Raw genomic sequence first — 55978 nt, forward strand, 5'->3', positions numbered from 1 at the left:
AACGGGAGACATCGGTCGACTGACGTAGATCGGAAACCGCGACAGCCGGACAAAGCCGAGGACGCGGCGGAACGCGAAGAAGCCCTGCTCGCGGCCGCGAGCAGGGCGAGGCGTGGGTGAGAACCTTGGGCCGTGGATCCGGATGCGGGTGCCACCCCGAAGTCACTGGGAACACCTCGTCGTAGCGTCGGGGGTTTCCATGTCGAGATGTTCGAAGCGAGGGGCTCAGGCTGGCACCCGCCCCGGATCCGCGACTTTCCTCATCGGCGGGTTCGTACCCTGCTCCGCAACGGCAGCAGGTACCAAACGAACACGAACCACGCCAACGCGCCGCCTGCCAGCCATGAGCCGACGTGCAAGCCGAGCACGACGGTCACGAGCAGCAGCAGTGCCGACGTCAACGCCAGCATCAGCTGGCCAAGCCCGGACAGCGCGAATCTGGTGGAATATCGGGCAAGGTGATCTTTCACCCGGCGCTGGAACACCGCCTGGTGAAAGGCTGCCGGGGCCTTCGGCGCCGCGCTGGCTGCCGGGCAGCGACGTGGACGTCGCGCGGCAAGCCGGTGAGGCTGGAGAATCTCGGGGTGAAGGCCACCGTCAGCGGGAACGCGAGTAACGACTGCACCCCGGTCCGCGCCACGCGGAGCTTTCGCGGGATCCTCGCGGTGGTTCCGGCCGAGCCACTGGATCCTGCTTCCTGCTCGTACGGCGAGGTTCCAGCGGTCGTGTTCGCCGAGGTCGCGGTGCATGAATGCATGATGTCTCGAATATGAACGAGAGACATCGGTCAGTTGACGTAGATCGGAAGAAGGGGGCGGAGCGGCCCCGGGTGTGGGGGCAGGCCCGAAGCCGCTCCGCGGGTGAACAGGTCAGTTGAGCTTGTACGCGTTGATGATCGTCTGCTCGACGGTGTTGCCTGCCCGGTCGGTCGCCTTGGCCCGCAACGACACCGAGGTGGCGTCGTTCGGGTGCTGGACGATGGCGAACACGTTCGCCACGACTGTCGCCGCAGTCCACGTCTGGCCGCCGTCGAACGACGCCTCGACAGTCAGCGACTTGGGCACCGTGCCCTGTCCGCTGTTCTGCGCCTGCACGGACACCGGCACGATGAACGACTCACCCGCCGGGGCGGAGTTCGTCGCGTCCAACGCGGGCGTGTACCGCACGGTGGACAACGGCAGCCGGACCGGGTCCGCACCCGCCGGGCCGGACCGGAAGGTCCACGCACCGCGGACCGTCGTGGACACGTCCGAGACGCCACTGCGGATCGCCTCAGCGGTCAGTGTGTACGTGCCCGTGTCGGCGGGGACGTCGAACTGGCCGTACGCCGGGTTCGGCGACTCGCCGATCTTTTTGCCGTCGCGGTAAAGCACGGTCGACCCCTTGTCCACAAGGGACGAACCGGCGTTGCCGGAGGCGTCACCGAACAGCGGGATGTTGACCGAGATCTTGTTCTCCGTGCGGGTGACGTACTGGTTCGGGAACCGCGTCTGCGGCATCACCGGGGCGAACACGCCACGGTTGTACGACTCCTCGTACGTCCTCCCGCCCTGGAACACCTTCACCGGGCTGGCCAGCTGTGCCTCAAGGGTCCGGCCGTCCGCACTCAGCTGGTACAGACCGGGGCTCCAGGCCGCATCCTCGGTCGTGTAGTACTCGTTGCGTTCCCCAGGCAGTTTCACCGGCAGCAAGACCGCCCAAGCGCCTGGGCCAGTACCGAACTTCGGGTACGGGAACGCGTACCGCAGGCCCGACTTGCCCGGCACGGTCGCCCCGAAGGTGCCGTGCACGTGCGCGAGAGTCTCCTTCTTCACCGCCTTGGTGAAGCCGGTCGGCATGGAACCGTGTTGGTAGAAGGCCAACCCGTAGTAGTCACCAGCTGGCGTGTCCCACTGGGTGTTGATCTGGGTCAGCAGTTCCTGCGGGGAGAGTTCGGGACCGACGTGCGCGGTGTGCAGCGTGCTCAGGTCTCCGCCGAAGAGCACCCAGCCGAAGCCGAAGCTGGTCTTGCCCGCGATCCGTTGGTACGTCACGTCGGCGAGCCGCATCAGCGACGCCGGATCCACCGGTGTCACCTTGGTCGGCTTGGTACGCCGGAAGTCCAGGTCGATCGTGGTGTCCTCGGTCAGCGTGAACGCCGGGAACGCCAGCCAGTTGATGGCCTGCTGGCCGACCAGCGAACTGTCGACCGCGTAGCTGCCCTTGGGCAAACGCAGTGACGGGCTGCCGTCCGGATCGAACGCCGAGGTGTACTTCCCGGAGTCCAAGCCGAACAGTGCGGTGCGGTAGCCCGTCGCGGGCGCGCCGTCCAGTCCGATGTGGTTGATGGTCAGCGTGTAGCTCTCCGGCTCGCGGTTGATCGCCACCGGCGTGTTGACCGTGAGGTCACCCGCGGTCGCGGTCAGCGTTCCGGAGTAGATGCCGTCCAGCGCTTCGAGCTTGGTGTTGCCGGTGATGGTCACCGTGGCCTCGCCACCGGCGGGCACGGTCACCTTGGCGGGGGAGGCGGTCAGCAGACCGGCTGGCGCGGCTTTGCCGTCCGGGCCGAGCGCGTTGACCGTGACGTCGAACGTGACGTCCGTCTTGCCTGTGTTGCGGTAGGTCAGGCCCTTGTTGACGGGCTGGTCGTCGTCGTGCGGCCACAGTTGCGTGCCGAGGCTGATGCTGGTCGGCGTGGTCGTCACGGCCTGCGTGACCGCCTTGGCCACGTCGATCCGGCCGGATCCCTGCTGGAACGCGTTGAGCTTGCCGTTCGGCTTCGCGGACGCGGTCAGCGTCGCCTTGATCTGCTCGCCGGACCAGTCCGGGTGCACCTGCGCGAGCAGGGCTGCGGCACCGGCGACGTGCGGCGTGGCCATGGATGTGCCGGACGCGGCGACGTAACCGTCGGCGACTGGCGTGCCCATCTGACCGTTGGCGGCCTTCGCCGCCGCGATGTTGACGCCGGGTGCGGTGACGTCCGGCTTGATCGCCGCGTCACCGATACGCGGGCCACGGCTGGAGAACGGGGCCAGGGTCTCGTCGCGGTCGACAGCGCCGACGGTCAGCGCGGCGTCCGCGCTACCTGGCGAGCCAACTGTCTCCTCCCTGGGACCGCTGTTGCCCGCGGCGATGACGAACAGCGTGCCGTGCTTGGCCGACAACGTGTTCACGGCTTCTTCGAGCGGGTCGATGTCCGGTGTGTCTCCGCCGCCGAGGCTCAGGTTGACGACCTTGGCGCCCTGTTCGACCGCCCACTGCATGCCGCCGATGATCCAGGAGTCGTAGCCGTAGCCGCCGTCGGCGAGTACCTTGCCGTCAATGATGTTGGCGCCGTACGCGACACCCTTGTACTTGCCGTTCGCCTTGGCGCCAGTGCCCGCGATTGTCGACGCGACGTGCGTACCGTGCCCGTAGCGGTCGACGGCGTCGGGGGAGTCGCTGAAGTTCTTCTCGGCGACCTCGCGCGTCGCCAGGTCTGGGTGCGTCTGATCGACGCCGGTGTCCAGCACGGCGACCTTCACGCCCTCGCCGGTGAACCCAGCGTCCCAAGCGGCAGGGGCGCCGATCTGCGCGGTGCTGCGGTCCAGCGAGGCTTTGCGCTTGCCGTCGAGCCAGACCTTCTTCACGGTCGCGCCGGTCAGCGACTGCCACGCGGCGCCGCCCTTGGTCGCCGTGACCGCGGATGCGTTGATCGCGGCCAGGTTCGCCGTTGTGGTGGCACCCGCGATGCTCGCGCCCGGCGCGTGGCTCACGATCAACGGCAGGGTGTTGTTCCGTTCGCCGTCGCGGTAGTCCGACTCGGACAGCAGGGTCACGTCGAACAGGCGCTCGTCCACACGCCCTTGCGCGATAAGGGAAACAGCGTCCTGCGGGACGACGTAGTGGTGACCGTCGCGTTTGTACGTCGAGAATGCGAGTTTCTCCCGGCCTTTGCCGGGAATGATGGCGTGCACGCTGTACGCGTCCTCGACCATGACAACTCGGTCGCCCGTGATAAGTGTGACCGACCGGCCGTTGGGCTGAGCTACCGGCGCCGCACTGGCCACTTGTGCCGTGCTGAGCGCCACCCCCAGAACGAGAGCCCCGACGCAGATACGTCTAGCGGCTCGTCTCTTGGCTGAATGCACCTGAAAAACCTCCCGATCGGTTTTCTGCGCACGCCCCAGACATCGACGGTATGGAGTCGATGAACCACTGTCAGTGGTCACCGCAAGCTATCGGGACCACCATGGGGTGACAAGTCCTCGACAGGACAATCTCGAAAGTAAATTTCCCCAGCGAGAGATCACCGGGTGTTTACGGACGTTCGCTGACCGTCCCATCGGGGGACACCAGTACGCCACCTTGCGGTGTGCCGCCTCCGCAGTCCGGACCAGACGGATAGCGGACTTTCGGGCTGACCGTCAGCCGTGGCGCGCCGATCTCGGCACGGGCTGGATCGATCAACCGCAGCGTGACCTCGACCGGTCCGGCGGGCAGTTCCGGCAGGTCGGCAAAGGAGTTCTTGCCACCGGTCGGTTCCATTCGCGCACCGCACGCGGTGTCCGGGCCGGTTGGCGTGCACGGCAGCGCGCTGGCAGCGGTCGACGGGTACAGCTCAAGGTCTTTGTCCTGGCACGAACCGTTCCAGCATGCGGTCAGCCGGGCCGAGCCGACCTTCGGCGCGTAGGCCGGGTCGATGTCCAGCGAGATGCCCTTCCGGATCGCCGCACCGCTGCACGGCACGCCGGCGCCCTGCAGCGTGGACCCGCATCCGGTCAGGACGGTGCAGGCAAGGGCGAGCGCGGCGGTGAGATTCCGGTTCACGTTTCTTGGACGTGCGTCACCGGTTTTTCGTTGCACGCCTTCGCTGCCACCACCGCACCTTCGGCAGATGTCCTTCAGCCCGCAACCATTCCACGAACGCCCACGCGTCATCGCGCATCCGTGAACCGTCCTTGCGGGGATGCGCCTTGGCGTACTCGGTGAACAGCGGGACAAATCTGTCTTCGAGGTCCGCGCACACGTCCGGCTCGATCATCGCCACGATCTGCCGCCGTTTCGACCGCAGTGCCTTGGCTTCGACTTCCAGTCGTCGCGGATCAAATCCCGGTGGCGGTGGGCCTTCTGCCAGCAAGGCATGCAGCAATTGTGCTTGCTGCTCGGCGAGACGGTCTCGTTGCGGCTGTGTCATAGCCGTTCCCGGATCGCCTGCAGCTCGGCGGCAAGGTCCGCGTCGGACGGGTAGTCACCGTCGCGCTCCAGCAGGACGCCCGGCGGCTTGGTGCGTTTCACCAACTCCGCCAACAGGTCCAGTACCTCCGGCAGCACTGGGTGCGTGTGCGTGTCGTGGTAAACGCCGTTGTGTTCCTCGCCGCCCGCGACATGCACGTAAGCCACACGTTCCAGTGGCAGTTCGTCGAGGAGCTTGACTGGATCCTGGTTCAGGTTGCGGGCATTGGCATACATGTTCGCAACGTCCACAAGCAACAGGCAGTCCGTCCGCTCGGTCAGCTCGCCGAGGAACTGCGCCTCGGTCAGCTCGACGTCCGGCCACTCCAGCAAGGCCGCGATGTTCTCCAGCGCGAACGGCACATCCAGGTTCGCCTGCACGGTTTTCACATTGGCGACAAGCACGTCCAACGCTTCTCTGGTCCGCGGCACCGGCATCAGGTGCCCGGAGTCCAAGCCGCCCGCCCGTACGAAGCAGACGTGGTCGCTCGCGACCGGCGCGTCCAACACGTCGGCGAGCCTGGCCAGGTGCTCGACCCGTTTCATGTCAACGGGTTGTGCGCCACCGACGGACAACGACACCGCGTGCGGCAGCACTGGCAGACCGCGTTCCCTCAGCAGCACAACGGATTCCGGTAGCCGGTCCGGGTTCAGGTTCTCCGCGACGACCTCGACGAAGTCCACGCCAGGCAGCCGTTCCACGGTGATGTCGATCTCCGAGCGCCAGCCGATGCCCACTCCGAGAGCGTCCATTCGCTACACCCCTCCCGAACCGCACCCGATGCCGCTGGACCAAGGGCTGTCCTTGTCGATCACCTTGCTTCGCAATGCCTTGGCGGCGACAGGGCCAGGGTAGTTCGCGAGCCCGCCCAACGCGACCAGAGTCGCCGCGTCTGTGCCTTCGGTGGTCTTGATCACGTACCTCCCGGCTGTGGTCCGCTTTATCTCATAAGGCATCCAGCGTTGCGGAACCAACGCGGCAATGAGCACCACGAAGGTGACGACCAGCAGCAGTGGGTCGAACAGGACCACGCCGAGCGCAGCGGCCACGATCAACGGTGACGCTGCCTTGAGCAGGTGGATGGGCGTGAGGCGGAGCAGCAATCCGCGCTGCGCCAACGACATCTCTGCCTGTTTGATCGCATCATGGTGCTGCAGCGTGACTTTCAGGCGGTTGATTGTAGTGCCCGCCTCGACCCTGCCGAGGATCACCCGTTCCAGTTCCGTGCGTGGCTTGACGTTGCGGCGACTGCCGAGACTGAGCACACCCTCGCGGCCGATCCGGATCGCCTTGCGCTCCGAGAGGGTCACGATGCTGGTCTCGACCATCCGCTGCCAGCCCGCCTGGAGGAAGGCAACGTCCTCAACGGTCGGGCTGAGGCCGGCCAACGGCACGTCGACCGACCTCAACCGGGCTCGTAGCACCAGTGTCGCGATGGTCGCGATCACCACCACGCCCAAGTGCAGCCAGAACTCTGTCACTCAGGAGCCTCCGCCACCACAACCACCGCCGCCTCCTCCTCCGCAGCTGCTACCTCCGCCGCCACCGGAACTATCGCCGCCACCGCCGCCGAAGAAGCCGTACGTCGCAACGCTGGTCCCGGCGTACGCCGAGCCGCGGCTGCGGGATGACCGCACCCGCCGCGGCTCTTGAAGAAGCCGGGAGATCGTCACGTCCGGGTAGCCCCGCATCCCGTGCCTGGCCACTGCGGTCGCTGCCGCTTCGACCGCGTTGCCCCGCTCATCGAGGGCCTGCCTGCCCGCGCGGGTCGGACCGGCCTTGATCTCCCGCATCGCGAACAGAGTCGCGATGACGGTCAGGATCAGCAATCCGGTCAGGTAACCCACCGGGAAGCCGAGGTTGATGCCGTTGATCCACCGCGCGATGCCGATCACCAGGAGCGCGACCAACGGCAGCGCGGCGACGAAAACTTGGCGGCGGCTGCTGCCGTAGTAGTACAGGCCTTTGTCCGCGAGGGACGTGCTGATGGCCTCGTACTCGGGCAGGTTGGTCATGGACGCCAGGTGGTAGTGCAGCGGCCGTCCCTGCCGCTTGGTGATCCGGTTGACCAACCGCTCCTCCAGCACCGACTCCGGCCTGGCCGTGGTGTCGCTGACCGGATACAGCAACCCGTTGCGCTGCACGCGGATCACGTTGCGCTCCACCAGGTTCGCCAGCGCCGACTCGACGACGCGGACCCAGCCGCCCGACAGGAAGGCGGTCTCGTCGACCGTCAGCGGCTCGTGCGATCGCTGGGTGGACGCCGAGCGGATCCGCCTGCGCAGCAGCACAGTCACGACTCCCGCGACCAGCAGGCCACCGATGTACAGCCACAGGAATTCCGGACCGGACAGGCCCCAAGGGTTTTCCATGACCCTCTCCCCTCTTGTGTGTACGGGTAGGCCCGGGGACGCGTGTCCCCGGGCCTACCCACCTCCCCCTGCTACCCCTTGCAGTTGCCTTCCGTGCCGCAGCTGATGGGCACGCAACCGCTCATCCCCCCGGATGTGACACCCCTCCGGCCCGTCAGTGCGTCCCGGATCATCCGGTCGGGGTGCCTGGTGAACCCACCTGCCGCCACCAGCTCGGCAGGTGCGGTCACCGAGGCACGCCCGACCGCATTCGCCCCCTCGAACGTCCTCGGGCAGATCGCCTGCCGGTACATGGCGTAACCGATCACCCCGCTGCAGATCAGCAACACCGTCAACCACCCGACAGGCCTGTCGCCGGCGGCCCCCTCAAGCCACCGCACGACTCCGACCGAGAACACGACGACCACCGGGACCAAGCTGATCACCTTGCGGCGCTTGGCCAGCTCGTCGTCCACCAGATATCCCGCGCCCACAAGGCGAGCGACCACTTCCTCGACGGCGTCGGACTCCGCCAGCCTGCGCGTGAGGATCGAGATCGACCTGCGTCCGTGCCTGCTCACGTCGGCGACGACCGTGCGCTCGACCGGGTCGCCACCCCCGGACCTGCCCACCAGCTGCAGATAACCGTCCCGGGAAGCGCGCAGCTGGCCGGTGTCGACCAGCTGCGCGACCGCGGCCTCAACCACTCGCCGCGGACCCCCGGTCAGGCATGCCAGCTCCTGTGCCGACAGTGCCTGAATGGGTGCGGTTGTGGTGGCCGCACCCGAACGAGTGAGAATGCGAACAGCGAACGCGAACAGCAAAGCGATCGAAAACCCGAGCAGATAAATACCGATGAACGTCGGCTCGGGTATTCCCCAAGTGTCTTCCATGATCTTCCCCCTCTCTCCTAGGAGAGCCGGAAATCAAGTGGAGACACCACTTTCTTCGTACCGGGGGCACCCGGCAAGACACCTTGACTAAGATTTAGGGTTGTGTTGGGGGTAACTTAGGATTGCTGGTCCGGGCCGTCGTCCGGCCGCAACGTCAGCGAGATGCTGTTGATGCAGTAGCGCTGGTCAGTCGGGGTCGGGTAGCCCTCACCCTCGAACACGTGGCCAAGGTGGCTGTGGCACGTCGCACACAGCACTTCGACGCGGACCATGCCCAATGACGCGTCCTCGCGGAGAATAACAGCGTCACCGGCAAGCGGTGAGAAGAACGACGGCCACCCGCAATGCGAGTCGAATTTCGTCGAACTGCGGAACAGTTCCGCACCGCACGCCCGGCACGCGTACACACCGACAGTCTTCGTGTCGGTGTATTCACCGGTGAAGGCACGCTCGGTACCCGCCTTGCGGAGTACCGCGTACTCCTCGGCGGTCAGCTGCTCCCGCCACTCCTGGTCGGATTTGACCACGCGCGGAGTGACACCGGTAACGGGCTTCATGGACACCTAGCCTCCGAAGCTGGTCAGGATGAACACCAGTGAGTCCCACACCGCGACACCCACCCCGATCAGGATCAACCCGATGAACAGCAGGGCAAGCATCCGGTAGTGGCCACCGAGGCGGTTCGCCGAGTCCGCGAAGTCCGAGATCCCGCCGAGGTATCCCTCGACGGTGTACCCCGACCGGCTGGTCTCGATCCGTTCGAGATGGGCCGCGAACGCCTTCACCTCAGGGTCATGAGGATCAAGGCCTTCAAGGTCCTCGCGAAACCGCTGTGACGCGGGCTCATCAGGGGACGCGTTCACTGCCATATCAACACCGTAGCCGGTCAGCTTGATTCCCGGCTCCCCAAACCGCGCTCGTCAGCCACATCGCCGGAACGGACGTGGACGAAAGAGGTGTATCCCCATTCCTCCAACCTGCCCAGCTGCGTGCCGAACTTGCCGCGCCGCTTGATCGTTGTGACCTGGCGGCCCTCGGCGCGCAGCCGCCGCGCCACGGCCAGTACCTCCGCCGGGGTGACATCGGCTTCGTGCAGCACAGCGACAGCGTCCGTACGCGGAGCGTTGTCGAGCAGGTTCACGATCCGCTCGAAACCGATAGAGAACCCACAGGCGGGGACGTCCTTGCCGAGTGACCGGCCGATCAGCTTGTCGTAGCGGCCGCCGCCGGCCACCGACGCGCTCGTGCCCGGGTGGCTGATCTCGAAGATCTGCCCGGTGTAGTACCCCATGCCGCGCACCAGAGTCGGGTCGAACTCCCAACCCAGCTCACGGGTTGTGGCCAGTTCGGCAAGCGCCGTCGTGGTCGTCACGAGATCCTCGGCGACGTTCTCCGCCAGGTTAGGCACGGCGTCGGTCAGCTGGTCGGTCAGCTTGGCCGGATCGAGGCCCTGCAACGCGGTTATCGCCGTCTGCACGCCGTCGACCTGGGCAGCGGTGAACCCGGCGCGCTCGGTGAGCTCCTTGCGCACCCCGTCCCAACCGATCTTGTCCAGCTTGTCCAGCGTGATGAAGAAGGATCCCTGTGCCTCCGGGGCAACCCCGGCGCCCTCGGCCAACGCGGAGAGGAACCGGCGGTCGGACAGGCGGACGGTCGTGCCAGGCAGGCCCGCGGCCGCGAGAGCGTCGGTCGTGGCTTCGATCAGCTCGGCCTCGGCGAGCACGGACTCCTCGCCGATCAGGTCGATGTCGCACTGGTTGAACTGGCGGTAGCGGTCCTTCTGCGGCTTCTCGGCGCGCCACACCGGGCCGAACTGGAAGGAACGGAAGGGAACCGGCAGGGCGGCGTGGTTGTTGCCGTAGAAGCGCGTCAGCGGAACCGTGAGGTCAAACCGCAGCCCGAGGTCGGCCAGCTCGTCGAGGCTGTCCGGCAGCTCGGTCAGGCCACGGCGGAGGATCTTGTAGATCAGCTTCTCGTTCTCGCCGCCCTGCCCGCCGGTCAGCCGCTCGATGTTCTCGATGGCTGGGGTCTCGATGCGCTGGTAGCCGTACCGGTGGTAGACCTCGGTGATCCGGGCCAGGACATGGTCGCGCACGGCGACTGTCGCGGGCAGCAGGTCACGAGTGCCCCTGGCGGGGCTGTTGTCCATCTTCACCGGTAGTCCTCATCTCGCGGATAGGTCCTCTAAAAGTACCGGGCGCACGCGAGGTGTTTTACGCCTAGGGTTGCCGCATGGCGTCGAAGGCGATCGAGCTGACAGTCGGCGAACGGACCGTGCGCGTGTCCAATCCGGACAGGGTGTATTTCCCGGAGCGCGGGATCACCAAGCGCCAGGTGGTCGAGTACTACGTCTCGGTGGCCGAGCCGTTGCTGAAAGTGTTGCGGGACAGGCCGACAACCCTGAAACGCTACGTCGACGGCGTGACCGGGGAGGCGTTCTACCAGAAGCGCGTACCCAAGGGCGCGCCTTCCTGGGTGGAGACCGCGACGATCAAGTTCCCGTCCGGCCGGGCGGCCGACGAGGTGTGCCCGACCGAGATCGCGGTGATCCCGTGGGCGTCGAACCTCGGCACGTTCGATTTCCACCCGTGGCCGGTGCGACGCCCCGATGTGGACCATCCCGACGAGTTGCGCGTCGACTTGGACCCGCAGCCGGGCACGGACTTCTCCGACGCGGTGAAGGTCGCCGGAGTACTGCGGGAAGTGTTGGCGGACAACGGGTTGACCGGCTACCCGAAGACTTCGGGCGGACGCGGCATCCACGTGCTGGTCCGGATCCGGCCTTCGTGGGACTTCATCGACGTGCGGCACGCCGTGATCGGCCTGGCCCGTGAGGTCGAACGCCGGATCCCTTCGCTGGCAACGACCGCGTGGTGGAAGGAGGAACGCGGCGAGCGCGTGTTCCTCGACTTCAACCAGGCGGCCAGGGACCGGACGATCGCCTCGGCGTGGTCGGTGCGTGGCACGCCCCGTGCGACCGTCTCGATGCCGCTGACATGGGACCAACTGTCCGATGTGGATCCCGATGACTTCGATATCTTCACTGTGCCGGATTTGCTTGCCTCGCAGGGCGATGCGCACGCGGACATCGATTCGGCGGTGTTCGGCATCGAGTCGTTGCTCGAGTTGTACGCGAGTGATTCGCGCGGGGAGATGCCGTATCCGCCGGACTATCCGAAGATGCCGGGGGAGCCGAAGCGCGTGCAGCCGTCGCGGGCCCGCCCGGACACCGACTGACCCTGCGGAAACCGAACCGCGCGCGCCTTAGCGGGCTGCGGTCACCCGGGTAGGGCGCCGACCGTGTCCCGAATTTGCGTGCCGAGGCCGCTCGCCCCTTGCCGTGCACAGTGCGCGCAGCAGAAGAACCGGCCCTCCACTTCCACGCCGTGTCCGAGGATCCGGCATTCGCAGTGTTCGCACCGCGGCGCCAGCTTCTGGATCGCGCACTCGAAGCTGTCGAACGTGTAGACGTCGCCGCTGACGGTCCGGACCTCGAACGCCATCCAGTACTCGTTGCCGCAGACGTCGCACTTCGCCAAATCATCCATGGCCTGAGCGTGCGCGCTGGGTCCGGCATCGGCAACTCGAGACCCGTCCCGGCGGCCGCGATCGTTGACCCAACGGCAACAATTGTCGCCGCAAACAATAAGAAATGTTATATACCGTCGCACTTTATATTGTGGATTGTGTGATTACTTGAAAATTGTGGGTACTGCATTTGGCGGCTTTCAATGCAAACGTGTGCCGCTACTCTTCGGCGCTACTTGAACGATGCCGTGCTGCGCTGATGACCCATTGAGAGGACAACTTCACATGCGTCGGAAACGACTTGCCGTTGCTGGCATGGCAATGGCCTTGGCGGCGGCGACTGGGGGCTGCGGTGCGCTCGGCGAAACCGCTGAATCGTCGCAGGGTACGACGGGTGGCGGCCTGGAGAAAACCACTGTCAAGGTCGCCGAACTCAAGATCATCGACGCCGCGCCGATCCACCTCGCCATCGACAACGGGCATTTCAGGGCCGAAGGCCTGAACGTCGAGCTGAGCATGGGTGGAAAAGGCTCGGTCAACATCGACAACGTCATCGGCGGCACCATCGACATCGGACTGAGCAGTTATCCGCCGGCGATCATGCCGGTGGCCAAGAAAGTGGCCGAGTTGAAGGTGGTCACGGACGCGATCACGACAACCGAGAACCTCTTCCTGCTGGTGGTCAAGAAGGACGGCCCGATCAAGTCCATCGCGGATCTGGCGGGCAAGAAGATCGCGGTCAGCTCGCAGGGCGGGATCGGCGAACTCGCGCTGCGCACCCAGCTGAAGATCAACGGTGTCGAGATCACCAAGGAGCAGTACATCTCGATGCCGTTCGCGGACATGCCCAACGCGCTCAAGAACGACAACGTGCAGGCGGCGATCATGAACGAGCCGTTCCTGACGCAGACGTTGCAGAACGAGGGCGTGACCAAACTCCTGTCGCCGTTCAGCGGGTCCACGGCGAACTTCCCGACGTCCGGGTGGATCGCGTCGAAGAAGTTCGTCGAGGAGAACCCGAAGACTGTCGCGGCGTTCCAGCGCGCCATGGCCAAGGGCATCGCCGACGCGCAGCAGCGCAGTGTTGTCGAGGGCGTGGTGACGAAATACGTTGGCGTGCCGCCGAATGTGGCCTCGCTGATGACGTTACCGACTTTCCCGTCCAGCACGGACGCCACCCGGTTCCAGCGCGTCGTCGACCTGATGGTGGAGACCGGCGAGCTCAAACCGGAGCAGCGGATCGACATGCGCACGATGGTGATCGACCAGAAATAGCGATGCGGGCCGGGGAGATCGCGCCTCTCCCCGGCATTTCTGGTCAGGACAGGCGGTGCGTGCGGTAGAGAGTGGCGACGAACGGGACGCCGAGCGTTGGCGTGCCACGATCCTCGGCCAGGCCGGTCAGGTGGTCGTAGAGCTTGCCCAGCAAGGCAGCACGGTCGTCGTCGCCGAGCGAGATGATCGCGCTGTAGGTGCTGTGCATCGCGCAGATCTCCTGCGGTGTCATCTCCCGTTCGTAGCCGATGACGTGTTTCTCAACGGGCGAGAAAGGCAAATCCTCCGGCAGTTTCAGCTGATGTATGGGGCGGGACGGGTTGTGCGCGGACAGGATCACGTCCTGCACTTCGTCCAGCCACATGTCGCTGTGGCCGCGGTCGTGCCAGGAAACACCCAGAACACCACCTGGTTTCAGGCAGCGTGCCGCTTCCGCGCCCGCTTTGGCGGGGTCGAACCAATGCCATGCGTTGCTCGTCAGCACCGCGTCCGCGGCCGCGGTGGAAACCGGCAAATGCTCGGAGCTGCCAAGATGCACGGTAGCGTCGGGAAACCTTTCCCGTAACCACGCACACATCTGCTCATCCGGGTCGACCGCGATCACCTTCGTGGCTCGGCCGAGCAATATCCTGGTCAGATGGCCGGTGCCGGCGCCGACATCAACGACGACATTGCTGTCCTGCGGTAACAACCATTCTGCGGCGAGTTCCGGTACAGCCGGTCGATGCTGGTCGTAGTGGGCAGGGTCGACACCGAAAACCAATCCGGGCTGGGCCGTCATCAAGCAATCCTCCAGTCGGTGGCGAAAAGCACACCGAGGCTAGCGGTGCGGTGTTCACCGCCGGTACGGCCAATTGCCGTATTAGCCAACCGGATTGGCCCGCGCGTTGATGACTCGCTCAACGGGAACACCGCACTTCTCGGCCCGTTCGCATCCTGTCGACAACCAATCGAGCTGGCCGGGTGCGTGCGCGTCGGTGTCGATGGCGAACTCGCAGCCGATCTCGACGGCCAATTTCAACAGGCGCAACGGCGGATCAAGCCGCTCGGGCCGTGAGTTGATCTCCACAGCGACGCCGTTGTCGCGGCACGCCTCGAAAACAGCCTTGGCGTCAAAGGTCGATTCCGGCCGATTGCGTTTGGCGGTACGCATCCGCCCGGTGCAGTGGCCCAGGATGGTGGTGTGCGGATTGCTCACGGCCTTGATCATGCGTTTGGTCATCTGCGGCGACGGCATGCGTAGCTCGGAATGCACGCTGGCGACGACGATGTCCAGCCGTGCCAACAGTTCCTCTTCCTGATCGAGCGCGCCGTCGAGCAGGATGTCGACCTCGATGCCGGTCAGGATGCGGAAAGGCTTGAGCTCCTCGTTGAGCTCGGCGACGACATCGAGCTGTTTGCGCAGCCGTTGCGCGGACAGTCCGTTGGCGACAGTGAGGCGCGGGGAGTGGTCGGTCAGCGCCATCCACTCGTGCCCGAGTTCGATCGCGACCTCAGCCATCTCCCGGATCGTGCTGCCGCCGTCAGACCAGTCGGAATGCACATGGCAGTCACCCTTCAACGCGGCCCGCAACTCCTGCCCGCCGGTGACCGGCAACGTCGCCTCGGCAATGAGCTTGCTGAGGTAGTCGGGCTCACGGCCGGCGACGGCGTCAGCGATGACACCGGCGGTGGATTTGCCGATGCCCGGCAGTTGGGTGAGAGTGCCGCGTTTGGCCCGCGCTTGGACTTCCTCGGCGGGCAGTTCGTCCACAACGGCCGCGGCTTTGCGGAACGCCTGCACCTTGTAGGTGGGCTCACCGTTGCGCTCGAGGTAGAAGCCGATCAGACGGAGTGCCTTCGCGGGATCCATGCGTACATCATCGTCCTTAGTACGATGGATCGAGTGCACAAGGTGGAGGGAGAGCCGATGTCGCAGGACTACGTCGTGCGGTACGTCGGCGGACCGCTTGACGGACGCGTGGACACATTGTCGGAGTTGCCCGCGACCCTGAAGGAAACGGTGACGCACGTGCACCTGCACGGCGGGCCGAAGATCGTGCACCACTACGACCTGCACTACGCGGTCGAATACGGCTGCGAGTACCGGTTGCGCGGTGGTGCAGAGTAAGGAGCATGCTCTCCGACAGCGACATCACCCAGCTGCGCGACGCACTGAAAGCCGGCAAGCCCCCGACAGTGTGGTTCACCGGACGCGCAGTAGGCGTGGATGCGGGGAAGTCGGGGAAAGTGGTGTCCTTCGCGTCACCCGAAGAGGGCGACTTCATCGAAGTGAAGCCAACGGGATCGAAGGACACGCTGTCGTTCTCGAAAGCGGAACTGACCCTCAACCGCCCGAAGCAGCGCCCAGCGGCGCCGAAGAAGCCGGCACCTGCGCCTGCTGTCGTTGAGGAAGAGATCTACCAACCCGCCCCGGCTTCGTCCTCGTCTTCGTCTCGGGCCTCGTCTCCGTCGTCGGCTTCGGCTCCGGCTTCGGCTGAGAAGAAGTCAGCGCCCCGCCGCCGCGCGATGCCGCCCTCGGAAGTGACGGTAACCCTCCACTCAACGCCCCGCGGCGACTGGACAGTGGACGTGGTGGTCGGCAAGAAGCGAAGCGTGCGCTCAATGCCGATCCCAGCGGCAGCGATCCACAAAATAGCCAAGGAACTCCCCGACCAAGTCGAAACAGCGATCAGCGCCGTGATGGCCGCCGCCCGCCAGCAGCACGAGGAACGCATCGCCCTACTGCAAGCCGAACTCGACGCCGCCCGCCGCGCCCTGAACGAACTTTCGTAACTCTCCGGAATGTCCGGTGACTCCTTGGTACGTTCCAGGACGTGCAGGGGAGACACCTTTTGGCCGTAGCCGCGTTGGTCTTGGTTTCGTGCACCTCGGAAACACAAGGTGTGCCGACGGCCAGCGACTCGACTGCGGTTGCACGCCCGACACTTCCTGGCGGAGGTGGCGCGTCCCGGAGCAGGACGGTTCCTCCCAGCAAAGCGGTCCCCGGCAGCTCGGTACGCGACCTAGATGTGTGCACACTGCTGACCTCCGCGGAACAAGCAACCCTCGCGGTGGCTCCCGGACAACCGAAAGACGGCCAGACCGACGTGGACAAGGGCTGCGTGTGGCGTTCTGCGGACAAAGGCGAATTCTTGATCCAAATCAACGCGTATGGCGAGCTCGGCCACAAGGATGTGGTGAGCACCGGAGAAGTGAAGACCTTGCCGAATATCGGCAAGCATCGAGCGGTGCAATTCTCGATGGACCCGGTTTGCGCGGTGAGCCTCGGGATCACAGAGAGCGCGCGTGTCGACGCGACCGTAACCACTGGGCACAACCTCCAAGAGGCCTGTCCGATCGCCATGCGAGTCGCCCAGATGATCGAGCCAAAGGTGCCAAGCGACAGTTGACCCGTCGCGGCAGGCAGAAAGAGCCACCACCGGCTCAGCGGACGTCCGCACGCCGACAATCCCTTGCCAGTCCGCTCCGGAGCACTGTCACTACGAGTCTGGCGCGTTCACGGCCAGAGCCTTGCCTGTTGCACGCGGGTGACTGCGCACTGTGCTGCCCGAACGGCTGGACAAGATCGCTTCCTTGGTTACCCACGGCGATCGCCCGTCCAGGTGATCCGCCATGTCTTGGGAACCACTTGCGCCCCAGTTCCGTCACAGTCAAGACGGGTCACGTCACCCCTTGATACCGTGGCCCGGGGAGGCTGGAACGAGGGGACGGCATGTACGAGGACCTTGGCGGAAGCGCCCAGCCCGAGATCGGCTGGGCCGACATCGGCAAGAACATCGGCAGCATCGGCGCCAGCATGGGCGCCTTCGCGAGCGCGGCCGCTGCCGGAGGCTTCGAGGTCAACGAGACCGGTGGCAAAGCCCTGCTCAAGGCCATTGAGAAAATGCAGGACTGGGTGAACGGGCAGGTGCTGGACCTGCGTCAACTGGCGCAGCAGCTGCCCCTTGGGCAAAGCAATGGTGCGAAGGTGATGAAGCCTTACCTGCAGCAAGTCGCCTCCGACAGCCAGGGCTTCCTGACCCAGCTGACACAGTTCAATGACTCGCTGGCCAAAGCGGCGGAGGGAATAAATACCGCTATGGCCAAGTACAAGGAAACTGAAGCAGCCAAGAGCGCTGCGTTCCGGCAAGCTTGAACCAATCGGGCGTATCTACTACGAGAAAGAGTCGGCTACCTGTGCAGCAGCTACCGTTGAAGCGTTCGCTGGTTGGTTTCGCGGTGTTCTCTGTTCTGGCTTCCGGAACTGTGGCGTGCACCAGCGAGATCCCCGGTACGCCGACTCCAGGAAACCAGCCGTCTGCGACCTCGCGGGCAACGATCCCCGGCGGAGGTGGTACCAGTGGTACTCCAAGCGGTACCAACAACCCTGGGGCGAATGCCAGTCCGATCAAGGGACTGGACCCCTGCACCCTCCTGTCCGCGGATGAGGCCTCGGCGTTCGGTGCGGCTGCAGGGACGCGGAAAGATGGCCTGAGTGACGCTGTTCGAGGGTGTCGTTGGACGGCGTCTGGTCAGTACAGCATCCAAGTGGACCTCTTCGACGAAAACGGCATCAACGATGTCGAGGCGACCGGGGAAAAGAAGCCGGTTCCGACTGTAGGAAAGCATCAAGCAATCCAGTTTCTTTACGGGCCGTCTTGCACGATAAGCCTGGCAATAAATGAAACCTCTCGTGTTGACGTGGCTGTAGCTTCGGGGAACGACACGACAAAGGCATGTGGGATTGCGATGCAGGTGGCTCAAAAAGTTGAGCCGAAATTGCCGGGGAGCTGATAGTCATGCCGCCGAAGCACGCGCAGCCAGAATACAATCCCAATATTCAAACGGCTTATCACCCGCCGACCCACCGCGGCGACACGCACGGCGTCGACATGCGGGGGCAGTCGGACACCCGTGGTCAGGTGCAGACGGAGGTTGAGCATGACGTCGATCAGGAGATCGATGGCAAGCCACTGTGGCCGAGGATCTTCGCCCAGATTTCGCGAGAAGGCACGGTCCAGGACCGTGTGAATCAGCAGATGGCAGATCAGGCCAAGGCGCTTGCGCAGGGCGTTGAGACTAGGCCTGGGCCGCCAATGCAGTGTTCGAACTACCAGATGTACGAACACCAAGACCTTGAGAACATGGTCAAGAAGGATGTCCATCCTGACCGCGTTGGTGAAGTCGGGGCCAAGTGGCTCGATGCGGGCAACAGGATGGTCGAGTTCCAGACCGACGTGGTGAACGCGATCACCAACAGTGAGGCGGACTGGCGTGGGCAAGCCGCTGAATCTGCCCGTAAATTCATGACTGACGTGGGCAACTGGGTAGGTAAAGCCGGGCAGAGTGCTCAACTCGCGGGAACGCAGACCCAGCAGTACTCGGCCGCTCTCGCGACGGCGAAGAACTCGATGCCGCCGCCCGTTGACTTCAACGTTGACGCGGCGAACGCGGATCTGCGGAACACGACGAACCCGTTCGCATACGCCGTCAAATTCGGCACCTACATGCACAAGTACAACCAGCAGCAGGAAGCCAAGCAGCAGGCCGTCCAGGTTGTTGGCACGTATGACAGTGCGCTTGGTGGTGCGAGCACCATGCCGGCGTTCGCGCCTCCGCCGACGATGGCGGGTGGGGGTAATCCGCCGCAGCCTCCGCCTCCGGAGCCTCCGCCTCCTCCGCGTCCGCCAGGCCCCGGTGAGCCGGGTGGTCCTGGTGGGGGGCCGGGTGGCGGTCCTGGGGGTGGCCCTGGGTTTGGGCCCGGTGGTGGTCCTGGCACTGGTCCCGGTGGCATCGGTGGGGGCACTGGTGGCGGCACCGGTTCTGGCACTGGGCAGCGGCCTGGGGCTGGCATTGGCACGGGCACTGGTACTGGTACCGGTACTGGTGGCCGGGGTCCGGGTAGTGGCACGAGCGGCCAGGGGTTCATTCCCAACACCGGTGGCCGGGGCACCAACGTCGGCAACAACCAGGGCGGGTATGACCCGACCGCTGGTATGCCGCCTGGGTTCATTCCGGGTGGTGGCCCTGCGTTCGGGCCGGGCGGTGGTGGCGGTGGGGGCACTAGCGGTGGCCGTGGCTTCGGGCCTGGTGGTGGCGGCAGTGGCTACGGCGGCACCGGTTCTGGGGCTGGCCGTGCTGGGCTTGGGCCGGGTGGTGGGCCTGCTGCTGGTGTTGGTGGGTACGCCGCTGAGCAGGCTGCCGGTGGTGGCCGTGGTGGTGCGGCCGGTATGGCGGGCGCTCGTGGTGCCGCGGGTATGGGTGGCATGGGCGGTATGGGTGCCGGTCGGGGCGAGGGTGGCGAGGACGAGGAGCACCAGCGTCCGTCGTACCTCGTTGAGCCTGACCCCGACAGCATGTTCGGCACCGATGAGATGACTGCTCCGCCGGTTATCGGCGGGTAGTGGCTAGGCCTCTGGGCGGGCGCTGCGTGTGGCGCCCGCCGAGGCCACCACGACGCTCAGGACCGCGACCCACTGCAGCATGTGCAGCGACTCCTGCAGCACCAACAGGCCGACGAGGGCTGCCACCGCTGGTTCGAGGCTCATCAGGATCCCGAACACGCGCGGCGGGATCTTGCGCAGCGCTTCCAGTTCCAGCGAGTACGGGATCACTGAGGACAGCAGGGCCACACCGAGTCCCACGATCAGCACCCACGGCTGGAACAGCGCCGTGCCGCTCTCGGCGATGCCGAAGGGGACGGCCACCACTGTCGCGACGACCATGCCGATCGCCAGCCCGTTGCCTTCCGAGGTGTGCCGGCCCAATGCCGCGCTGAGCAGGATGTACGTGCCCCAGCACGCGGCTGCGGCGAGGGCGAACAGGAAGCCGACGAGGTCGAGGTCGCCGCGTCCTTCCATCAGCAGGACGACACCGCCCGCCGCCAGCAGCGCCCAGAAGGCGTCCAGCCATCGGCGGGATCCGGCCAGCGCCACCGCCAACGGGCCGAGGAATTCGATCGTCACCGCGATGCCCAGCGGGATTCGGTCCAACGCCAGGTAGAAGCACAGGTTCATGGTGCCGAGCACCACGCCGTAGCTCACGACCACAGTCCACGCGCGACGGCTCATACGCAGTGACGGCCGCCACAACAGCAGCAGCACCAGTGCGGCGAAGAGCAGTCGCAGTGCGACGGTCCCGGTGCTGCCCACTACGGCGAACAGGTTCTTGGCCAGTGCCGCGCCCACTTGGACGCTCACGATCCCGAGCAGCACCTGTGCGGACGGCGGGATCGCGCCCATTGCCTGTGCTGCCATGGCTAGCGGTTTGAACCGGGGGAACGGGCCGCGTCCGGCCCGGTCGACGTGCATCGTGGCCATGCCCCGGATAGTGGGTGATCCGGTGCCGCCAAGTCATATTGTTTCCAGAATCTGGGACGCAGGTACCAGTCAACACCCCTCACGGTGTTCTCACGAACGCCGTGCGAGGCTGACGAGCATGGGCACCTTGGCGCGTCGGGGGATTGTGCTGCTCGCGGCAGTTGCCTCCATCACCACCGCGTGCACGGCCGCGCCGTCGCAGCGGCCGGCGATCGTGGTCAACGACGGTCCGCTCGAGCAAGTCGCGCCGCCCCCGGTGGGCGCGTCACAGGTGCCGGTGCCGCCGCTTGAGGAGCCGACGCGCTCGTCCGTCACGTGGGCGGACTGCGACGAGGTCATCAAGAACCGTTTGACGATCTACAACGTTCCGTCTGTCCCGGTGCAATGCGGGCGCGTGCAGACCATCTTGGACTCTCCGAGCCTGCCTGGCCGTAGCCCGATGCGGCTGTCGGTTCTCAAGGCCGGTACGGGTAAAGCGCCCATCGTGGTCGTCAGCGATATTCAAGGCGAACCGGGCACGGTCAAGGCCGCGCGGCTGGCCGCGAGCCTGCCGCCGGAGTTCCTCACGAAGTTCTCGTTGGTCGGGGTGGACCGCCGCGGCTCGGGCAGCTCCGAGCCCGTCCGCTGCATCCAGGAGGACATCCGGCTGGACATCGTCAACTCCGATCCGGCCGCCGAGGACCTCGAAGACCTGCTCGACGTCGTCCGCCAGGCAGGCCAGCAGTGCATCATCGCGCTGGAGAACCGGCTGTACGCGATGGACACCTGGCGCACCGCCGCAGATCTGGAGAAGGTCCGTGAAGCCCTTGGGCTGCAACGGTTGAGCGCGATCGGCATCGGTGAAGGCGCACGCGTGCTCGGTGTTTACGGCGACCGGTTCCCGGATCGGGTCGGCCGTATGGTGTTCGACGGCCTGCCTGACCCGAGCGGCGACTCCATGGTCACGATGGACGGCGCCGCAACCGGAGCCGAGGCCACCTTCGCGGAGTTCGCCAAGGACTGCGTGGCCAGGAACTGCGCACTGGGCCCGGATCCTAAGCAGACATTCCTCGACCTGATCCGCAAACTGCGCGCGAGCCCGATTCCCAGTGTCGACGCGGGGTTGACGGCCGGCGGAGCGACGCGTGCGGTGCTCATCGGCCTGGCGAACCGGTCTGGCTGGCCCGCGTTGGCCGACGCCATCGCGAAGGCTAGGGACAACGACGGCGCGGCGTTGGTCAGCTACATCAAGCCGCTCGTCAACGACAGCCGGGAACAGCCGACCGCGTTGGACATCGGGCTCGTGACCGGGTGCAACGACACCAAGACGCGATTGGCGGTTGAGCGCCTCAACACCACCGGCAAGGAGTGGCGCACCCGGCATCCGTTGTTCGGTGGTGTGATGGCGCAGAACCTCGTGCTGTGCAGCGCGTGGTCGGTCGCCGCGCAGCCGCCGCTGGCGATCAACGGCCGCGGTCTGCCGCCCATTGTCGTGATCAGCACCGCGACCGATCCTGTTACGCCGCAGGCCGGAACCGAGCGTGCCGCACAGCAGTTGCCAAGCGCTGTACTGATTTCGTGGCAGGGCGGGGGCCATGGCGCTCTTGGCCAGTCACCGTGCGCCACGGACGCTGTGCGCGTTTTCCTTGGTGACGGCAAGGTTCCGGCCGCGGGCATGGCCTGCCCGCCCTGATCTCAGCGCAGACCGGCCACCAGTTCGTAGGAGCGGACGCGATCGGCCGCTGAGTGCACCATCGTCGTGATCATCAGCTCGTCGGCTTCGGTTTCGGCGAGCAGCTTCTCGATGCCGCGCTCGACCGTCGCCGGGCTGCCGATGATCTGGTTGGCCAAGCGGTCCTCGACGATCAGTCGCTCCACGTCGGTGTACGGGTAGGCCGCGGCCTCCTCGGGCGTCGCGATCAACCCGGGCCGCCCGGACCGTAGCCGCAAGAACGACAGGGCTCCAGGACCCGCCAAGTACTGGGCTTGCTCGTCGGTCTCAGCGCAGATCACGGACGCGGCCACCATCGCGTACGGCTTGTCCAACATGGCCGAAGGCTGGAAGTGCTTGCGGTACAAGGCAAGCGCGGGCAAAGTGTTCTGTGCGCTGAAGTGGTGGGCGAACGCGAACGGCATCCCGAGCATCCCGGAAAGCTGTGCGCTGTAACCACTTGAGCCCAGCAGCCAGATCGGCGGCTTGTTCCCGGCGGCGGGCACGGCTGTGATTCCCGTGGCGTCACCGGAGAAGTACGAGATCAGCTCGCTCAGCTGCTCGGGGAAGTCATCGGCCGACAGCGGCGCGGGGGAGCGGCGCAGTGCGTGCGCGGTACGGGGATCCGTGCCGGGTGCGCGCCCGAGGCCAAGGTCGATCCGGCCGGGGTGTAGGGCTTCGAGCATGCCGAACTGTTCGGCGACGACGAGCGGCGCGTGGTTGGGCAGCATCACGCCGCCGGAGCCGACGCGCATGCGTGAGGTGGCTGAGGCGACGTGTGCGATCAGCACGGGTGGCGCCGAGCTGGCGACGCCGGGCATGTTGTGGTGCTCGGCCACCCAGAACCGGTGGTAGCCCAGCTCCTCGGTGCGTCGGGCGAGCTCGATCGAAGCTTGCAGGGCTTGGGCTGAGGTCTGTCCTTCGCCGACCGTGGCAAGGTCCAGCACCGAGTAAGGAATGGCCATACCCGGGCTAACCGGCGGGAGGCTCCGTTTTATTCCCTGCCCGCTTCTAGTTGGATACTGTTGACCTCGCCACGCAGCACCGCGTCAAGGTCGTACCGGACAGGCTCCTCGAGCTGCGTGTAGTCGCACGAGGAGGGCTCACGGTCGGGGCGCCATCGTTTGAACTGCGCGGTGTGCCTGAACCGGCTCGGATAGCCGCCTTCGGTGTGCTCGTACCCGACCTCGACCACGCGCTCCAGCCGGAACGGGACCCACTCGGCCTGTGCGCTGCGCCACCGGTTGATCTCGCCGGGAACCCTTGTGCCCTCGGCGATCTCGCCGAGCCACGGGTGGTTCTCCGCACCGCCGGGGATCAGGTACGCCAGCTCGGCCGCGAGTTCACGGCGGCGTTCGGCCGGGAACGACCCGACCACGCCCACGCTGTGCAGAACGCCTTTGTCGTCGTACAGACCGAGCAGCAACGACCCCACCGCCGTGCCGGGCTCGGTGTCCTTGTACCACCGGATCCCAGCCACGACGCAGTCCGCTGTCCTGGAATGCTTGAACTTCAGCATGGTCCGCTTGTCCGGTGTGTACGGACCCTGCGCCGGTTTGCCGATCACGCCGTCCAGTCCGGCGCCTTCGAAGAGCGTGAACCATTCCCTGGCCAGGTCGGCGTCCTGGGTCGCGGGCGTCAGGCTGACCGCGTCGGTGCCGGACACTAGCTCGACGAGGATGTCCCGGCGCTTCACGCCCGGCTCGTCGATCACCTCGCCCGAGGGCACCTGCAGCACGTCGAACGCCACGAACGTCGCGGGTGTCGTCTCCGCCAACATGTTCACGCGGCTGGCCGCCGGGTGGATGCGCTCGGACAACGCGTCGAAGTCCAGCCGCCCGTTGCGGCCGACGACCAGTTCACCGTCCAGCACCACCCCGGAGGGCAGGCCGTCCCGGAGCCGTTCGACCATCTCGGGGAAGTACCTGTTCAGCGGCTTCGTGGACCGGGACTGCAGCACGACGTCGTCGCCGTCCCGGAAGACCAGGCAGCGGAACCCGTCCCACTTCGGCTCGAAGATCAGCTCAGCGCCGTCGGGGATGCTGCCCGCCGACTTGGCGAGCATGGGTTTGACCGGTGGAGTCAGCACTCAGCGACGATAGGCCAGCATCAGGAAGTCGTCATCCCGCAACGCCGCCGCAAGCCGCATGCGCCGCGCCTGCGCCAGCACCGGCCCGGCCGCGATCCGGCCGGAGTCACCCGCCGTGAGCAGGGGGGACATGGTCAGGTTGAGCCGGTCGACCAGGTTGGCGGCGATCATGCCGCCGAACAGCCGCGGCCCGCCCTCGCAGTTGACCCGGTTCAGGCCGCGTTTGCCGAGTTCGGCGAGCACCAAGTTCAGATCGACGTGCTCGTCGCCGACGATGACGACCTCGGCGCCCGCGTCGGTCAGCGCCTCTTTGCCCGGCGCGGCCTCGGAGGTGAACAGGATCGGCGGGACGAGCGTGTCGGCGATCAGCAACGAGTCCGGCGTGACCGAGCATTTCCCGGTGACCACCGCGATCGGCGGCAGTGGTGCGAGACCGAGCCGTTCCCGGCGTTCCGCGCGCACCTCGTTGGGCTTCAGGCCGCGGTACCGCTCGACCAACGCGGTCGTCGCGCCGACCAGGATCACGTCGGCGAGGTCGCGTTGCAGATGGAAGACCTTCTGATCACCGGGCCCGGACAGCTCCGCCGACCTGCCTGCCACCGTGACCGCGCCGTCCAGGCTGGATACGAAGTTCACCTGGACGAACGGCCGATCCAGGCCAGCGGGGTAGTCGTAGAGCTGCTCCAGTGCGGTGTCGGAGAGCTCACTACCATCGGGGTCCGGCCAGAGGGTCTGCACGGATGCAATGAGACCATGCCGGGCATGCCCGCTCCACGCCTGGTAGACCGCCATCCGGAGATCGCAGCGCAGGAGCTGGTCGCCGCTCTGGTTCCGCCGCCGCGGTTCGCTGATGTCCGGTTCGACACGTATGTGCCGAACCCCGGCGAACCCAGCCAGGCAGCGGCCGTGGTGGCCGCGGAGAAGTTCGCGCAGGGCGTCGGCGTGGTGCGCAGGACAGGCGGCCTGTTCAACCGGATGTTCAGCAAGCGTGTGCCGGAACCCGCGCCAGGGCTGTACTTCGACGGTGGCTTCGGCGTCGGCAAGACGCATCTGCTGGCGTCGTTGTGGCATGCCGTGCCCTTCGAGGCGAAGTCGTACGGCACGTTCGTGGAGATCACGCATCTTGTTGGTGCACTTGGCTTCGCGGAGGCGGTGCGGCGGCTGTCCACGCAGCGGCTGCTGGCGATCGACGAGTTCGAACTGGACGACCCCGGCGATACGACCTTGGTCACGCGGCTGCTGACCGAGTTGACGGACGCGGGCGTGCATGTGGCCGCGACGTCGAACACGTTGCCGGACAAGCTGGGTGAAGGCCGGTTCGCGGCGCACGACTTCATCAGGGAGATCCGCACGTTGTCGGCACGGTTCACCGTTGTGCGCGTGGACGGTCCGGATTATCGGCACCGCGGCCTGCCCGATGCGCCGGATCCGTTGACCGACGAGGAAATCGACGCCAAGGCGGCGGCGATCCCAGGTGCCACTGTGGACGACTTCGACGAGCTCTGCGCGCATCTGGCGACGCTGCACCCCTCGCGGTACGGCAAGCTCGTCACCGATCTGCCTGCCGTGTTCATCAAGGGGCTGCACGCGGTGCCCAATCAGGACGTCGGGCTGCGGATGGTCGCACTGGCCGATCGGCTGTACGACCGGGCAGTGCCGGTCGCGGTGTCCGGCGAATCGTTGTCCGCGTTGTACACCGATGAGATGTTGCGCGGCGGTTACCGCAAGAAGTATCTGCGTTCGATCAGCAGGCTGACCGCTCTCGCGCGCGACGCGGGCGCGGCTGGTTTTCGCCAGTGAGGGCAGAACTACCCGCAATTGAACCCGTCGCATTGTGGGTTTCGTCGCATATCAAGAATTGATCACGAAATGCGGCATACAGTGTTCGGGCGGTTACTCGATCGACCGTGCCAGTTGATCTATTTCGTTATATGGAATTACTTCGGAAAATTTCCAACGAAGATCAACTTTTGGAGCTGACATGCGCGGATGGGATTCTGTTGCGCCTTATGATGTTGGTGTGTTAGGACTCACGGACCAGCATGAGTGGTCTGCATGGCTCCGTCCGATAGTGGGTTACAGGCAGTTAGCCTGTCGTTTAAGGTCCGGGCACGCCCGATCGCTGGCGGTATTCGAGGGGGTCAGAAGAAAATTGAGGAACGTGTGTTGAGACGGTCCATGGAAACCGTGCGCCAAACGAGCACGTTGAGCCGACGGACGCTGCTCGCGGGTATGGGGGCGTTCGCGCTGAGTGCCTGTACGGATTCGTCCAAGTCACCGACGAATCCCACACCGGAGGTCCCGGAGATCCGCCTCGGTGTGCTGGAGGTAACCGACACCGCTCCACTCTTCGTCGCGCAGCGTGAGGGAATCTTCGCCAAATACGGGCTGAATCCGAAGTTCGTCACCATGGAGCTCACCGGTGACCAGCGGCCCGACTTGGAGCAGGGCGGGCAAGCCGATGTGACCTTCGACAGCTGGGTCACCATCTTCCTCAACATCACCGACGGCGCCGACTGGGTCGTGCTCGGTGAGGCCTACCAGGCCGCGCCGCGGACAACGGGCCTGGTCATCGCGCAGAGCGGGATCAACCGGCTGCGCAGTGTGGCCGACCTGAAGGGCAAGCCGATCGGCGTGAACAACCTGCGCGGCCTCGGCGTGTTGTTGACCAACAGTTTGTTGCGTACCAACGGAATGGTGGCGACCGACGTCAACTACGTCGAGCGGCCGTTCGACCAGTTGGCCCAAGCGGTGTCGAGCGGTGACGTGGCCGCGGCGTGGATGGTCGAGCCGTACATGACCCGGTCGCAGCTGGAGACCAAGTGCGTGTTGTTCGCCGACACGGCGGTCGGCCCGACGGCTGACTTCCCGCAGTCCGGCTACGCCTGCGCCCGCAGCTTCGCCCGTCGCAACCCCAACACCGTCCGCGCGTTCCAGCTGGCTCTGGCCGAGGCGCAGCAGCGCGCACTGGACCGTTCCCTGGTCGAGGAAGTGCTGCCGGAGTACATCAAGGTGAGCAAGAACGTGGCGCAGCTGATGAACTTGGGCGCCTACCCCAGCACCACGCTGGCCATTCGGCCGCAGCGCGTCGCCGACCTGATGCTGGAGCAGCAGTTCCTGAAGACCAGGATCGACGTGACCTCGCGGATGGCGTCGGTGAACCCGCCGTCCTGAGCGGCGCTGCAGACAAAACAGCTGGCAGGCAAAACAAATGAGCACGGCATGATCGCCGTGCTCATTTCGCGTCCTGGGGCTATTTCTTCTGGCGGTTGGCGTTGACCAGGGTCCACACCGAGACCGGCCGCCTGGTGTCGTCCGAGGTGGTCGCCGCGGGTGCCGGCTTGGCCGCCGGCGTCGCCTGCGGCTGCGCGCGCTCGACCCGCGCCCGGGGTTTCGGAGGACTGTCTGCCACGGCTCGTCGTGAGCTCAGTTCTTGGCGGAGTTGGTCGTAGATCGGTGTATCAGTCACCGCCGTCCTTCCGTCGCCGTGGTCGATGCCACAAGATTACGCCCGGTGCGCAAGTCCCTTCACAGCGCCACCCCCATAAGTCGGAGACGGCGTCAATCCGCCACTCGGCCGTAGCCCGGCTTGCTCCCGGGCGGTCATGGCTTCATCTCGTACGCACCGGCCAGTGCGACCACTTGCTGCCAGACTTGGTCGTACGCGGACGTGACCGGCTTGCGGATCGCGGAGATCGCCCACTCCTGCTGCGCCGGGCTGGAGCTGCGCTTGCCGTGCAGCGCTGTCGCGTGCGCGGAGAAATCCCGTACCAGTACGTCGAACACCACACCGAGCACGTCCTGGTCGAGTCCGATGATCTCGGCCTGCTCGAGGATCAGCTGCCCGTAGACGATCAGCGTGAACAGCTCGCCGAGGGTGAGTGTGAAGTCCAGATCCGCCTGCTGGTCCGCGGACGGCGGAGCGGTACGGATCAGCTCCGCGAACGACTCGGCCTGCTCGGTGAACTGGGCGACGGCCGGCACGTGGGCGAACCGGCTGTACGCCTCGTGCCAGTCGTGGAACCGGATCTTGCCCAGGCCGCGCGCGGGGCCCTGGCGGAACAGGAACTCGTCGTCCGCGCTGTCGGTACGCCTCGGCACCGGCGGGTACTCCTGCGGCTGGAACAGGTACGCGGGCATGAACTTCAGGATCAGCGCGAGGTTGACCGCCACGGTCCCTTCGAGCTTGGGCAGACCTGTCACGTCCGACTTGGCGACCGTCATGAAGCTGTCGGTCTCGAACCCCTTGGCCGCCACGATGTCGCCGAGCAGCCCGATCACCTTCTCGGCCTCGGTGGTGACCTTCATCTTGGTGATCGGGTTGTACAGCAGGTAGCGGCGGTCGTCCGGGTTCGCGCTGCGGAAGTAGTCCACGGCGCGGTCGGAGAACAGCCGCATACCGATCAGCCGCGCGTACGCGTCCACGAAACCGGCGCGCACGTGCGGGAAGTTCGTGACCGGCGTGCCGTAGAGGATCCTGTTGTGCGCGTGCGTGATCGCTTCGTACAGCGCGTGTGTGGCCAGGCCGATCCCGCCGAAGCAGAGGTTGAACTTGCCGATGTTGACGGTGTTCAGCGCGGCGGAGAAGGCGGCTTCGCCGGTGTGCAGGATGTCCTGTGCGGCAACGGGATAGTCGCTCAGCTCGAACTGGGAGACGTACATCTGTGCTGGCACGACGTTGCGCACGACGTGGTAGTTCGGGTGCGTGGAGTCGGCGGTGAAGAACACGTACTGGTCCGGGCCCTCGACGCCGGCGATGCGACCGAACACCGACACTGTGGTCGCGCAGTCGCCGTTGCCGATGTAGTACTTCCCGCCGTTCGCGCGGTAGCCGCCGGAGCCGTCGGGAGTCAGCACCATGTCGGTCGCGTAGATGTCGGCGCCGTGCTCCTTTTCGGACAGCCCGAACGCGGCGACCTGGCCTCGGGCCAGCTCACTGGCGGCTCGTTGACGGGCCACGGCGTTGTCGCTCTGCCACACCGGCCCGAGGCCGAGCACGGTGACCTGCCACGGGTACCAGTAGTTGATGCCGTAGAAGCCGAGGACCTCCGACATGGCCGCGATCCGCGCGGTGTCCCACCGCCGGTCCGGGTTGCCGTCGGCGTCGCGGGCGGGCGTGAGGAAGGTGGCGAAGACGTCCTGTTCGCCGACGAAGTCGAGGAAGTCCTGGTAGCGCACATGGGCGTGGAAGTCGGCGAGGAGCTTGCGCTTGCCGCGTGACTCGAACCAGTCGATGGTCGCCCGCAGCAGCCGCCTGGTCTCGGGGTCGAAATGATCGGGCGCGTAGCGGTGCGGATGCAGCAACAGGTCGGTCGATGGCATGGCAGGCCTCCCGGACAGCTAATACTACTTACGAGTAGTAATAAACTACTGTAGGGTAGTTTTGTCTAGCGGGAAAGCGGGGAGGGCATGTGGCGGTGAAGACACAGGGCAAACGACGCCCGTACGCGCCGCGCGTGCCCGCTGAACAGCGCCGTGAACAGCTGCTGGACGCCGCGCTGCGCGTGGTCGTCACCCAGGGACACAGCGCCGCCACCATGGATGCCGTCGCCGAGCAAGCCGGCGTCACGAAACCCGTTGTCTACAGCCAGTTCCGTAGCCGCAACGAACTGCTCACCGCGCTGCTGCGCCGGGAGCAGCGCGGCGCTTTCCTGCAAGTGGGGAAGATCCTGCCGACTGAGGCCACCGGCGATCCGGCCGCGGAGGTCGCCCGGATGCTGGCTGACTTCCTGGACGCGGTTCAGCAAGCTCCGGACCGCTGGCACTGCATCGTGATGCCGATGTCCGACATGCCGCCGGAGTTCCACGCCGCCAGCGCGCGGGCCCGGTCACTCGCGCTGGCGCAGGCGGAGAAGATCGCCCGGTGGCTGCTGGAATCCGTCCAGGCGCCCGCTGAGCTCGACGCCGAGATCGTCGCCCACACCGTGGTCACGCTGTTCGAGATGGCGGCCCGGTTGGTGCTCACCGATCCCGGGCGCTACCAGCCGGAACGATTCGTCGCCGCGATCCGGGCGGCCATCGGGCTCACCGCGTCCCGCTAGCCACGGGTTGCTGGGGCTCAACAGTTGTCCGCGCGCGTCGACCCGCCACGCGATCGATCAGCAGCGCAGTCGTCAGTACGACAACGATAGCCACGCCAGCGCCGCCCACGGTGTCGGTGACGTAGTGGTACTTCATACCCACGAGAGCCGTGGCGCCGATGACGGCGATCACGAGCGCGCCCACGATGGCCAGGATCGTCCACGACTTCCGCATCGTCACGGTGGCCAGCACGAGCACGGTCAGCACGGACACCATTCCGGTGGTGTGCCCGCTGGGAAACGCCAGCGACCCGTTGTTGATGGTCCGGCCGAACAGCGGCTTCAGGACCGGACTGCTGAGCAGGGACGCGATCAACGGCCCGGCGACCGCGAGAACCGCCAGCCGGGGCCGGTGCCGGGCGATCGCGACCATCACGATCAGGCCGATCACGATGACCAGAAGGACGGGCTCGGTGGGCACCAGCATCGCCTCAAGCAACCCACGTTCGCCGACGAACTGCTTGTACACCGTCCAATAGACGTTCTCGTCCAGCGCGCTGCCGACGCGCTGGCCGCTGAAAAGTAAGCCGAGTGCGGCGACGACCAGGCCACTCGCCGAGGCGAGGACGACGAAAAGCGGGACGAGCCCTGCTGGGACCAGTCGGGTGACCGTCGGATGCACCGTTCCACTATGCCGGAGGAAAACAATTCGCGATCACTTCGGCACTGTGTGCACCATCCCCCGGTGGGGTTCCTCGACGCGAGCGCGCTCGCATACCGGCTGCCTGATGGGCGAGAACTGTTCCGTGACGTCACGTTTCGCGTGAGCGCGGGATCGGTCGTGTCCGTCGTCGGCGCGAACGGTGTCGGGAAGACCACATTGCTGAGAATCCTCGGCGGCGAATTGTCGCCGATGGAGGGCGGCGTCCGCGTCGAAGGCGGTCTGGCGGTCATGCCGCAGTTCGTCGGCTCGGTCCGTGACGACCGCACCGTGCGCGATCTCCTCCTCGCCGCAGCGCCCATGGCCTTGCAGAAGGCCGCTGCTGAGCTGGACGACGTCGAGCTCGCGTTGATGGAGGACGACAGCGAACCGGTCCAGATGCGTTACGCGGAAGCGCTTGCGTCATGGGGTGAAGCAGGCGGCTACGCGGCGGAGGTTCTCTGGGACACGGTCACCGTGGCCGCGCTCGGCGTGCCGTATGACCGCGCCAAGTACCGCGGCGTGAAGACGCTCTCCGGCGGTGAGCAGAAGCGGCTCGTGCTGGAAGCGTTGCTACGCGGGCCGGAACAGGTGCTGTTGCTTGACGAGCCGGACAACTACCTGGACGTACCCGGCAAGCGTTGGCTGGAGGAACGCCTCGCGGAGACGCTCAAGGCCGTCTTGCTCGTCAGCCACGACCGTGAGCTGTTGTCGGTCGCCGCGACGCACGTTGTCACGGTGGAAGGCGGCAGTGCGTGGGTGCACCCCGGTGGGTTTGACACGTGGCACGAGGCTAGGGAAGCGCGCTGGGAACGGATCGCTGAGCAACGCACGCGCTGGGACGAGAAGCACGAGCAGCTACGCCAGCTCGTGATCACGCTGCGCCAACAGGCCTCGTACAACGACGGCATGGCGTCGCGGTACCAAGCCGCGCAGACCCGGTTGCGCAAGTTCGAGGAGGCGGGCCCGCCACCGTTGCCACCCAAACAGGAGCGGCTCAAGCCACGGTTGCGTGGCGGCCGTACCGGCGTCAGGGCGATCACCTGCGAGAACCTCGAGCTGACCGGCCTGATGAAGCCGTTCGACCTGGAGATCTTCTTCGCTGACCGGGTGTGCGTACTGGGCTCGAACGGCTCGGGCAAGAGCCACTTCCTCCGGCTCCTCGCTGGTGACACCGTCGAACACACTGGGGTGGCACGGCTCGGCGCGCGGGTTGTGCCCGGCTTGTTCGCGCAGACACACGAGCACCCGGAGTGGGTTGGCCGGACGCTCGTGGACATCCTGTGGCACGGCGACGACACGCGTCCGGGCATCGACCGTGACCAGGCGATCGGCGCGTTGTCCAGGTATGGCCTCGCCGCGCAGAACGACCAGCGGTTCGAAACGTTGTCCGGCGGTCAGCAGGCGCGGCTGCAGGTGCTCCTGCTGGAGCTGTCCGGTGCGACTTTGCTGCTGCTCGACGAGCCGACCGACAACCTCGACCTGAACTCGGCCGAGGCTTTGCAGGCCGCACTCGCGCAGTTCACCGGTACCGTCGTGGCGGTGACGCACGACCGGTGGTTCGCGCGGTCCTTCGACCGCTTCGTGCTGTTCCGCTCGGACGGTGAAGTGTCCGAAGTGGACGTGCCGGTCTGGGACGAGGAGAGGGTGCGACGCGCGCGATGAACGATGTGGTGGTTGTCGGCGGCGGGCACAACGGACTGGTCGCGGCGGCGTACCTGGCGCGTGCCGGGCTGTCCGTGCTGGTGCTGGAGCGGCGTGCCGAGGCGGGCGGTGCCGCGGTGTCGTTTCGTGCGTTCGACTCCGTCGACGTCCGGCTGTCGCGCTACTCGTACCTCGTCAGCCTGTTGCCGCGCAAGATCGTCAAGGACCTGGGGCTGAACGTCGAACTCCGGCGGCGCCGGATTTCCTCGTACACCCCGGTCGGCACGGGCGGGTTGCTCGTCGACACCGAGGACGCCACGTCGCTGGGTGCGGAGTCGGAAGCCTGGCAACGGTTCTACGCGATGACGGCGTCTGTCGCCGAGCGGGTCTTCCCGACGCTGACCGAACCGTTGCCCAGCAAGGACTCCCTGCGTGCGCTCGTCGATGACGACTACGCCTGGAGTGTCCTGTTCGAACAGCCGCTGAGCGAAGTGATCGAGTCAACTTTCACCGACGACACCGTGCGCGGAGTCGTGTTGACCGACGCGTTGATCGGCACGTTCGCGTCTGCCGACGATCCGTTGCTGCGGCAGAACAGGTGCTTCCTGTACCACGTGATCGGCAACGGCACGGGCGACTGGGACGTGCCGGTCGGCGGGATGGGCGCGGTCACCGGTGAACTCGCCAGGGTCGCGGTGGCCGCCGGGGCACAGATCGTCACCGGTGCCGAGGTGACGTCGATCGACCCGTCCGGCGAGGTGACCTACCGGATCGGGGACGAGGAACGGACTGTCGCGGGTGGACACATACTCGCCAACGTCTCGCCGCACAGCCTTGCTGTATTACTCGGTGGACCGCCTGCGGCGCAACCGGAAGGCGCCCAACTCAAGGTGAACATGGTGTTGCGCAAGCTGCCCCGGCTCAAGGACGGCAGCGTCAACCCACGGGACGCCTTCGCCGGGACATTCCATATCAACGAGGGTTACCAACAGCTGGCAGCGGCCTACGCGGAGGCCGAAAGCGGCCGGATCCCGAGCCTGCCGCCATGCGAGATCTATTGCCATTCCCTGACCGATCCATCCATCCTCGGCCCCGCCGAACAAGCCGCGGGCATGCAGACCTTGACGCTGTTCGGCCTGCACATGCCCGCCCGGCTTTTCCGCGCGGACAACGAGACGGCTCGTGAAGAGGCGTTGCGGGCGACGCTGAAGTCGTTGAACAGCGTTCTGGACGAGTCCATTGAGGACTGCATCGTGCCCGGCTGTATCGAGGCCAAGACACCCGTCGACCTGCAGAAGGAGCTGCGCCTGCCCGGCGGTCACATCTTCCACGGCGACCTCTCCTGGCCGTACGCCGACGAGGGCCATGAAGGCACTTGGGGCGTCGAGACCGCACACGAACGGGTGCTTTTGTGCGGGGCTGGCGCCCGGCGCGGCGGCGGAGTCAGTGGCATTCCGGGGCACAATGCGGCGATGAAAGTACTGAGAAGTCGCTGAGACCAGGGGTCTCGTGGTACTCGTGACGCATGCAGCGGGACTACGTGGACAACTACTGCGAGCGGACCGACGGTTCGTTTTGGAGTGAACCGCTCAACGCCGTCAGCAACGTGTCCTTCCTGATCGCCTCGATCGCCGCGTGGCTCGTCATCCGCCGTACCGCCCGTGCCGCGGGCAAACCGGCGGTGGAGCTGTACGCGCTGCCCGTGCTGATCTTCGTGATCTTCTTCGGCAGCAGTGCCTTCCACACCACCGCGACCCGCTGGGGCCTGGCCCTGGACAGCGGGTCGATCGGGGTGTTCATGCTCTATTTCATCGTGCTGTGGGCCCGGCTGTACTGGGATCTGCCGTGGTCACGGGCCTGGATCGCGGCACCGATCTTCCTGGCGTGGACCGCGTTGATCAGCGTCCTGCCGATCGGCATGCCCGGCACGTACCTCGCCGCCGTGCTCGGCCTGCTCGTACTCGCGGGCCTGCTGTTCTGGTCACGGCACGCCGACCGCAAGGTGCATTGGCGTTGGTATGCCACCACAGCGCTCGTGTTCGCCGTCTCGCTGACGTCCCGCACGCTGGACCAGCCGCTGTGCGCGGAGATACCTATCGGCACGCACTACATCTGGCACACGCTCAACGGTGTCGTGCTGTACCTCGTCACGCACGCGGCGGTCGTGCGGTGGCGTCAGCGAGTGACGGCGACCGTGCCGGTTAGCTGAGGACCTCGGCGATCGCGTCGACGCCGAAGTCGATCTCCTCGCGGGTGATCACCAGCGGCGGCGCCACGCGCAGCGTGTTCTCCTGCGTCTGCTTGCACAGCACGCCCCGCTCGGCGAGTGCCATGGAGGCCTCCCAGCCGGTGGGACCGCCCTCGGCGATCTGCACGCCCGCCCACAGGCCGCGACCGCGGACCTCGGCGACGCCGTCGAGTTCGCCGAGGCGGGAGTGCAGGTACGCGCCCAGCTCGCGGGAGCGTTCCTGGAACTCGCCCGTCGCCAGCAGCCGCACCACGGCACGGCCGATGGCACACGCCAGCGGGTTGCCGCCGAAGGTCGAGCCGTGCTCGCCGGGCTTGAGCAGGCCGATGATGTCGCGGCGGCCGACCACTGCCGACACCGGCATGATCCCGCCGCCCAGCGCCTTGCCCAACGTGTACAGGTCCGCGCGGACGCCTTCGTGGTCGAGTGCGAGCAACGTGCCGGTGCGGGCGAGGCCGGACTGGATCTCGTCGGCGATGAACAACGTGTTGGTGTCGTCGCAGACCTGGCGTACCTCGGCCATGTAGCCCTTGGGCGGGACGATCACGCCCGCCTCGCCCTGGATCGGCTCGAGCAGCACGGCCGCCGTGCGGTCGCTGACCGCGGCGCGCAGCGCGTCGATGTCGCCGTACGGCACGACCTTGAAGCCCGGGGTGTACGGGCCGAAGTCGTCGCGGGCGTCCGAGTCGGTGGAGAAGGAGATGATCGTGGTGGTGCGGCCGTGGAAGTTCGAGCCGGCCACGATGATCTCCGCGGTGCCGTCCGGCACGCCTTTCACCTGATACGCCCACTTCCGGGCGAGTTTCACGGCCGATTCGACCGCTTCGGCGCCGGAGTTGGCCGGCAGGACCATCTCGGTGCCGGTCAGCTCGGCCAGCTCACGGCAGAACAGCCCGAACTGGTCGTGGTGGAACGCCCTGCTGGTCAGCGTCAGGCGGTCGAGCTGGGCCTTCGCGGCGGCGACCAGGCCGGGGTGGCGGTGCCCGAAGTTCAGCGCCGAGTACCCGGCGAGGAAATCGAGGTAGCGCCGACCGTCCACATCGGTCATCCAGGCGCCTTCGCCCTCGGCGAGGACTACCGGCAGCGGGTGGTAGTTGTGGGCGCTCCATCGCTCGTCCAGTGCGATGTAGTCACGTGTGGTGGCGGCGTCCGCAGTCATATCGACAGGTTAAGCCCTGATTGCGGCGATTTCAGCCGACAGGCGTTGCTTATAGCGACGATTCATTGCGTGATTGCCGGATCTGGTGTTCGATCATTGTTCCGGCGGCTGGTCGGATATTCTCGCCGGATGGGTACAGGACGGGTCCGCGAGGCGCTGCGAGCGCGTCGTGACAAGAAGTTCGGTGTCAAACCAGGCGACTACCCGATCGGCCCGACGTCGAAATCGAACGCGGCGAAACAGCTGTCCACCACCGCCGAGCGGCTCGATCGGCTGCAGGAGGCGCTGTACGCGAGCGCGTTCCAGAGCGTCCTGCTAGTCCTGCAGGGCATGGACACCTCGGGCAAAGGCGGCACGATCCGGCACGCCTGCGGTCTGGTCAACCCGCAGGGCCTGCACATCCGGTCGTTCAAGAAGCCGACCAAGGCCGAGCTGCGGCACGACTTCCTGTGGCGCATCCGCAAGGCACTGCCGACGCCGGGGATGATCGGCGTCTTCGACCGTTCGCATTACGAGGACGTGCTCATCGCCCGGGTGGACAGCCTGGTCAAGCCGGACGTCTGGGAAGCGCGCTACGACCAGATCAACTCCTTCGAGCAGGAGTTGGCCGACAGCGGCGTGGCGATCATCAAGTGCTTCCTGCACATCTCCCCGGACGAGCAGCGCAAGCGGTTGATCGCCCGGTTGGAGCGCCCGCAGAAGCACTGGAAGTACAACCCGGCGGACCTGGACGCGAGGTCCAAATGGGACGTCTACCAAGCGGCATACGCCGAGGCGCTCGCTCGATGCGACTCGGACGCGGCGCCCTGGTACGTCGTGCCGTCGGATCACAAGTGGTACCGCAACTGGGCCGTCTCGCAGCTGCTGCTGGAGACGCTCGAGGAGATGGACCCGCAGTTCCCGGAGCCGGATTTCGACGTCAAGGAAGAACTCAAGCGCGTGAAGGCCCTCGACTGAGCCACGGCACGGGTTCGACGTCGATCTCCTGCATCCGCGACACATAGGTGCCATAACGGCGACGGGCTTCGCCGTGGCTGCCGACTGCGACAAGCGCACGCACCAAGGTGAGATGCGCGGCTTCGTCGTATCGATCGCGCTCCAGGATGCGAAGGCAGTAACGACTCGCGCCGACGTGATCTCCGGCTCGTGTGCAGTGGTCCGCGAGTGCGGCGGCGACTTGGAGGTAAGTCAGCCGGGCCTCGGCACGTAATTCCGTGGCCCAGTCCTCATACGGGTCCTCTTCAAGGAAGTCACCGGTATACGCGGCCTCCGCCACCGTCAGGGACTCGATGTCCCTGGGATCACGCAGTCCTGCCGTCGCGGCCCGCAGAAACGCCGTCACGTCAACGTGAACCACGGCCGGGTCAAGCCGGACGGAGTCGTTCTCGGTGATCAGCGCGCCTTGCCCGAGGATCATCCGGGCGGTGCAAAGTGCTACGGAGAAACGATTTCCGAGTTTCCGGCACGGCGTTGCGGGCCACAGCAAGTACATCAGCGTTTCCCTTGGCACCGGACGCCCTCGCTGACAAATGACGATCTTGACCAGATCGCGGGCCTTGCGGGACGGCCACTTCGCGATCGGCACGGGCTCGTTGTCCCGCAACACCCGGAAGCCCCCGAGGGTCTCGATCCGGACATGGCTCAGCACCTTGGTTTCCACCTGTGTCACCCCCGACCAGTAATGAGCGGGGGACGCCGCCTGAGATACGTGCATTTAAGACCACTCAAACCCGCGCGGTGAGGCTTGAGCGCTGTCAGGCGCAAACAAGCGAGGGAGGATTTCCGATGCGCGAGTTCACGAAATGGGCCACTGTCGCGGTGGTCGCGCTCTTGGTAGGTGCGTTGGCGATGGGCGGCGTGGCGTACGCGTTCCCGTCGTTCTTCGGCGGCACGACGACCAGCATCCAACGTGATATCACCGAGACTGCCCCATGGAACAGCCCGCTCGCGGCCACGTGGCACAACGTTCCGTCCACGGCGATCGGCGTTACCGTTCCCGCGGGCGAGGTGCGGATCATCGAGTCCACGTTCGGCGCGGAATCGGTGTGCGTCCAAGCGGGATACTGCTCGTTGCGGGTCGTCTACCTCCCGGCGGGCGGTGCTCCGGTGGAGTTCAGCCCGGTGGTGGGTACGGACTTCGCGTTCGACAGCCCGTCGGGCGGGCCGCGTGAGCAGCACAGCATGCACCGGGTCACCAGGCTCGGCGGCGGCACGTACACGGTTCTGGTGCAGGCGCAGATCGTCGGCGCGGCAGCGGGTTCAGTCTTCCAGCTCGACGACTACACGCACTTCGTCGACCTGATCGACCCGTGAGCCTTGGTCAAACCTCGTGAGTGGTCATCAGCCGCGCTGATGACCACTCACGAGACCTGACCTGGGATTTTCCGGTGCCATGGCGCAGATCGGCGGTTTGTGGGCCGGTGGCCGAGCCCAGGTCACCCAGGTCAAGCCTAGCGGATCGTCAGACCTTCTCGATGATCTTGCCGTAGGCGTTGAGGGTCTCCTCGCGCTGGTCGTGCATCAGGTAGAGCGAGAACTGGTCGACGCCAAGCTCTTTGAGCTCCTGCAGCCGCTCGATGTGCGCGGATTCCGGGCCGACAAGGCAGAACCGGTCGACGATCTGGTCGGGCACGAAGTCCGTCGACGGGTTCCCGGCCTTGCCGTGGTGCGCGTAGTCGTACTCCTGGCGGCCCTTGATGTAGTCGGTCAGCTCGTGCGGCACCGGACCGGAATCCCCGTATCGCGCAACAAGATCCGCGACGTGGTTACCGACCATCCCGCCGAACCACCGCAACTGGTCGCGCTGGTGCGGGATGTCGTCGCCGACATACGCCGGAGCGGCGACGCACATCGTGATCGACGCCGGATCCCGGCCTGCCGCTTCGGCCGCCGCCCGGACCGAGCCGATGGTCCACCGGGTGATCGCCGGATCGGCGGTCTGCAGGATGAACCCGTCCGCGTGCTCACCGACCATCTGCAGCGCTTTGGGCCCGTACGCGGCCATCCACATCTCCAGCTTGCCGTCACGAACCCAGGGGATCCGCACCGGCGTGCCGTGGTGCACGACCTCACGGCCTTCCGCGAGTTCCTTGATCACGTGCATGGACTCGCGGACCGTGGCCAGCGAAGCCGGTTTCTGGCCGATCACCCGGCGGGCGGAGTCGCCGCGGCCCATCCCGCACACCGTCCGGTTGCCGAACATGTCGTTCAGCGTCGCGAACAGCGAGGCCGTCACCGACCAGTCGCGAGTGGACGGATTGGTCACCATCGGCCCCACGATGAGGTTCTTGGTGGCCGCGAGGATCTGCGAGTAGATGACGAACGGTTCCTGCCACAGCACCACGGAGTCGAACGTCCATCCGTAGGTGAAGCCCCGCTCGTCGGCGGCCTTCATCAGGCGGACCACTTCGCTCGCGGGCGGATCGGTCTGCAGTACGACGCCGAAGTCCATTCCAGGCTCCTAGTTCAGGTACTGGCACAGCTCACGGGACAGGAACCGGCCGTGCCCGGCCGAGCCGTGGAAAGCGTTGCCCTCCACGACGACCCGGCCACGTGACAGCACAGTGTCCACTTTGCCAGTGATCCGCATGCCTTCGTACGCCGAATAGTCCACGTTCATGTGGTGGGTCTCGGCCGAAAGGGTCTGCGTCGCCGCCGGGTCGTACACCACGATGTCCGCGTCGGACCCTGGGGAAATGGTGCCCTTGCGCGGGTAGAGCCCGAACATCCGGGCCGGCGTGGTCGACGTGATCTCGACCCATCGGGCCAGCGAGATCTCCCCGGCGACCACCCCTTGGTGCAACAGGTCCATCCGGTGCTCCACCCCGGGGATCCCGTTGGGGATCTTGGAGAAGTCACCCCGGCCGAGCTCCTTCTGCTCGTTGAAGCAGAACGGGCAGTGATCCGTCGACACCACCGAGAGGTCGTTGGTGCGCAGGCCGTTCCACAGCGAGGCCTGGTGCTCCTTGGGCCGCAGCGGGGGAGAGGCCACGTACTTCGAGCCTTCGAAGTCCGGCTTGGCCAGGTCCTCAATGGACAGGTACAGGTACTGCGGGCACGTCTCGGCGAAGACGTTCTGGCCCGTGTTGCGCGCACCGGCCACAGCCGCAAGCGCTTCCGCGGCCGAGAGGTGCACGATGTACAGCGGGGAACCGGTCACCTTCGCCAGCGTGATGGCCCGTGACGTCGCCTCGCCCTCCAGCGCCGAGGGACGCGTCAGTCCATGCTGGACCGGGTCGGTCCGGCCTTCCTGCAACGCCTGTGCGACCAGTTCGTCGATCGCGATGCCGTTCTCGGCGTGCATCATGATCAGACCGCCGATGTCGGCAGCGCGTTGCATCGCGCGCAGGATCTCGCCGTCGGTCGCGTAGAACACGCCCGGGTAGGCCATGAACATCTTGAAGCTGTTCACGCCCTGGTCGATGCACGTCTGCATCTCTTTCAAGGACGTGTCGTTCACGTCCGAGACGATCATGTGGAAGCCGTAGTCGATGGCGCAGTTGCCGTCGGCCTTGCTGTGCCACTTGTCCAGAGTGGACTGAAGCGTGGTTCCCTTCGCCTGCACGGCGAAGTCGATGATCGTGGTCGTACCACCCCACGCGGCGGCGGTGGTACCGGTCTCGAACGTGTCATTGGAGTGCGTTCCGCCGAACGGCATCTCCATGTGCGTGTGTCCGTCGATGCCGCCCGGCAGCACGTATTTGCCGCCTGCGTCGATTACTTTGTCCGCGTCCGAGGACAACACTGCTATTCCTGGAGCGGAGAGCGCGGCGATGGTCTCGCCGTCGACCAGGACGTCCGCCTTGACCGCGCCGGTCGAGCTGAGCACGGTCCCGCCTGTGATCAGAATGCGCATCAGGGCTTCACCAGACCCTCGTAGGTGTCCGGCCTGCGGTCACGGTAGAACTGCCAGAGGTTGCGGACCTCGGCGAGCTTGTCCATGTCCAGGTCACGGACGACCACTTCTTCCTCGGTGTCGGACGCCGCGTCGCCGACAAGCTGCCCACGCGGGTCGACAAAGTACGACTGCCCGTAGAAGTCGTTGTCACCCAGGGGTTCCACGCCGACTCGGTTGATCGTGCCGACGTAGTACTCGTTCGCGACCGCGGCAGCGGGCTGCTCGAGCCGCCACAAGTACTCCGACAGGCCGCGGCTGGTGGCCGACGGGTTGAACACGATCTGCGCACCCGCCAGGCCCAAGGCCCGCCAGCCCTCGGGGAAGTGGCGTTCGTAGCAGATGTACACGCCGATCCGGCCGACCGCGGTGTCGAACACCGGGTAGCCGAGGTTGCCGGGCCGGAAGTAGAACTTCTCCCAGAAGCCCTTCACCTGCGGGATGTGGTTCTTGCGGTGCATGCCCAGGTACTTGCCGTCGGCGTCGATCACCGCGGCGGTGTTGAAGTAGACCCCGGGCTGCTCCTCCTCGTACATCGGTACGACGAGCACGACTCCGTGCGTCTTGGCGACCTCCTGCATCAGCTTGGTAGTCGGCCCGTCCGGGATCCGCTCGGTGTAGGAGTAGTAGTCCGCGTCCTGCACTTGACAGAAGTACGGCCCGTAGAACAGCTCCTGCAGGCAGACCACCTGCGCGCCCTGGGAGGCCGCGGACGCGATGTGGTCGACCGCGTTGGCGATCATCGACTCCTTGTCACCCGTCCACCGCTGCTGGATCAATCCGGCTCGTACGATCTGCGGCACTGGCTTCCTCCTCGGTCTTCTTGGCATTGATGGAAAGCAGTAGGTACGCCACATAGCCGACGACAGCGCCGATCACCCAGCTGTAGTCGTAAAGCGGCTTCAGGAAAGGAATCAGGCCGTCCTCGGGGAACGGTCCGCCGTACGCGCCACCGACCGCGAGCACGCCGGCGAGCACGGTCGCGAAGACCGCTTTCCAGTTCCAGCCCGCGTTGAACCAGTAGGCGCCTTCGCCGTCCTTGTACAGGTCGGCCAGCTTCAACCGGGTCTTGCTGATGGTCCAATAGCCCGCGACGAACACACCCGCGATCGCGGCGAGCAGGCCGCCATAGAAGCCCAGCCAGGCGAAGATGTAGATGCTCGGGTCGGAGATCAGCCGCCACGGCTGGATCAGGATGCCGATCACGCCGGTGATCAGGCCACCCATCGCGAACGTGATCCGTTTCGGGAACGCGTTGGAGAAGTCGTACGACGGACTGACCACATTGGCCGCCAGGTTCGCCGACACGGTTGCCAGCACCAGCGCGACCAACGCGACGATCACCAGGATCGGGCTGTCGAACCGGCTGGCCAGCTTCGCCGGGTCCCAGATCGCCTCGCCGTAGAGCGAAACCGCGCCCGACGTGGTCAGGATGGCCACGATCGCGATGAACGACATGGTCGTCGGCAGGCCGAGGATCTGCCCGGTCACCTGCTTTTTCTGGCTGCCGCCGAACCGGGTGAAGTCCGGCATGTTCAGCGACAGCGTCGACCAGAACGCGATCATGCCCATCAGCGCGGGCGCGAACACCTGCCAGAAGTCGGCGCCCCAGCCCAGTTTCGACGGCTCGGACAGGATCGGGCCGAAGCCGCCTGCCTTGATCACCACGTACGCCAGCAGGATCAGGAAACCGACCGACACCAGCGGCGCGGTCCAGTTCTCGAACCGGCGGATCGCCTCCATACCCCGCCAGATGATCAGCATCTGCACGACCCAGAACAGCCCGAAGCACAGCCACAGCGTCCACGGCTGGCCGCCGACCTGAGCGGCGTTGATCCAGCCGTCGCCGGCGAGTTTGCCGACGATGACGAACAGCGCCTCGCCACCGACCCACGTTTGAATACCGAACCACGCGCAGGCGATGAACGCACGCAATAACGCTGCGAGGTTGGCACCGCGCACGCCGTAGAAGGCGCGGGCGAAGACCGGGAACGGGATGCCGTACTTGGTGCCGGAGTGGCTGTTGAGCAGCATGGGGATCAGCACGATCAGGTTGCCCAGCGTGATCGTGAGGAACGCCTGCAACCAGTCCATGCCCAGCGCGATCAGCGAGGCGGCCAACGTGTAGCTGGGGATGTTGTGGGCCATGCCCATCCACAGCGCGAAGTAGTTGTAGGTGTTCCAGTGCCTGCCTTCGACCGGCACCGGCGCGAGCTCGGGGTTGTAGAAGCGGCTGCCTGCGATGGCCGATGAGTCGATCAGATCGACGCGGCCGTCGGGATGGGTCATCTGGGGCGATCCGGCCATAGGTCACTCCGCGTCATCGGTGCTCTGTGTCGTCGGTGATCTGGGCAAAGTCGTGGGTTATCCGGGCATCTCATCGCGGCCGGTGAGGCACACGGCAGAGTCACTGTGTTCACCGTTGAGCCACTCAATGCACAGTATGTAGCTTGCGGGCTGATCTTTCGACTGTTGCGCCATCAGCCACCCTTATGGGCATTTGGGTATCGGATGCCGCGATTTCCCTGGTTACGGTGGCGCCTGCCGTATCCCAAACCCTGCATCGCAAAGGAGATCACGGCATGTCGCACTACCCCCGTGCGTCCAGGACAGCGGTGGTAACAATCGCGTTTCTCGCGATTACGACCCTGTCATCCACCGCGGACGCCGCTCCGGTTCCGGTGACCCCGGCCCCGGACATCGCCCCTGAAATGTATGCAGCCCTGCAGCGGGACGTCGGGCTGACCCCCGACGCGGCCCGCGCCCGGCTCGCGGCTGACAAGCACGCGAGCGACACCGGAAACACCCTGCGCAAGCACATACCGGCAAGTTTTGGAGGCGCGTGGATCGACGCAGGCAAGCTCGTCGTCGGCGTAACCGACAGCAAGGCGCTGGAAGCGGTGCACGCGGCAGGCGGACAAGCGCGCCTGGTTTCCCGCACCGAAGGACACCTGGACGCCGTCAAGTCCAAACTGGACGCCAACTCCGCACTGGCACCCGCCACGGTGCCCGGCTGGTTCGTCGACCCGACGAGCAACAGCGTAGTGATCAAGTCCCGGCCGTCTGATTTCCGCGCCGCCTACCGCTTCGCTGCCGTGTCGGGCGCCGACATGTCGGCGATCCGCGTCGAGGCCAGCGAAGAATCACCCCAGCCCCTGATCGACGTGATCGGCGGAAACGCCTACTACATCGGCAGCGGAACGCGGTGTTCGATCGGCTTCTCGGTGAACGGCGGATTCGTCACCGCAGGACACTGCGGCCGAACCGGCGCGACCACAACCCAGCCCAGCGGAACCTTCCGCGGGTCCAGCTTCCCAGGCAACGACTACGCCTGGGTGCAGGTGGCGGCAGGCAACACACCCCGCGGCCTGGTGAACAACTACCAAGGTGGAACGGTGTCCGTCAGCGGCTCGCAAGACGCAGCCGTCGGCGCAACCGTCTGCCGCTCCGGCTCAACGACCGGCTGGCACTGCGGCACGATCCGTGCCCGGAATACGTCGGTCACCTACCCACAGGGAACGGTGTCCGGCCTGATCCAGACCAACGTATGCGCCGAACCCGGCGACTCCGGCGGCTCACTGCTGGCCGGAACGCAGGCACAAGGCGTGACCTCGGGCGGATCGGGCAACTGCAGGTCCGGCGGGACAACGTACTTCCAGCCGGTGAACGAGATCCTGCAGACCTACGGCCTGACCCTGGTCACCGGCGGTGGCGGACCCGGCCCCGGCACCTGCGAGAACCCGCAGAACACCTACAACGGATCACTCACGTCCAACCAGAGCGCGTACCAGCCGAACGGAGGTTCGTACACATCGAACGCTTCGGGTGCGCACATCGGTTGCCTGAACAGCCCGGCAGGCACAGACTTCGACCTGTACCTGGAGAAGCAAAGCGGTTCAACGTGGACAGTCGTGGCAAAGTCCGACAGCCCGCAGAACACCGAAACCATCAACTACAACGGCACAGCGGGGACATACCGGTACCGCGTGCACGCCTACAGCGGTTCCGGCACCTACACACTGGGTGTCTCGAAGCCATAGGTGAGTAAGTGAATGGCCCCTCACGCGCCCTGCACGTGAGGGGCCATTCCAAGCGGCGGGCCCACCTAAACACGCAGCTGGCTCGGCGAGCCTAGAGCACCCCACCGACAAAAAGTCGCGCCCGAACTAAGCACCCCCCGATGACCCAAAGTACCGAAGGGGTCTGACAAAGGTGCGCCGCAGCCGAAGCGAAGGCACTCAACCCAAGTGGAGGCGCGCCCGAAGAACAGTGAAGGCGCGCCCGGGCCCTAGTGAAGGCGCGCCCGGAGCACGAAGAGGCGCGCCCTGAGCAGTAGTCGGCGCGATTTTGTGTGGAGTGGCGCCGCAAATAAGCTTGTCGGCGGGGCAGGGCCGCAGGTCCTGCCCGCTTTCCCTGTCCTTTGCGGCGCAGAGGCTCCACACCAAATCGCGCCGACCCCGACACAGGGGCGCGCCGAAGGCGACCCAAGAGCGCGCCCTAGCCACCCAAAGTCCTCTTACCAGCGAAAAACGTCATTGCTCTCCGCAGCCGCCACACAGTGGTTGGCGTAAACGAACTCAAAATCAACCCGCTTACCCTTGTACCTGCCCTTAGCCCGAGCGGTAACCGGGTCGTAAATCATCGGGCAGTTCGTACCAACGGTCGCAGGCAGTTTGGTGAAGTCACCACCTACCTCGTCGATCGCCGCGCAGGCCCTTTCCCTGCGCGGGTGCGAGCCGGTGACGTTCTCCGGGTCGTCACACCCAAGGGTCCGTGTATCCGGAACGATCAAGGTGTGCTCGTCCTGCAGGGACAGCACCAGGGTCGGCAGCGCGGGCGCGGCGGACGCGGGCGCGAGTAGCAGTGCGGCTGCCAGCGCCGACACGCATGCACCGACAGCGATGGGTTTGAGGGAAGACTGCATACCCGATCTATCGGCCCGTCAAACCTCACGCTGTGTTACTCGTCTGGGTGATGTGCCTGCACATCCAGGGTCAGTAATGCCACATAGAGCGACAGCATCGATTCAGGGTCTTCCAGTGACACGCCGAGGACCTGCTCGATCCGGGAAAGCTGTTGGTAGTACGCGGTTCTGGACATGTGCGCTGCCGCTGCCGCCGCCGACTTGTTGCCGCCCTGTTCACAGTAGTGCCGCAGGGTCTCCACCAGGCGACTGCCGTGGCTGGCGTCGCGCGTCAGCAACGGGCCGAGCTCACGGTCGGTGAACGCCGTGACGCGTTCGTCGTTGGCCAGCAGATGGAGCAGGCCACGCAGCCGTACGTCGTCGAGCCGGTGATACAAGCGGTCCGAAGTGGACCGCAAGGCGGCGTCGGCAACATGGGCCGCTTCGACCATGGTCCGGCGGGCACCCGTGACCCGGTCGACGGTCGTACCGACGGCCACCACAACCGGCTGTGCGCGTTGCGTGGCCGCGGCGGCGTGGTGGACCTCTTTGGCCAGTTTGCGCAGAACGTTGGCGACTTCTGCTTGCGGCGGCAGGGAAAGCAACGCCCGTACGCTCGTGTCATCCACAACGCCGACCAACGCGGCCGTCTGCGCGCGCCGGGCCGCGAGAGCCGTGGCCTCGGCGAGGTCGCGCAATACCTCCTGAGTCGCCATAGCCGGCGCGGGGTTCACGCCAGTGCGCGGCCGTACGGCGACGCCGACGAGCCTGCGGTGTTCTAGCGGTACGCCAAGCGCGGCGGACCGTGCGTTGATGTCGGCGCCTGGGGTGGACAGCATCTCCGTCAGGAGCGTGCGGTGCGCGTGTCGTTCCAGGCCTTCCCGGTCGCGCGCGACCAACCGGTGTACGGCCAGTGCGGACGCGGCGCGTTCGGCTACCACGATGTGCCGGTGCGGCGGTGGCTCCGGGCACAACAGCACGAGTCTGCCCCAGTCATTGCCCCTCGCGCCGACGACGGTCACCAGCCAACCCACCTCAGGGTCGTAACTGGTCCGCTCGGTGAGTTGGACCGCGCGCGAGCGCCGTGCCCAGTCGCGCAGCAAATCGCCTGGGTTCCCGCCAGCTGTGTCATACGCGAGGACGTCATGGGAGAGCGTCTCGAGTACGACAGGCCGTCCGACCGTACGGGCAACCTCGCGTAGGACCTCGGCGGGTTCGGCGCCCGCGACGGTCAGCGCTGTGAACGTCTCATGCACCTGCTCGGCCGCGCGCAACTCGGCGACCTGGGCATCCACGATCAGCCCGACCACGGCCTCGGTCACGCTGACGAACCGCGTCTCCTCGGACAGCGTCACCAACGGCACGCCGCGGCGCTCCGCGGCGGCGACGAAGGCCTGCGGCAACTTGTCGCTCCAATGCCGCAGCAACTCGACCACGATGCCCGCGACACCGACTTCGGCCAGCTCGTCGACGTACTTGGTCAGGCCGTCCGGTTCGTCCGGTAGCGCGATTCCGGTGGTCAGCACGAGCTCGTCACCACGCAGCAGGTGCGCGATGTCGGCGACCTCGGCGACGTGCACCCAGCGCACGCGCCTGTCCAGCGCGCCATGAGCCGCCACAACACGCGGCTTGCCCTCCCTGATCGCGGGCAGGGCCAGTGCGTCGGCGACCGTCGGGTACACGAACACAATGTAAGGCTTCGACGCGGGTTCGGGTACAGGTTGTCCGTAGTGGTCTCGGGGCGGTTCCCAGCACACTCGACCACAGGAACCCGTGGATCCCGGAGGTTGCTGTGCCCGATTCAGTGCCCCAAGACGACCTGCTGCAACGACACCGTGCCGTCCTGCCGACCTGGCTGTCGCTGTACTACGCCGAACCGATCGAGATCGTCGGCGGTCAGGGGCGCCGGGTCACCGACTCCAACGGCCGGGAGTACCTGGACTTCTTCGCGGGCATCCTGACCAACGCGATCGGCTACGACATCGGCGAGATCAGCGACGCGATCCGGGCGCAGGTCGACTCGGGCGTCCTGCACACGTCCACGCTGTACCTGATCCGCAAGCAGGTCGAGCTGGCCGAGAAGATCGCCGAGGTGTCCGGGATCCCGGACGCGAAGGTCTTCTTCACCAACTCAGGTACCGAAGCCAACGAGACCGCGCTGCTGCTGGCGACCCAGTACCGCAAGAGCGACCAGGTCCTCGCGCTGCGCAACTCCTACCACGGCAGGACTTTCGCCGCGATGGGCATCACCGGCAACCGCGGCTGGTCGGCCAGTTCGCTGTCGCCGTTGAAGGTCAGTTACGTGCACGGCGGCTACCGGATGCGCGGCCCGTTCGCCGCGTACAACGACGCCGAGTACATCGCCGCGTGCGTCGAGGATTTGCGGGAGATCCTCGAAGTCACCACGGCGGGTGACGTGGCCTGCATGATCGCCGAGCCGATCCAGGGCGTCGGCGGCTTCAACGTCCCGCCGGACGGGCTGTTCGGCGAGATGAAGAAAGTACTGGACGAGTACGGGATCCTGTTCATCTCCGACGAGGTGCAGACCGGGTGGGGGCGCACCGGCGAGCACTTCTGGGGCATCCAGGCGCACGGTGTCGTACCGGACGCGATGACCTTCGCCAAGGGCCTGGGCAATGGCCTCGCGATCGGTGGCGTGGTCGCTCGGGGGGATCTGATGGACTGCCTGAAGGCGAACTCGATCTCCACGTTCGGCGGCAACCCGATCTCCACGGCAGGGGCGAAGGCCGCGCTGGATTACCTGCTGGACAAGGACTTGCAGGCCAACGCGGCCAAGCTGGGCAGCATGCTGATCAACGGGCTGCGTGACGTCTCGGCGGAGAACCCGGTGGTGGCCGATGTGCGCGGCAAGGGCCTGATGATCGGTCTGGAGCTGGTCGGCCCGGACGGTCGCTCGCCGAGCCCGGCCGCGGCCGCCCGGTTGCTGGAGGAGACCAAGGCGCGCGGGCTGCTGGTCGGCAAGGGCGGCCTGCACAACAACGTGGTCCGGCTGGCGCCGCCGCTGAGCCTGACCGAGGACGAGGCCGAGGAAGGCCTGGCCATCCTGAGCGAGTCGATCACCGTGGTGGACAAGGAGAACAAGGCGTGACGTCGAGGATCACCCACTGGATCAACGGCAAGCCATGGGACGGACCCGCTGAGAAGACCGGCGAGGTCTACGACCCGGCCACCGGCCAAGTCAGCGGGCACGTCGACTTCGCGTCGCAGTCCGAAGTAGACGCCGCGGTGGCAGCTGCGGCGGCGGCCTTCCCGGCGTGGCGCGATGCTTCGCTCGCAAAACGATCAAATGTGCTCTTCAAGTTCCGTGAACTTCTGGCGGCGCGGAAAAGCGAGCTCGCCGCGATCGTGACCGCGGAGCACGGCAAGGTGCTCGACGACGCGGCGGGTGAGGTGCAGCGGGCCCTTGAAGCCGTGGAGTTCGCTTGCGGCATCCCGCATCTGCTCAAGGGCGGTTTCAGCGAGAACGTCTCCACGAAGGTGGACGTGTACTCGATCCAGCAGCCGCTGGGCGTGGTCGCGGTGATCTCACCGTTCAATTTCCCGGCGATGGTGCCGTTGTGGTTCGTCCCCAACGCGATCGCTTGTGGCAACACGGTTGTGCTGAAGCCGTCGGAGAAGGACCCGTCGGCTTCGGTGTTCATCGCGGAGTTGTGGGCCGAAGCCGGATTGCCCGACGGCGTGCTGAATGTCGTGCACGGTGACAAGGTCGCCGTCGACGGTCTGCTGGAACATCGTTCGGTGAAGGCTGTTTCGTTTGTCGGGTCGACGCCTATCGCCCGGTATGTCTACGAAACCGGGACACGGCACGGCAAACGCGTGCAGGCCTTGGGTGGTGCCAAGAACCACATGGTCGTCCTGCCGGACGCGGACCTGGATCTGGCCGCGGACGCGGCGGTGTCCGCCGGGTTCGGTTCGGCGGGGGAGCGGTGCATGGCCATCTCGGTGGTCGTCGCGGTCGACCCGATCGGTGACGAACTGGTCGAGAAGATCGCCTCCCGGATGGCTTCGCTGCACATCGGTGACGGCAGGCGCACGGGGTGTGAAATGGGCCCGTTGGTGACTCGCGCGCACAGGGATCGCGTCGAGTCCTATGTGGAGGCGGGTGTGGCATCGGGGGCCACACTGGCCGTTGACGGGCGTGATCACCCGGTCGACGGGGCGGCCGAGGGCTTCTGGCTCGGGCCGACACTGTTCGACCGGGTGAACACAGACATGTCGATCTACACGGACGAGATCTTCGGCCCGGTGCTTTCGGTCGTGCGGTCGCCTTCGTATGACGAAGCACTGGAGTTGGTGAACAGCAACCCGTACGGCAACGGCACCGCGATCTTCACCAACGACGGCGGGGCAGCGCGGCGGTTCCAGAACGAGGTCGAGGTCGGCATGGTCGGCGTGAACGTGCCGATTCCGGTGCCGGTCGGGTACTACTCGTTCGGCGGGTGGAAGGATTCGCTGTTCGGCGACACGCATGCGTATGGCCCGCATGGGATCCACTTCTTCACGCGGTCCAAAGTGGTCACCAACCGGTGGCTCGACCCGTCACACGGCGGGGTCAACCTGGGGTTCCCGCGTAACGTGTAGGCCATGCTGAAGGTGATGGCGTTCCTGGTCCGAAAGCCCGGGCTCACGATGGACGAGTTCGTGGACCACTACGAAAACCACCACGTCCCGCTCATCGTGAGCCAGGGCCACGGGCTGCTTGGCTACAAACGCAATTACATCCGCGACGGTGCTGACGGGGTCGATGTGGTCAGCGAGTTCTACTTCGCGAACGAGGCTTCGTACCGATCGTGGGCCGCAGCCATGTACTCACCGGAAACCGGGGTGGCTGCCGATGAGGCGAACTTCCTCGACCGCTCGAAGACTCGGTCGTACGTGGTCGAGGAGCACACCAGTTAGGTCAAGCGGATCGGGTTGACGATGTCGGCGGTCACCGTCAGAGCGACGAACAGGCCGCCGATCGCCACAAGCGCCATGGTCACCGTGGCCAGGCGGTTGTAGTCGACCGGACCGAGAGCCGGGCGGCCACGTGCTTGGCGGATCCGGTCGCGGACCTTCTCGTACCACGTGACCGCGATGTGCCCGCCGTCCAGAGGCAGCAACGGCAGCAGGTTGAACACGCCGAGGAAGAAGTTCAAGCCCGCCAACAACATCACGAAGATCGACCACAGCCCAGCCTCGACCGCCTCGCCGCCGAGCCTGCTCGCGCCCACCACGCTCACTGGTGTGTTGGGGTCACGTTCGCCGCCGAACACCGCGTGCACCAGTGCGGGAACGCGTTGCGGCATCTCGATCAGGCGCTGGAATGTCTGGGCGAACATCTGCCCGGTGAACGCGGTCGAGGCGCCCACCGCGTCGACCGGACCGTACTGGAAGTTCGTCTGGATGCCGGCGCCGATCACGCCGATCTCGCCGACGCCCTCCCGGTACACCCTTGGAATGTCCACAGTGAACGTCAAGGTCTCCGAGCCGCGCTGTACCTCGACCGGAGTCGGACCGGACTGGGCCCGGACAACGGCCACCATCTCCTGCCAGGTGGTGGTTTGCTGACCGGCCACCGACAGGACCTGGTCGCCCGGTTGGATGCCCGCCGCCGCTGCCGCCCCACCCGCCGTGTCGCCAAGGACGGGCTTGCTGGCGGTGTTGGGCAGGCCCAAGGTCATCGCCATCACGTAGAGGATCAGGAACCCCAGGACGAAGTGCGTCAACGGCCCGGCCGCCATGACAGCGGTGCGCTGCCAGGTCTTGAAGTTCCACATCGGACGCTCGTCCTGGACCCGGTCGTCCAGGGTCGTCATGCCCGAGATGTCGCAGAAACCGCCGATCGGGACGGCCTTGAGACCGTACTCGATCCCCTTGCGCCGGAACGAGAACACCGTCGGCCCCATCCCGACGAAGAACCTGCGCACCTTCATCCCGAAGGCCCGCGCGGTCAACATGTGCCCGGCTTCGTGCAGCGCCAGCGAAAGACACACGCACACTGCGAACAGCACGATACCGGCGATGTAGGCGACCACCGGGCGACTCTCTCACCTGAGCCGTGAAGCCGGCGTTCGGAAGCGGCCAGGTCCGATCGACGCTTGGACCGTTGCCTCCGCCAACTGCAGCTTGAGCCCTGCACGATGCATGATCGGCAGATCGAACGCCTCGAAGAGGTATTGGCGCCGACCGTCCTGGGTCAACATGTGCCTTGTTCGGTATTTGTTCTCGTTGCAGTCAGATCCGATCGGCTCGTGATAGGCGTCATAGCCTGGCGGCAGAACAATGCGGTAGGTGACATATTTGACATCCTGCTGCACGAATTTGAACGCGAAGTCGTCCGCGACGGCATGCAGCATCAGCGGCGCACACTTTTGCGGCCAGTCCATGGACACCACGAAGCTGATTTCGCTGCCGATACGCGGCGGCGTCGGCATCGGGACGATGAGGTCGAGCTTCCCGTCGCACAGCCATGAATGAATCACCGGCGGACTGGTGCCGAGCACGTTGCCGGGCAGGAGATTGCGCACCGCGAGTCGTACTTTGCTGCGGAATTTGGCAGGCTGATGCCATCCGCAACCGAAGATGAACCGGATTAATTGCAGGTCCGGCCGCAGGACCCGGGCGCGGATGGTAACGAACTCCTGAGTGTCGCCCTGCGCGTTGAGCACGTACGCCACCTGCTCCCAGGACAGGACTTGGTACATCGGGTGCAGTTCGTCAATGAACTTGCTGTACCGGGAGATCAGGTGCTGGTGCACGGCTAGCTCGTCGCGCAGCGACCGGCGGAAGAACCTTCGCAGCATGCCTCGACCCTCCTAGGAGCCCCAAAGCATGTCCGATCTGCTGATGCCGCCCTGACCCGACTACGTCAATGGTATCCGCTCTGCCGCTGGTCGCGTGTGCATTTGTACCTTCGCCCTGGATCGATTCACCCGTGGGAACCTCGGCGCGGCCCCACGACCTCGGTGAGGGTGGAAGGGGGAAGCGTGACCGAGTCCGACTGGTTCGCCGCCTTGTACCGCGGTGCTTACCGAGAGCTTGTGTTGGCGGTGTTCGCGCTGACCAGGGACCTGGCTGAGGCCGAGGACGTCGTTCAGGAGGCGTTCGCGGTCGCGTACCGCCGGCGTGAGCGGGTCCGGCACGTCGACAACCAGGTCGCCTGGTTGCGCACAGTCGCGATCAACCTGGCGCGCAAACGTTGGCGGCGGCGCGAGATGTTCGATCGGCTGCTCGGCAGGCACCGGGCCGAGCCTGGGCTTCCCGCCGAACTCGGCACTGACCGGGCCGACCTGCACGCGGTGATCCATGAGCTCGGGCACGAGTACCGGTCGGTGATCGTGCTGCACTACCTGGCCGATCTGCCGGTCGATGAAGTGGCCGCGGCGCTGGGTGTCCCGGTCGGCACCGTCAAGTCCAGGTTGTCCCGTGCACGTGCGGCGCTTGCCGGGCATCTGTCCGAGCACGCCAAGGAGAACGACCATGCCTGACCTTGACAGCGAACTCGCCACGGTCCGTGCCGAGACCTCGGCGATCATTCAGCCGCCGGACTTCGAGCAGGTTCTGCGACGCAACGACCGGCACACCGCGCGCCGCCGCTCGGTCCTCGCCTTCGCTGCCGTCGCCCTGGTTCTGGTGATCCTGGTACCACTGTTGCAAACGCGGGAAGTCGCTCCGGCTGGGCTTGATGGCAACGTCGTCGCCATCGACTTCGCCGACGCGCAACACGGGTTCGCTCTGTTGACCGACTGCTTGGCCACGGAGGTCGAACGTCCCCAGTGCCTGTGGCGGCTGGAAGCGACACGGGACGGCGCCACCTGGCTTCCCCGGACCGTGCCCCCGCTCACCGGCGGGCCTGATTCGGACGTGCAGGCCCTCGGCAAGGACACAGTGGTCATCACCCAGGGCGGGGTTCGCTGGCTGAGCAAGGACGGCGCTCGTACCTGGACACGTCTTCCGGTCGGCCTGACGTCCCCTGTGGACAGTTTCCCGCCCGGTGCGGAGATCTTCGTGGGGTGCTCGGATTGGCGTCTCACCGACTGCGACAAGCCGCAGCTTCTCGTGACGCTGCCGGATTCCGGGGCGGTGGCGCCGTTGGTCGGCCAGCCGCCCGTGGACATGAGCCGGGCGATCGCTCAGCCGGTTCCTGCCGCTGACGGCAGTTGGTGGGTTTACAGCGAGGACCGGATGACGTCCCGGATCACACTGGCGGTGAGTCGTGACGACGGCCGGACCTGGCTGCTCAGCAACCCACCTAGCCCGCAGAGCCCGATAGCGGGTATGCCCGACGAAGGCACATTCATCGAGGGATTCACTGTTGTCAGCGGCAACGGTGTGCTCTACGGACTCGCGCACGGCTCGCCTTCCCACGTGCCCGGCAAGCCCTTCGCCAGTTTCTACGCCATCTATCGCAGCGAGAACGGCGGCCGCAGCTGGGGGATAGCGCATCAGGCCACTGTGGACCGGGTGATCCGCTCCGTTTCGGCCACCCCGGTGGTCACCTCAGCGGGCGACATCATCGTGTCCACGCCGGAAGACCCGCGGCAACGGGTGCTGATCAGCAAGGACGGCGGTCGGAGCTTCCAGCCGGCGCAGCAGCCCGAGCTGGACTGGATCACCTGGACCCGAGCCGGGTACTTGAACACACGAACCGGTCCGATACCGGCGCATTGGCTGTCCACCGACGGGATCACGTGGCGCCAGCTGGGTCAACGCTGACGTGCCGACGCGTCCGCTGTACTGGCGGACGCGTCTGGGATTTGTCTTGTGCGGCCAGGTGATCACCTCCCGACGATCTGGTTGATCACGGTCTTGGCGTCGTTGATCGGGATGGCGAAACCGATCCCGACACTACCGGCCTTACCGTCCGCTGTGGACACAGGCGAGTAGATCGCCGAGTTGATGCCGATCACTTCACCGTTGGCGTTCACCAACGGCCCGCCCGAGTTGCCCTGGTTGATCGACGCGTCGGTCTGGATCGCCTTGTACTGGGTCTGCTCGTCGCGCCCGTTGCTGGCGAACGGGTTGCCGCCCTGGTCCTCGGAGATGTTCACCGGACGGTTCAGTGCGCTGACGATGCCCGTGGTCACGGTGCCCTGCAAGCCGCCGGGCGAGCCGATCGCGACGACCGCGTCGCCGATCTTGACCGCGCTGGAGTCGCCGAGCGTCGCTGGCGTCAACCCGCTGGCGCCCTGCAGTTGCAGGACGGCGAGGTCGCTCGCCGCGTCTGTGCCCACGATCTGCGCAGGGAACTCACGGCCGTCGTTCAACGTCACCGTCACCCGCGAGCCGGCGTTCGCGACGACATGGTTGTTGGTCAGGATCCGGCCGTCGGAGGTCAGGATCACGCCGGAGCCGATGCCTTCGCCCTGCGCGGTCGGCACGTTCACCTGCACCACGCTCGGTAGCACCTTGTTGGCCACCGCGCTGACGTCAGTTGGCGTGTTGTTGCCGACGGTCTGGGAGATCGGCGTCGAGGCCGGTGGCGTCGTGGCGCCCTCGTCTCCGCCGATCAGGCCGCCGGTCACACCGCCCACCAGTCCCGCGGCGACCACGGCCGCGATCGACAGGGACACGGCTCCCCGGCTGAAGCGGCGCGGCTTGCCGGGGCCAGCCAGTGCGGGCGGCACCGGCCCACCCGTAGGTGGTAGTCCACCGCCGTAAGCCGGGGGAGGCGTGGACGCAGGGTACTGCGCCGGGCCGTAGTGGTGGTGCGGTTGCTGCTGCTGGGGTTCCTGCATCGTCGTCATGACACACACTCTGCGGTGCTTGCATGAGAACACCCTGAGGATCGCCAATAAGGTTTCCAAGAAAGGCTAGGGTTTGCCTGTGACTCGCGAGACATCGTTCCTGCAGCTGCAAGCCCGCACCCAGCGGTTCACCCTGGGGATCCCCAAGGAGATCAAGGTCGCGCCGGACGGCGGCCGGGTGTTGTTCCTGCGGTCACCGTCCGGTGAGGAACGCAGGCACAGCCTCTGGCAGCTCGATCTGGCCACGGGCAAAGAATCCGTGCTGGCCGACCCGGCCGTGCTGCTGGCCGACGGGGACGAGGAACTGTCCGCCGAGGAACGTGCCCGCCGCGAACGCAGC

General features: G+C 66.0%; 58 protein-coding genes (1 of these 58 only partly in view). 24 read left to right on the forward strand and 34 right to left on the reverse strand.

Annotated elements, in window-relative coordinates:
• Positions 1 to 260 precede the first annotated feature (260 nt).
• The 12 genes from B9C43_RS59720 to hisS form a co-directional block, all read right to left on the reverse strand.
• Positions 261 to 578 carry a DUF6328 family protein gene (locus B9C43_RS59720; RefSeq protein WP_268811609.1) on the reverse strand — a complete coding sequence of 106 codons (318 nt, stop codon included), beginning with the start codon at positions 576 to 578 and terminating at the stop codon, positions 261 to 263.
• Entirely contained in the window at positions 467 to 784 is a 318-nt protein-coding gene (locus B9C43_RS59725; RefSeq protein WP_327224400.1) for a DUF6328 family protein, read from the reverse strand. The genes B9C43_RS59720 and B9C43_RS59725 overlap by 112 nt, the downstream gene beginning before the upstream one ends.
• An 85-nt stretch (positions 785 to 869) precedes the next feature.
• A complete protein-coding gene (locus B9C43_RS40090) occupies positions 870 to 3956 on the reverse strand; it encodes a S8 family peptidase (RefSeq protein WP_084432626.1) in 3087 nt (1028 codons plus the stop codon).
• 322 nt (positions 3957 to 4278) lie between these two features.
• Positions 4279 to 4788 (reverse strand): hypothetical protein, encoded by a 510-nt coding sequence (locus tag B9C43_RS40095; protein WP_084432628.1) that lies wholly within the window; start codon positions 4786 to 4788, stop codon positions 4279 to 4281.
• 16 nt (positions 4789 to 4804) lie between these two features.
• Positions 4805 to 5155, reverse strand: coding sequence for an SCO6045 C-terminal-like domain-containing protein (locus tag B9C43_RS40100; RefSeq protein WP_084432630.1), 351 nt, complete (start codon positions 5153 to 5155; stop codon positions 4805 to 4807).
• Positions 5152 to 5946: an MbnB/TglH/ChrH family RiPP precursor modification enzyme gene (locus B9C43_RS40105; protein ID WP_084432632.1), complete on the reverse strand. Its 795-nt coding sequence runs from the start codon at positions 5944 to 5946 to the stop codon at positions 5152 to 5154. Before B9C43_RS40105 ends, B9C43_RS40100 begins: the two co-directional genes overlap by 4 nt.
• Before the next feature lie 3 nt (positions 5947 to 5949).
• Entirely contained in the window at positions 5950 to 6675 is a 726-nt protein-coding gene (locus B9C43_RS40110) for a TIGR04222 domain-containing membrane protein (protein WP_084432634.1), read from the reverse strand.
• Complete coding sequence (locus tag B9C43_RS57845; RefSeq protein ID WP_084432636.1) at positions 6676 to 7566, reverse strand: TIGR04222 domain-containing membrane protein; 891 nt, start codon at positions 7564 to 7566, stop codon at positions 6676 to 6678. It abuts the gene before it with no gap.
• A gap of 71 nt (positions 7567 to 7637) precedes the next feature.
• The gene (locus tag B9C43_RS40120) at positions 7638 to 8345 is read right to left on the reverse strand and encodes a TIGR04222 domain-containing membrane protein (RefSeq protein WP_407657152.1); all 708 of its coding nucleotides are present in this window, start codon (positions 8343 to 8345) and stop codon (positions 7638 to 7640) included.
• A 209-nt stretch (positions 8346 to 8554) separates the two neighbouring features.
• A complete protein-coding gene (gene msrB / locus B9C43_RS40125) occupies positions 8555 to 8995 on the reverse strand; it encodes a peptide-methionine (R)-S-oxide reductase MsrB (protein ID WP_084432640.1) in 441 nt (146 codons plus the stop codon).
• A gap of 6 nt (positions 8996 to 9001) precedes the next feature.
• The gene (locus B9C43_RS40130; RefSeq protein ID WP_033391977.1) at positions 9002 to 9307 is read right to left on the reverse strand and encodes a hypothetical protein; all 306 of its coding nucleotides are present in this window, start codon (positions 9305 to 9307) and stop codon (positions 9002 to 9004) included.
• Between the two features lie 17 nt (positions 9308 to 9324).
• Complete coding sequence (hisS, locus tag B9C43_RS40135) at positions 9325 to 10587, reverse strand: histidine--tRNA ligase (RefSeq protein ID WP_084432796.1); 1263 nt, start codon at positions 10585 to 10587, stop codon at positions 9325 to 9327.
• A gap of 83 nt (positions 10588 to 10670) precedes the next feature.
• Between hisS and ligD the strand changes: the two genes are divergently transcribed.
• A complete protein-coding gene (gene ligD, locus B9C43_RS40140) occupies positions 10671 to 11675 on the forward strand; it encodes a non-homologous end-joining DNA ligase (RefSeq protein ID WP_084432641.1) in 1005 nt (334 codons plus the stop codon).
• Positions 11676 to 11716: 41 nt separating this feature from the next.
• Here the strand turns inward: ligD and B9C43_RS40145 are convergent, their stop codons facing one another.
• Complete coding sequence (locus B9C43_RS40145) at positions 11717 to 11977, reverse strand: Prokaryotic metallothionein (protein WP_143446944.1); 261 nt, start codon at positions 11975 to 11977, stop codon at positions 11717 to 11719.
• Between the two features lie 274 nt (positions 11978 to 12251).
• On the opposite strand from B9C43_RS40145, the gene B9C43_RS40150 reads away from it, so the two are divergent.
• Complete coding sequence (locus tag B9C43_RS40150) at positions 12252 to 13241, forward strand: ABC transporter substrate-binding protein (RefSeq protein ID WP_033391980.1); 990 nt, start codon at positions 12252 to 12254, stop codon at positions 13239 to 13241.
• Between the two features lie 43 nt (positions 13242 to 13284).
• On the opposite strand, the gene B9C43_RS40155 is transcribed toward B9C43_RS40150, so the two are convergent.
• Both B9C43_RS40155 and B9C43_RS40160 read right to left on the reverse strand, forming a co-directional pair.
• Entirely contained in the window at positions 13285 to 14022 is a 738-nt protein-coding gene (locus B9C43_RS40155) for a class I SAM-dependent methyltransferase (protein WP_084432645.1), read from the reverse strand.
• An 81-nt stretch (positions 14023 to 14103) separates the two neighbouring features.
• Positions 14104 to 15093 carry a PHP domain-containing protein gene (locus B9C43_RS40160; RefSeq protein WP_084432647.1) on the reverse strand — a complete coding sequence of 330 codons (990 nt, stop codon included), beginning with the start codon at positions 15091 to 15093 and terminating at the stop codon, positions 14104 to 14106.
• Positions 15094 to 15126: 33 nt separating this feature from the next.
• Between B9C43_RS40160 and B9C43_RS40165 the strand changes: the two genes are divergently transcribed.
• From B9C43_RS40165 to B9C43_RS40185, 5 genes are all read left to right on the forward strand, one after another.
• Positions 15127 to 15351 carry a hypothetical protein gene (locus B9C43_RS40165; RefSeq protein ID WP_312024913.1) on the forward strand — a complete coding sequence of 75 codons (225 nt, stop codon included), beginning with the start codon at positions 15127 to 15129 and terminating at the stop codon, positions 15349 to 15351.
• A gap of 5 nt (positions 15352 to 15356) precedes the next feature.
• On the forward strand, positions 15357 to 16016 hold the full coding sequence (locus tag B9C43_RS40170) for a DUF6319 family protein (protein WP_084432649.1): 660 nt from the start codon (positions 15357 to 15359) through the stop codon (positions 16014 to 16016).
• 41 nt (positions 16017 to 16057) lie between these two features.
• Entirely contained in the window at positions 16058 to 16633 is a 576-nt protein-coding gene (locus B9C43_RS40175) for a DUF3558 family protein (RefSeq protein ID WP_084432651.1), read from the forward strand.
• Between the two features lie 323 nt (positions 16634 to 16956).
• Positions 16957 to 17379 (forward strand): hypothetical protein, encoded by a 423-nt coding sequence (locus tag B9C43_RS40180; protein WP_084432653.1) that lies wholly within the window; start codon positions 16957 to 16959, stop codon positions 17377 to 17379.
• Between the two features lie 110 nt (positions 17380 to 17489).
• Positions 17490 to 18017: a DUF3558 family protein gene (locus B9C43_RS40185; protein WP_235039132.1), complete on the forward strand. Its 528-nt coding sequence runs from the start codon at positions 17490 to 17492 to the stop codon at positions 18015 to 18017.
• Here the strand turns inward: B9C43_RS40185 and B9C43_RS56045 are convergent.
• A complete protein-coding gene (locus B9C43_RS56045; RefSeq protein ID WP_143446922.1) occupies positions 17984 to 18505 on the reverse strand; it encodes a hypothetical protein in 522 nt (173 codons plus the stop codon). The two genes, B9C43_RS40185 and B9C43_RS56045, sit on opposite strands and share 34 nt — an antisense overlap.
• Before the next feature lie 24 nt (positions 18506 to 18529).
• On the opposite strand from B9C43_RS56045, the gene B9C43_RS40190 reads away from it, so the two are divergent.
• Positions 18530 to 19627: a hypothetical protein gene (locus B9C43_RS40190; protein ID WP_143446923.1), complete on the forward strand. Its 1098-nt coding sequence runs from the start codon at positions 18530 to 18532 to the stop codon at positions 19625 to 19627.
• 3 nt (positions 19628 to 19630) lie between these two features.
• Here the strand turns inward: B9C43_RS40190 and B9C43_RS40195 are convergent, their stop codons facing one another.
• The gene (locus B9C43_RS40195; protein ID WP_084432659.1) at positions 19631 to 20542 is read right to left on the reverse strand and encodes an EamA family transporter; all 912 of its coding nucleotides are present in this window, start codon (positions 20540 to 20542) and stop codon (positions 19631 to 19633) included.
• Positions 20543 to 20660: 118 nt separating this feature from the next.
• Between B9C43_RS40195 and B9C43_RS40200 the strand changes: the two genes are divergently transcribed.
• Positions 20661 to 22214: an alpha/beta hydrolase gene (locus B9C43_RS40200; RefSeq protein WP_143446924.1), complete on the forward strand. Its 1554-nt coding sequence runs from the start codon at positions 20661 to 20663 to the stop codon at positions 22212 to 22214.
• Between the two features lie 2 nt (positions 22215 to 22216).
• Here B9C43_RS40200 and B9C43_RS40205 read toward each other — a convergent pair whose 3' ends face one another.
• Genes B9C43_RS40205 through B9C43_RS40215 form a run of 3 tightly spaced genes read right to left on the reverse strand, consistent with a single transcriptional unit; the run spans position 22217 to position 25059 of the window.
• A complete protein-coding gene (locus B9C43_RS40205; protein ID WP_084432661.1) occupies positions 22217 to 23197 on the reverse strand; it encodes an LLM class flavin-dependent oxidoreductase in 981 nt (326 codons plus the stop codon).
• A gap of 29 nt (positions 23198 to 23226) precedes the next feature.
• Positions 23227 to 24297, reverse strand: coding sequence for an ATP-dependent DNA ligase (locus tag B9C43_RS40210; RefSeq protein WP_033391998.1), 1071 nt, complete (start codon positions 24295 to 24297; stop codon positions 23227 to 23229).
• A 24-nt stretch (positions 24298 to 24321) separates the two neighbouring features.
• Positions 24322 to 25059: a pyrimidine reductase family protein gene (locus B9C43_RS40215; protein WP_235039122.1), complete on the reverse strand. Its 738-nt coding sequence runs from the start codon at positions 25057 to 25059 to the stop codon at positions 24322 to 24324.
• A gap of 24 nt (positions 25060 to 25083) precedes the next feature.
• Here B9C43_RS40215 and zapE point away from each other — a divergent pair, with 24 nt between their 5' ends.
• Entirely contained in the window at positions 25084 to 26121 is a 1038-nt protein-coding gene (gene zapE, locus B9C43_RS40220; RefSeq protein ID WP_084432799.1) for a cell division protein ZapE, read from the forward strand.
• A gap of 405 nt (positions 26122 to 26526) precedes the next feature.
• The gene (locus B9C43_RS40225; RefSeq protein WP_160097028.1) at positions 26527 to 27495 is read left to right on the forward strand and encodes an ABC transporter substrate-binding protein; all 969 of its coding nucleotides are present in this window, start codon (positions 26527 to 26529) and stop codon (positions 27493 to 27495) included.
• A gap of 79 nt (positions 27496 to 27574) precedes the next feature.
• Here B9C43_RS40225 and B9C43_RS40230 read toward each other — a convergent pair whose 3' ends face one another.
• Together B9C43_RS40230 and B9C43_RS40235 are read right to left on the reverse strand one after the other, a co-directional pair.
• The gene (locus B9C43_RS40230) at positions 27575 to 27790 is read right to left on the reverse strand and encodes a hypothetical protein (RefSeq protein WP_033391993.1); all 216 of its coding nucleotides are present in this window, start codon (positions 27788 to 27790) and stop codon (positions 27575 to 27577) included.
• Between the two features lie 134 nt (positions 27791 to 27924).
• Complete coding sequence (locus B9C43_RS40235) at positions 27925 to 29643, reverse strand: acyl-CoA dehydrogenase family protein (protein ID WP_084432665.1); 1719 nt, start codon at positions 29641 to 29643, stop codon at positions 27925 to 27927.
• An 89-nt stretch (positions 29644 to 29732) separates the two neighbouring features.
• Between B9C43_RS40235 and B9C43_RS40240 the strand changes: the two genes are divergently transcribed.
• The gene (locus B9C43_RS40240) at positions 29733 to 30362 is read left to right on the forward strand and encodes a TetR/AcrR family transcriptional regulator (protein ID WP_084432666.1); all 630 of its coding nucleotides are present in this window, start codon (positions 29733 to 29735) and stop codon (positions 30360 to 30362) included.
• Here the strand turns inward: B9C43_RS40240 and B9C43_RS40245 are convergent.
• A complete protein-coding gene (locus B9C43_RS40245; RefSeq protein ID WP_084432668.1) occupies positions 30346 to 31023 on the reverse strand; it encodes a phosphatase PAP2 family protein in 678 nt (225 codons plus the stop codon). The genes B9C43_RS40240 and B9C43_RS40245 overlap by 17 nt on opposite strands.
• Positions 31024 to 31086: 63 nt before the next feature.
• On the opposite strand from B9C43_RS40245, the gene B9C43_RS40250 reads away from it, so the two are divergent.
• Genes B9C43_RS40250 through B9C43_RS40260 form a run of 3 tightly spaced genes read left to right on the forward strand, consistent with a single transcriptional unit; the run spans position 31087 to position 34894 of the window.
• Positions 31087 to 32706, forward strand: coding sequence for an ATP-binding cassette domain-containing protein (locus tag B9C43_RS40250; protein WP_084432800.1), 1620 nt, complete (start codon positions 31087 to 31089; stop codon positions 32704 to 32706).
• Complete coding sequence (locus B9C43_RS40255) at positions 32703 to 34181, forward strand: phytoene desaturase family protein (RefSeq protein ID WP_084432670.1); 1479 nt, start codon at positions 32703 to 32705, stop codon at positions 34179 to 34181. The genes B9C43_RS40250 and B9C43_RS40255 overlap by 4 nt, the downstream gene beginning before the upstream one ends.
• A gap of 29 nt (positions 34182 to 34210) precedes the next feature.
• Positions 34211 to 34894 (forward strand): ceramidase domain-containing protein, encoded by a 684-nt coding sequence (locus B9C43_RS40260; RefSeq protein WP_033392003.1) that lies wholly within the window; start codon positions 34211 to 34213, stop codon positions 34892 to 34894.
• On the opposite strand, the gene rocD is transcribed toward B9C43_RS40260, so the two are convergent.
• Positions 34887 to 36092, reverse strand: coding sequence for an ornithine--oxo-acid transaminase (gene rocD, locus B9C43_RS40265; protein ID WP_084432672.1), 1206 nt, complete (start codon positions 36090 to 36092; stop codon positions 34887 to 34889). The genes B9C43_RS40260 and rocD overlap by 8 nt on opposite strands.
• Before the next feature lie 129 nt (positions 36093 to 36221).
• Here rocD and B9C43_RS40270 point away from each other — a divergent pair, with 129 nt between their 5' ends.
• Positions 36222 to 37049: a PPK2 family polyphosphate kinase gene (locus B9C43_RS40270; protein ID WP_084432674.1), complete on the forward strand. Its 828-nt coding sequence runs from the start codon at positions 36222 to 36224 to the stop codon at positions 37047 to 37049.
• On the opposite strand, the gene B9C43_RS40275 is transcribed toward B9C43_RS40270, so the two are convergent.
• Positions 37024 to 37752, reverse strand: coding sequence for an AfsR/SARP family transcriptional regulator (locus tag B9C43_RS40275; protein ID WP_160097030.1), 729 nt, complete (start codon positions 37750 to 37752; stop codon positions 37024 to 37026). The two genes, B9C43_RS40270 and B9C43_RS40275, sit on opposite strands and share 26 nt — an antisense overlap.
• A 125-nt stretch (positions 37753 to 37877) precedes the next feature.
• On the opposite strand from B9C43_RS40275, the gene B9C43_RS40280 reads away from it, so the two are divergent.
• Positions 37878 to 38405: a hypothetical protein gene (locus B9C43_RS40280; protein WP_084432678.1), complete on the forward strand. Its 528-nt coding sequence runs from the start codon at positions 37878 to 37880 to the stop codon at positions 38403 to 38405.
• A gap of 148 nt (positions 38406 to 38553) precedes the next feature.
• Here the strand turns inward: B9C43_RS40280 and B9C43_RS40285 are convergent, their stop codons facing one another.
• Genes B9C43_RS40285 through B9C43_RS40300 form a run of 4 tightly spaced genes read right to left on the reverse strand, consistent with a single transcriptional unit; the run spans position 38554 to position 43293 of the window.
• Complete coding sequence (locus B9C43_RS40285; protein WP_033392008.1) at positions 38554 to 39543, reverse strand: TIGR03842 family LLM class F420-dependent oxidoreductase; 990 nt, start codon at positions 39541 to 39543, stop codon at positions 38554 to 38556.
• A gap of 9 nt (positions 39544 to 39552) precedes the next feature.
• Positions 39553 to 40947, reverse strand: a complete 1395-nt coding sequence (gene hydA / locus B9C43_RS40290) for a dihydropyrimidinase (protein WP_084432680.1) — start codon at positions 40945 to 40947, stop codon at positions 39553 to 39555.
• Complete coding sequence (locus B9C43_RS40295; protein ID WP_200825909.1) at positions 40947 to 41789, reverse strand: nitrilase-related carbon-nitrogen hydrolase; 843 nt, start codon at positions 41787 to 41789, stop codon at positions 40947 to 40949. The genes hydA and B9C43_RS40295 overlap by 1 nt, the downstream gene beginning before the upstream one ends.
• Positions 41740 to 43293: an NCS1 family nucleobase:cation symporter-1 gene (locus B9C43_RS40300; protein WP_084432684.1), complete on the reverse strand. Its 1554-nt coding sequence runs from the start codon at positions 43291 to 43293 to the stop codon at positions 41740 to 41742. Before B9C43_RS40300 ends, B9C43_RS40295 begins: the two co-directional genes overlap by 50 nt.
• 275 nt (positions 43294 to 43568) lie before the next feature.
• On the opposite strand from B9C43_RS40300, the gene B9C43_RS40305 reads away from it, so the two are divergent.
• A complete protein-coding gene (locus B9C43_RS40305) occupies positions 43569 to 45026 on the forward strand; it encodes a S1 family peptidase (RefSeq protein ID WP_084432686.1) in 1458 nt (485 codons plus the stop codon).
• A 476-nt stretch (positions 45027 to 45502) separates the two neighbouring features.
• On the opposite strand, the gene B9C43_RS40310 is transcribed toward B9C43_RS40305, so the two are convergent.
• Both B9C43_RS40310 and B9C43_RS40315 read right to left on the reverse strand, forming a co-directional pair.
• Positions 45503 to 45871 (reverse strand): SSI family serine proteinase inhibitor, encoded by a 369-nt coding sequence (locus B9C43_RS40310; protein ID WP_160097032.1) that lies wholly within the window; start codon positions 45869 to 45871, stop codon positions 45503 to 45505.
• Positions 45872 to 45945: 74 nt separating this feature from the next.
• A complete protein-coding gene (locus B9C43_RS40315) occupies positions 45946 to 47571 on the reverse strand; it encodes a PucR family transcriptional regulator (RefSeq protein WP_084432802.1) in 1626 nt (541 codons plus the stop codon).
• Between the two features lie 122 nt (positions 47572 to 47693).
• Here B9C43_RS40315 and B9C43_RS40320 point away from each other — a divergent pair, with 122 nt between their 5' ends.
• The 3 genes from B9C43_RS40320 to B9C43_RS40330 are packed head-to-tail and all read left to right on the forward strand — an operon-like array spanning position 47694 to position 50809.
• Positions 47694 to 48998 carry an aspartate aminotransferase family protein gene (locus B9C43_RS40320; RefSeq protein WP_084432801.1) on the forward strand — a complete coding sequence of 435 codons (1305 nt, stop codon included), beginning with the start codon at positions 47694 to 47696 and terminating at the stop codon, positions 48996 to 48998.
• Complete coding sequence (locus B9C43_RS40325) at positions 48995 to 50491, forward strand: CoA-acylating methylmalonate-semialdehyde dehydrogenase (RefSeq protein ID WP_084432690.1); 1497 nt, start codon at positions 48995 to 48997, stop codon at positions 50489 to 50491. Before B9C43_RS40320 ends, B9C43_RS40325 begins: the two co-directional genes overlap by 4 nt.
• 3 nt (positions 50492 to 50494) lie before the next feature.
• Entirely contained in the window at positions 50495 to 50809 is a 315-nt protein-coding gene (locus B9C43_RS40330) for an EthD domain-containing protein (protein WP_084432692.1), read from the forward strand.
• On the opposite strand, the gene B9C43_RS40335 is transcribed toward B9C43_RS40330, so the two are convergent.
• Positions 50806 to 51927 (reverse strand): M50 family metallopeptidase, encoded by a 1122-nt coding sequence (locus B9C43_RS40335; RefSeq protein ID WP_084432694.1) that lies wholly within the window; start codon positions 51925 to 51927, stop codon positions 50806 to 50808. The genes B9C43_RS40330 and B9C43_RS40335 overlap by 4 nt on opposite strands.
• 12 nt (positions 51928 to 51939) lie before the next feature.
• Positions 51940 to 52695, reverse strand: coding sequence for a hypothetical protein (locus B9C43_RS40340; RefSeq protein WP_084432696.1), 756 nt, complete (start codon positions 52693 to 52695; stop codon positions 51940 to 51942).
• Positions 52696 to 52878: 183 nt separating this feature from the next.
• On the opposite strand from B9C43_RS40340, the gene B9C43_RS40345 reads away from it, so the two are divergent.
• Together B9C43_RS40345 and B9C43_RS40350 are read left to right on the forward strand one after the other, a co-directional pair.
• Entirely contained in the window at positions 52879 to 53379 is a 501-nt protein-coding gene (locus B9C43_RS40345) for an RNA polymerase sigma factor (RefSeq protein ID WP_033393899.1), read from the forward strand.
• Positions 53372 to 54607: a sialidase family protein gene (locus tag B9C43_RS40350; protein ID WP_084432698.1), complete on the forward strand. Its 1236-nt coding sequence runs from the start codon at positions 53372 to 53374 to the stop codon at positions 54605 to 54607. The genes B9C43_RS40345 and B9C43_RS40350 overlap by 8 nt, the downstream gene beginning before the upstream one ends.
• A 62-nt stretch (positions 54608 to 54669) precedes the next feature.
• On the opposite strand, the gene B9C43_RS40355 is transcribed toward B9C43_RS40350, so the two are convergent.
• On the reverse strand, positions 54670 to 55638 hold the full coding sequence (locus tag B9C43_RS40355) for a S1C family serine protease (protein ID WP_235039123.1): 969 nt from the start codon (positions 55636 to 55638) through the stop codon (positions 54670 to 54672).
• 79 nt (positions 55639 to 55717) lie between these two features.
• On the opposite strand from B9C43_RS40355, the gene B9C43_RS40360 reads away from it, so the two are divergent.
• Positions 55718 to 55978: the start of a S9 family peptidase gene (locus tag B9C43_RS40360; protein WP_084432702.1), read on the forward strand. The gene runs 1827 nt beyond the window's last position; only the first 261 of its 2088 coding nucleotides appear in the window; it begins with the start codon at positions 55718 to 55720; its stop codon lies off the right edge, out of view.

The organism is Kibdelosporangium aridum, assembly GCF_900176515.1.
GTDB lineage: Bacteria > Actinomycetota > Actinomycetes > Mycobacteriales > Pseudonocardiaceae > Kibdelosporangium > Kibdelosporangium aridum.

What these genes read in the sequence shown, in the direction of transcription:
- B9C43_RS40190 (WP_143446923.1), top strand. Translation starts at nt 18,530, where the DNA reads ATGACTGACGTGGGCAACTGGGTAGGTAAAGCCGGGCAGAGTGCTCAA.
- B9C43_RS40155 (WP_084432645.1), bottom strand. Translation starts at nt 14,022, where the DNA reads ATGACGGCCCAGCCCGGATTGGTTTTCGGTGTCGACCCTGCCCACTAC.
- B9C43_RS57845 (WP_084432636.1), bottom strand. Translation starts at nt 7,566, where the DNA reads ATGGAAAACCCTTGGGGCCTGTCCGGTCCGGAATTCCTGTGGCTGTAC.
- zapE (WP_084432799.1), top strand. Translation starts at nt 25,084, where the DNA reads ATGCCCGCTCCACGCCTGGTAGACCGCCATCCGGAGATCGCAGCGCAG.
- B9C43_RS40355 (WP_235039123.1), bottom strand. Translation starts at nt 55,638, where the DNA reads ATGACGACGATGCAGGAACCCCAGCAGCAGCAACCGCACCACCACTAC.
- B9C43_RS40235 (WP_084432665.1), bottom strand. Translation starts at nt 29,643, where the DNA reads ATGCCATCGACCGACCTGTTGCTGCATCCGCACCGCTACGCGCCCGAT.
- hydA (WP_084432680.1), bottom strand. Translation starts at nt 40,947, where the DNA reads ATGCGCATTCTGATCACAGGCGGGACCGTGCTCAGCTCGACCGGCGCG.
- B9C43_RS40180 (WP_084432653.1), top strand. Translation starts at nt 16,957, where the DNA reads ATGTACGAGGACCTTGGCGGAAGCGCCCAGCCCGAGATCGGCTGGGCC.
- B9C43_RS40270 (WP_084432674.1), top strand. Translation starts at nt 36,222, where the DNA reads ATGGGTACAGGACGGGTCCGCGAGGCGCTGCGAGCGCGTCGTGACAAG.
- msrB (WP_084432640.1), bottom strand. Translation starts at nt 8,995, where the DNA reads ATGAAGCCCGTTACCGGTGTCACTCCGCGCGTGGTCAAATCCGACCAG.
- B9C43_RS40150 (WP_033391980.1), top strand. Translation starts at nt 12,252, where the DNA reads ATGCGTCGGAAACGACTTGCCGTTGCTGGCATGGCAATGGCCTTGGCG.
- B9C43_RS40260 (WP_033392003.1), top strand. Translation starts at nt 34,211, where the DNA reads ATGCAGCGGGACTACGTGGACAACTACTGCGAGCGGACCGACGGTTCG.
- B9C43_RS40305 (WP_084432686.1), top strand. Translation starts at nt 43,569, where the DNA reads ATGTCGCACTACCCCCGTGCGTCCAGGACAGCGGTGGTAACAATCGCG.
- rocD (WP_084432672.1), bottom strand. Translation starts at nt 36,092, where the DNA reads ATGACTGCGGACGCCGCCACCACACGTGACTACATCGCACTGGACGAG.
- B9C43_RS40170 (WP_084432649.1), top strand. Translation starts at nt 15,357, where the DNA reads ATGCTCTCCGACAGCGACATCACCCAGCTGCGCGACGCACTGAAAGCC.
- B9C43_RS40100 (WP_084432630.1), bottom strand. Translation starts at nt 5,155, where the DNA reads ATGACACAGCCGCAACGAGACCGTCTCGCCGAGCAGCAAGCACAATTG.
- B9C43_RS40350 (WP_084432698.1), top strand. Translation starts at nt 53,372, where the DNA reads ATGCCTGACCTTGACAGCGAACTCGCCACGGTCCGTGCCGAGACCTCG.
- B9C43_RS40160 (WP_084432647.1), bottom strand. Translation starts at nt 15,093, where the DNA reads ATGGATCCCGCGAAGGCACTCCGTCTGATCGGCTTCTACCTCGAGCGC.
- B9C43_RS40300 (WP_084432684.1), bottom strand. Translation starts at nt 43,293, where the DNA reads ATGGCCGGATCGCCCCAGATGACCCATCCCGACGGCCGCGTCGATCTG.
- B9C43_RS40280 (WP_084432678.1), top strand. Translation starts at nt 37,878, where the DNA reads ATGCGCGAGTTCACGAAATGGGCCACTGTCGCGGTGGTCGCGCTCTTG.
- B9C43_RS40330 (WP_084432692.1), top strand. Translation starts at nt 50,495, where the DNA reads ATGCTGAAGGTGATGGCGTTCCTGGTCCGAAAGCCCGGGCTCACGATG.
- ligD (WP_084432641.1), top strand. Translation starts at nt 10,671, where the DNA reads ATGGCGTCGAAGGCGATCGAGCTGACAGTCGGCGAACGGACCGTGCGC.
- B9C43_RS40210 (WP_033391998.1), bottom strand. Translation starts at nt 24,297, where the DNA reads ATGCTCGCCAAGTCGGCGGGCAGCATCCCCGACGGCGCTGAGCTGATC.
- B9C43_RS59725 (WP_327224400.1), bottom strand. Translation starts at nt 784, where the DNA reads ATGTCTCTCGTTCATATTCGAGACATCATGCATTCATGCACCGCGACC.
- B9C43_RS40130 (WP_033391977.1), bottom strand. Translation starts at nt 9,307, where the DNA reads ATGGCAGTGAACGCGTCCCCTGATGAGCCCGCGTCACAGCGGTTTCGC.
- B9C43_RS40195 (WP_084432659.1), bottom strand. Translation starts at nt 20,542, where the DNA reads ATGGCCACGATGCACGTCGACCGGGCCGGACGCGGCCCGTTCCCCCGG.
- B9C43_RS40285 (WP_033392008.1), bottom strand. Translation starts at nt 39,543, where the DNA reads ATGGACTTCGGCGTCGTACTGCAGACCGATCCGCCCGCGAGCGAAGTG.
- B9C43_RS40255 (WP_084432670.1), top strand. Translation starts at nt 32,703, where the DNA reads ATGAACGATGTGGTGGTTGTCGGCGGCGGGCACAACGGACTGGTCGCG.
- hisS (WP_084432796.1), bottom strand. Translation starts at nt 10,587, where the DNA reads ATGGACAACAGCCCCGCCAGGGGCACTCGTGACCTGCTGCCCGCGACA.
- B9C43_RS40200 (WP_143446924.1), top strand. Translation starts at nt 20,661, where the DNA reads ATGGGCACCTTGGCGCGTCGGGGGATTGTGCTGCTCGCGGCAGTTGCC.
- B9C43_RS40340 (WP_084432696.1), bottom strand. Translation starts at nt 52,695, where the DNA reads ATGCTGCGAAGGTTCTTCCGCCGGTCGCTGCGCGACGAGCTAGCCGTG.
- B9C43_RS40205 (WP_084432661.1), bottom strand. Translation starts at nt 23,197, where the DNA reads ATGGCCATTCCTTACTCGGTGCTGGACCTTGCCACGGTCGGCGAAGGA.
- B9C43_RS40090 (WP_084432626.1), bottom strand. Translation starts at nt 3,956, where the DNA reads ATGGTCGAGGACGCGTACAGCGTGCACGCCATCATTCCCGGCAAAGGC.
- B9C43_RS40105 (WP_084432632.1), bottom strand. Translation starts at nt 5,946, where the DNA reads ATGGACGCTCTCGGAGTGGGCATCGGCTGGCGCTCGGAGATCGACATC.